We start from the raw sequence: 57,671 nt of genomic DNA, 5'->3' as shown, positions 1-57,671 counted from the left end.
TGGATTTTACCTTTTGCGTTTTTGATTCTAATTGGTTCACTGTTTACTGAGGGTGGAGGACCAAACTTCGGTTGGACGTTCTATGCGCCACTTTCTACGACTTATGGCCCTGACAGCACCGCATTATTTGTGTTCTCTGTTCATATTATGGGGATCAGTTCGATAATGGGCGCAATCAACGTGATTGTGACTATTGTGAACATGCGCGCACCTGGAATGACTTGGTTTAAGCTACCAATGTTTGTATGGACATGGTTGATCACGGCTTTCTTACTTATAGCGGTGATGCCTGTTCTCGCCGGTGCGGTGACCATGGTATTGACGGATAAATACTTCGGAACTAGCTTTTTTGATGCGGCTGGTGGGGGAGACCCTGTGATGTTCCAGCATATCTTCTGGTTCTTTGGACACCCTGAAGTGTACATCATGATACTGCCTTCCTTTGGCATTATCTCAGCCATTATTCCGGCATTCAGTGGTAAGCGATTGTTTGGCTACCATTCTATGGTTTACGCGACTTGCAGCATTGCGTTGCTGTCATTCTTAGTATGGGCGCATCACATGTTTACTACGGGGATGCCAGTCTTCGCTGAACTTTTCTTTATGTATTGCACCATGTTGATTGCGGTGCCTACCGGAGTGAAAGTATTCAATTGGGTGGCGACAATGTGGCGAGGTTCTCTGACCTTTGAAACCCCAATGCTGTTTGCGATTGCCTTTATCGTGCTATTCACTATTGGCGGTTTTTCGGGCTTGATGTTGGCGATTGTCCCAGCAGATTTTCAGTACCATGACACTTACTTTGTGGTGGCTCATTTCCATTACGTGTTAGTGACAGGCGCGGTATTTTCTATCATGGCTGCGGCTTATTATTGGCTTCCGAAATGGACAGGTCATATGTATGACCAACGTTTAAGCTTGTGGCATTTTTGGACATCAGTGGTATCGGTGAATGTTCTATTTTTCCCAATGCACTTTCTTGGGCTAGCGGGTATGCCAAGACGTATTCCTGACTACGCCATTCAGTTTGCAGATGTGAACCAAATCGTATCAATAGGTGGTTTTGCTTTTGGTTTATCTCAGCTGATCTTCTTATGGCTTGTAATTAAATGCGTAAAAGGTGGAGAGCCCGCTCCAAGTAAACCATGGGAAAGATCCGAAGGTTTAGAGTGGACAGTACCAAGCCCAGCTCCTCACCACACCTTTACTCACCCACCAAAGATTGACTGAGGTGAGTATGACAAACAACCCACGCGACACATCAGACAGTGATGCCAAGCAAGATAACCAAGGCGAGAATAACGTTAAGCAAGGTATTAAACAGCCTGAACTGGATTCTAAAAGCATACCTAATTCATCAAATAAATTGGTGGGCTATTTAGTGCTGAGCGTCATTGGGATGTTTGGCTTTGGATTTGCTTTAGTGCCTTTGTATGACGTGATGTGTGACGCCTTGGGTATCAACGGTAAGACAAATTCAGAGTCGGTGATACAGCCTCAAGGTATGCAGCCTGATTACTCGCGAAGTATTCGTGTTGAATTTATGTCTCATATAAACCCGGATATGCCTTGGGATTTTGTGCCAGAAAAAAGAACGTTAGATGTGCACCCAGGAGAAGTGATTCAAACTCAATACCTTGCTTTGAATCGTTCAAGTGAGCCTTTAGTTGGACAAGCTGTTCCTTCTGTATCTCCTGGAGAAGGGGCTACTTACTTCAATAAAATTGAGTGTTTTTGCTTTAATCAACAAGCGTTAGCTGCATCTGAAAATACAGTGATGCCTCTGATCTTTTATATAGAGCCAGATATACCAGACTCTATCCACACGCTTACGCTTTCATACACTCTTTTTAATATAACTCATTCATTAAATGCTGAACCTGAGGTGGTAGAGGTTGCGAGTAATATGCGGTCTACCGATTCCTTAGTGGCTCACTAATAGCTAAAGAAAGAGTAATCAAGTTAAAGAAGAGAACAACTAAATAGATAGAAGAACGATTTCAACAAGGAGTTGAGTGATGAGTTCTAAAAAAGGTATTTATTTTGTACCCGCACAAAGTAGCTGGCCTCTGGTTGGTGCGGTTGCCTTATTCCTTGTAGCGGTTGGCGCTGGGCTAACTGTGCAGAATATGGGCGTAGAAGGCTCTGGCGGTGTCGTAGGTAAAATTGTTTTAGCCGTAGGCTTTCTGGTTCTGCTTTACATGTTAGCTGGGTGGTTTAGCAATGTAATTACAGAGTCATTAACGGGTTTGTATTCAGAACAAATTGCGCGTTCGTTCCGACAAGGCATGAGCTGGTTTATCTTTTCTGAAATTATGTTTTTTGGTGCATTCTTTGGTGCGCTTTTTTATGCACGGATGTTGTCTGTCCCTTGGTTAGGTGGCGCTGATAACAATGCCATGACTCATGAAGTGTTGTGGCCAATGTTTGAGGCAATGTGGCCACTAACCAGTACCCCGAGTGGCGTTGAAACTCAAGCAATGCCTTGGCAGGGGATCCCACTTAAGAACACGATAATTCTCTTACTTTCCTCTATTACTCTGCACATGGCGCACATCAGCTTAGAAACAAACAAGCGTATGGCGTTAATTGTGTGGCTTGAAATTACCATCGTTTTAGCTGGCTTCTTTTTATTCTTTCAAGTTGAAGAGTATATGCACGCTTATCAAGAGATGGGGCTGACGTTGCAATCTGGTATCTACGGAAACACCTTCTTCTTACTGACTGGTTTTCATGGTCTTCACGTTTGTTTAGGAACGATTTTCCTAATAGTTCTACTGTTTAGAATTGCTAAAGACCATTTCACTCCGAAAGACCATTTTGCATTTCAAGCGGGGAGTTGGTATTGGCATTTTGTTGATGTGGTATGGCTGTGTTTATTCGTTTTTGTCTATGTATTGTAGCTGTTTCGTCTCGATATTTTTCAATGATTATGTGGCGCTAGTAGGGACGAGGGTTCGGAGTTATCCAACCCATAGAAAGGGCAAGTAATAGTAGTAGAACGACGGCAGCAGACAACATGACTCGTCGCCCAAGGAAGTGGCTTAGCGGTTTTTGAGGTTGATCACCTTTGGCAATAATGAATAAAGCTTTGGCGAGGTTGATGATGATAAAGAAAAGAAAAAACACTAAAGCAATTTTGAATATAAAGGAAACCATCATAGCTACTCCTGATTCTAATAAAGGATGTTGATGAAGATAGAAAATAAGGCATGGAAGAGTAAAAAACTTTGGTTTGCTGCTGTGTTAACTGTGGTGTCTGTTTCTATATTGATCAAGTTAGGTTTTTGGCAACTCGACAGGGGTGAACAAAAATCAGCGTATGAATTAGCCCTTCAGGAACGTGAAAAGGTAAGTGCGATAGCCTTGTCTGATTTTATTGAGATGTCTGAATTAACAGAGAGACCATCTAGTCTGTTGGGTGACGATTACCTAACGCAGTCCAAACCATTGAAGCACTTTGAACAACTACAGGCATTGAACGGAACCAGAGTAAAGATAGAGATTGAGAGTGGTACAGGAGATGTTTTCCTACTGGATAACCAAATACATGAAGGGCGAGTTGGGTACTTGGTTTTTATGATTGGTCAGCTTGGAGAGGCAGGAGGCGGGCAGTCAATTTTGTTGGATTTAGGTTTTGTTGAAGCTAGTCGTGATCGCACTATCTTGCCTAACCTGAGCGACCTGTCAGTACCTAGCAACTTATCTGGCCGTTTGTATCTTAAATCCACAAACCCATTGAGTCATGAATTATCCGCTGAAAACACACTGCCAGTTAGGGTTCAAAATGTAAACATTGCTGAACTAGAAGGCTTATTTGAGGTGAATTTATTCCCTATGGTGTTTCAACCTATTGGGCTAAAAAATTGGGATTACGAACCTGTTTGGGTACCGCTACCAATGAGCTCTTCGAAACACTTTGGCTATGCTGTGCAGTGGTTCGTAATGGCTGCAGTATTGGCATTAATAATGTTGATGATCAGTTATAGATTTTGGATGAAAAAGCATCGAATAGACTCTGTAGAAAGTAGAAAGTAGAAAGTAGAAAGTAGAAAGTAGAAAGTAGAAAAGCAGCTTGTAGGTTGTTTATATCAAATAGTTGCTTATAGGGTGGCTCATCAAACGAAACATAGGTGGAGACAATCATGGAAAGATCACAGTTAAAAGGACGTGTTTTGTTAGTGAGCTTGATTTTGATATTTGCCTTGCCTGCCATTATCGCCAAGCTTGTTTTGTCTCAACAGTGGTACACATCTGGAGTCACTAACTTTGGTGAACTCATTGAACCTAAAACGACATTAACCAGTGTTGGAGTAGACTTGTTACCAGAAGAAGGGTGGTTACTTGCTTATGTTGTTCCCGAAAATTGTACCCGTGTTTGTGAGCAGCAGGTGCACTTATTAGGTCAAAGCTATTTAGCATTAGGGAAATATAAGGAAAGAGTGAAGCCTATTTTACTTATAGATAAAGGCAATAACGACACTCTAAAGGACATGGACTTATTCCGAGAAGTTCGCACCGACTTGACCAACAATGAACCCTTGTTGTCATCCTCGGTGGTGATTGTTGATCCGCTCGGTCAATTAGTGATGCGTTACCAAGGCGTATCCACTCAGGCTTTGTTAGTGAAACAGTCAAAAGGGATCTTGCACGATTTAAGAAAATTATTGAAGTTATCAAGAGTCGGTTAGGCTTTTGAATCGCTGAATAGTAAGTGCTTCTGGTAACCGAGATATTGGGTCAAATGATAGGGAGAGGTCATGGTTAATGAGACACCTAAAAATCTAACCTTACTCGTAAAAGTGAGTTTGCTGTTAACGTTAACCGTTATTGTATTAGGCGCTTATACAAGGTTGTCTGATGCTGGATTAGGTTGCCCCGATTGGCCAGGCTGTTATGGCAGCATGGTAGTGCCTTCTGACTCATCTTCTTTATCTAAAGCAGCCCAGCTTTACCCTGGTAACACTATAGAATCGGATAAAGCCTGGTTAGAAATGATCCATCGTTATTTTGCCGGAACTTTAGGTATTGTCATTTTCTGCATCGTTACTTGGTGTTTGAAGATAAAAAATATTTCACCCAAGTTACCATTGACCATCTTGTTCGTGGTTGTATTTCAAGCCGCACTTGGCATGTGGACTGTCACATTGAAGTTGATGCCACTGGTGGTTATGGCTCACCTCTTAGGAGGCTTCACACTATTCTCATTGCTTGCCATTCTTTTTTGCAAACTGAATCGCTTACAGCAACATATTGACCCGCTTTATGTTGACCCATCTGTCCGGTTTTGGGCTCTTGCTAGCTTGGGAATCGTAATTTTTCAGATATTTTTAGGGGGCTGGACGTCATCGAATTATGCGGCGTTGATGTGTACTAGCTTACCTATTTGCGAAGGTAACTGGATAGCATATCTAGACTTTTCTAAAGCCTTTGACTTACTTCAATCAGGGCATGAAAACTATGAATTTGGTGTGCTTGAATATCCTGCCCGAATGACCATTCACGTGACTCATCGAATAGGAGCTATCGTGACTTCTTGTGTGGTTTTAGTGTTGGTATGGAAACTCGCTCAGCAGCCTTGCAATATTCAAAACAGCTTAGCGAAAAGAGTAGGGACCTTGTTATTACTTCAGATAACTTTAGGAATTGGCAACGTTGTTTTACAGCTTCCTATTTCTGTTGCTGTGCTTCATAACCTTGTTGCTGCTTTATTGCTCGTTAGCATAGTAACCACTAACTTTTTACTCTGGCACCGACAAGATTATAAAACCCTGATAGCAAGTAACGTTGTACCGATTGGCAACGCGGTTCATCACAAGTCGAGACATGCAGATTATGCAGAAGGAGTCGAGTATGACAAGTAAGACATCAGCCATGAGAACAATGAACAGAGCCTCTTCTTCAGCCACTATTTCTAGCTCCACAATGTCTGCGAGCACTATATCTTCAACTGCTATCTCTGGGGGTGAAAGTACTCATCAAACTCAAGATAGCCGTCATTGGAAAGCCTATTTAACGCTCACCAAACCGAAAGTCGTGGCTTTGATGCTGTTAACCGCATTAGTGGGGATGTGTCTTGCTGTACCTTCTGGGTTACCGCTTAAAGAAACCGTATTTGGGCTGATTGGTATTGGTTTGATGGCTGGAGCAGCAGCAGCGTTCAACCATCTTATTGATAGTAAAATTGATGCAAAAATGACACGAACTCGTCGTAGACCTTTGCCTTCAGGTGAACTGAGTCGCTATAAAGTATTTGGCTTTGCCACTGCGATAGGTGTACTGGGTTTTGTGACTTTATTTTTTGTGGTGAATGCCCTGACAGCTTGGCTAACTTTCGCCAGCTTATTGGGGTATGCTGTTGTTTATACAATGTATTTGAAACGAGCCACCCCGCAAAATATTGTGATTGCCGGAATTGCAGGAGCAATGCCACCATTACTAGGTTGGACAGCTATCACCAATGAACTTCATTCTCATGCATGGTTATTAGTGATGATCATTTTCATTTGGACTCCTCCGCATTTTTGGGCGCTTGCCATTCATCGACGTGACGAATATGCAAAAGTGAATATTCCAATGCTGCCTGTCACACATGGCATCAGTTACACGAAAACGTCTATTTTCCTGTATACCCTTCTATTGAGCGTGGTGTGTATATTGCCAGTTCTTGTTGGAATGAGTAGCTGGCTCTACTTAACGGCATCACTCGTACTTAATGGTGGGTTTATCTATCATGCTTGGTTACTTAAATATCGAAGTGAAGACAGTACAGCGATGAAAACATTTAAATTCTCTATCTATCATTTAATGTTTTTGTTCATTGCTCTACTAGCAGATCATTACTTGCTGTAAATGATTTCTTGTCACTCGTATTCTGTAAACTATTTTTTGCGAACCAAGTAAGCAGGTATAAAAAAGCGGAGACACAATCTCCGCGTTTTTATGTGCTGAATATATTAGTTCAACTTATTCCAAGCCGATTGCCAATGTGAACCCACTCCTGGCTCATAATGATTTGCAGAAGGTGACCATTGAACGCAGTACCCGGAATATGGGAACTCTTTACATTGATAGATGCTGCCATCACTACTTAGTACTTTAGTGCCAGCGGTATAAGCTTCAATACCTTCTGGGAATACGAAATCATACTCACCTGCTGGTGGTGGGGTTTGCTCTTCGATTAGGTGGAAATCAAGAGTATTTTGATCAACTAGATTACCCTGTGCATCTTTGGTCACAATAACAAGCATGTGATGACCGGCTTCTGATTTTGATAGCGTTAGCTGAATATCATCAACTTGACCATCAGATAGTTCAGAAACATGGGATGCCAGTGCCTCTCTATGGTGATTAAATACGGTTAGCTCAGCTTGAAGATCGCCAGTAGCCGCAAGTATTAAATCAATTTTTGTAGGGCTATCGTTAACAATGTATTCAGCCTCAAGGCCAGTAACAGCAAGATCGTAGTCAGGTTCTGGTGTTTCAATCTTGTACCCAACTTCAACACTCTCAAACCTAGAACCTGCTTTTAAGTAAATAGGGTTTGTTCCGTAGACAGGTGTGAAATCACCGGCATCATTCAGTTGACCTGATTTTATTTGCTCTTGCTCTTTATTGATTTTAGTCGCAAGGGCGTGAGACCAGTTATTGGCTTTACCTTGCTCTGTGCTTTCAATCATCACTTCTGTGCTGTAAGAAGTGTTTTCTCCCGATTGGTCAAATACACGCGTGTAAACGCTGTCACCGATATTTAGATCAATTGTTGGGTTAACTTGCCCGCCTTGCTCCCAATCAGGAATGATAGGTCCGTCACCATTAAATTGAACGTCAATAACATTATAAAAAGATGCGGCGGTATCACCGACATCCCACACCGCTAGAATGACTTGGTAGCCTTCGCGTTCAGGCACGTTACACAGGTGACTTATGCGTTTTGGTGGTTGAACCATTCCGCCATCTACCACACAAAATGGAGTGAGATCGAATGCGCTACGTGCTAAAGGCTGGTTTGGGTTCCAGTTTGAATTGGTAATGTAGTATTTCCAATCACGGGTAACGTGGTTTGCAGTGAACGTCCACTCGAAAAATTGAGAACCAGATTGAATAGGGCGCTTAACCCAGCGGTTTGCGGTTTGTTCATCTAAAGCTGCGGCAAGTGAGCTTTGTGCGCTGGCGATTTTTCCATCTTGAGGTCCAGTTGCTGGGAAGCCATCAGGGCCTTCGACACTTTGAGGTTCGTATTGAATGGCACCACAATGCGTATTTTTTTCATTGGTATCACTGGCAGGGAATTTACATAGCGCAACTCGGCTTTCTGCAACACCATTGTCATAGGCAGAAACATATCCGTGTCCAAAACTAGCACCACTCACACTGAAAAGTGAAAAGGCAATTAAGGTTTTATTTGGGAGTTTATTCATCATTTTTCCTTATAAATAGCTGACAAAAAAAGATGACACTCTGGCGTTGTTTACACTTAACTATCTGTATTGGTTAACTATATCTACGAGTTAACTACCTGGATTTATATGGGTTCACTAAGTGAGATCTTATGGATAACCCTTTTCCCTAGTTAAGTGGCAGCTCCGCTATCATAGACATTACCTAAGAGTCTTTTACAGTATGACTAGCATGCTCATATGTAGTGTCGACAGACCGGTAGCTTTGCGTCCTACCCTTTCAGGTAGTTTGCCAAAAGTGCGTTGAGCAAGCGAAATGTAGCCAACAAAATTTATAAATACGAAGTGAATGATTCAATTGTGGAATGTCAGTTCAGGTTTTTAATTCTCGAAGAAAATTAACTTGATAAATGAATGAAGCTGATTTCTATAAGGTATTGATATGAATGTATTAATAGTAGAAATGAATATAAAAATCATATGTATAAGAGGGCTAGGTGGTCATAAAACGTCACAATTTTTAAGGCGATAAAAACAAACCTTTGACTTCCATTAACCAAACGCTGACATCCGATTGTATTAAAGCAACGACAATTCATTCAATTGACTTATATAAGGATGAATCATGGAATTCACAGAACAAGATAGAGAAGCGCTCTACCAAACTTGGATGTCACAAAAATCTAAAATGCGTATTACACAAATGGAATTCTCTAAACAACTCGGTATGAACCAGCTTGCTTTTTCTCGAATATTGAGAGGAGAGAACCCTTTAACTATGCCGTTTATTAGCCACTTTTGCCGTCTACTTCATTTAGAGCCAAAACACGTTTTACCGTCTCTAAAAGAGACAATGGGTCATGCACCAAAAGTGGTATATCTACAGAGCCGTATGAGTGTCGATGGGGAAATCCAAAATGCTTATATTGAAGGAAATCAAGTGGTCGTTGAATACGCTCATACTGTTCAAACTGCTTAGAAAATCACCGCTGTAAATTATGATATACAAGGTGTTGTAAATATAAAACATAAAAAAAATTGCCTTTATTTTTAAATAGTGATTGAAGTTAGCGTTTTTACTAGATAAGTTACAGGGAACAAGAAGATTAATGCTGATAGAAGTTGTGTTTGAACACGCGAATTCAGCTCAAGGATAGAAAAGGAAGAAGTAAGCAATGTTCCAGACTGATGATGTAAGAATTAATAAAGTAAAAGAGTTATTACCCCCTGTTGCTGTTTTAGAAAAGTTCCCAGCAACAGAAACTGCTTCTTCGACTACATTTGAAAGCCGTAAAGCTATTCATAATATTTTAAAAGATAAAGACGATCGCCTACTTGTGATCGTTGGTCCTTGTTCTATTCATGACACGGAAGCAGCAATTGAATATGGTAAGCGTTTAAAAGTATTGCGTGATGAACTGGGCGATCGACTTGAGATTGTAATGCGTGTGTATTTTGAAAAGCCACGTACCACTGTTGGCTGGAAAGGTCTGATCAATGACCCGTACATGGATGATACTTTTAAACTGAATGATGGCTTGCGTTTTGGCCGTAAATTGTTGCTTGATCTGACTGATATGGGCATGCCGACAGCAAGTGAATTCCTTGATATGATCACTCCACAATATGTGGCTGATCTAATCAGTTGGGGGGCAATTGGTGCGCGTACAACTGAATCACAAGTTCACCGTGAGCTATCTTCAGGTCTTTCATGCCCTGTAGGCTTTAAAAATGGTACTGACGGCAATATTAAAATTGCTACAGACGCTATTCGTTCTGCGAGCGCTTCACACCACTTTTTGTCGGTAACAAAGTACGGTCATTCGGCGATTATCGAAACTGCAGGTAACCCTGATTGCCACATTATTTTACGTGGTGGTAAAGAGCCAAACTACAGCGCAGAGCACGTCGCTAAGATTAAAGATGAACTTGAAGCGTCAGGTTTGCCGCAAAAAGTGATGATTGATTTCAGCCACGCAAACAGTTCTAAACAGTTTAAGCGTCAAATGAATGTATCAGATGATGTTAGTGCTCAAATCGCAGGTGGCGATAAAGCCGTCTTCGGCGTAATGATTGAGTCACACCTAGTCGAAGGTCGTCAAGACCTTGTAGATGGTAAAGCGGCGACTTACGGCCAATCTATCACTGACGCATGTATTGGTTGGGAAGACACTGAAACTGTTCTTCGCCAACTTGCTGATGCAGTGGTTGAGCGTCGTAATAAAGCATAATTTATCGACTGGATTATTTTTAAAGCCGCGATAGGATTAATAAGAAAACCTCACAGGCTTATGTCGGTGAGGTTTTTTTAGTTTTAAATGATATAAACACAAAGATAACGGTATAGCTCTTTTCTTTGCAGTTACCATTCAATAGGTTAGCGTAAACAAAAGTATTGAAGAAGTTAAAGTCTCGAACCTAACTTCTTAGCTCAAGCTGGCTCGATAGTGAAAGGAAAGACTAATCGAATGAATTATGACGTATTCAATGGTGATGCCGATGGTATTATATCTTTAATTCAATTAAGGCTCGCTCAGCCTAAGACAGCAAAACTGGTTACAGGAGTTAAACGTAATGTTGAACTTTTGGCTAATGTTGATGCTTGTGAAGTGAATACTTCGGCTGGTGATGAAGTGCTAGTCTTAGATGTCTCATTAGATAAAAACAAAGATGCACTGAATGCGTTACTCGAATCTGGCGCTAAAGTTACGTATTTTGATCATCATAAATCTGGTGATATTCCCACTCACCATAATCTAACTTGTCTTATAGATTTAGATCCAAATACGTGTACTGCGCTGATCGTTAACAAACAGCTTGAAGATCAGTTTGTTCATTGGGCGATTGCTGGTGCATATGGCGATAATCTTTTAGCTGTGGCTGATGAACTTGCTAACCAATACCAGTTAAGTGTGGCTCAGCGAGACCAATTAAAAGAGCTAGGTACTTTGATCAATTACAACGGTTATGGAAGAGAAGTATCTGATCTACATTTTGACCCGGCTGAACTTTACAAAAAACTCCTTAACTATCGTTCTCCATTTGATGTTATTGATGATCCTCAATCGCCATTTCATGTTTTACAAAAAGCTTATGCTGAAGACTGGGCACTCGTTGAAAGCCTAACTCCGCTCGTTCAAACCGACGTCGTTCGTGTATTTGAGCTACCTGATACTGCTGCTTCAAGGCGGATCAGTGGAGTCTATGGAAATTATTTAGCCAATCAAAACCCAGAGTGTGTAAGTGTAGTATTAACCTCCAATTCGGATCTTAGCTATACCGTTTCTTTACGTGCTCCATTAAATAATAAGCAAGGGGCGGTAAAAATTTGTGGGTCATTTAAAACGGGAGGAGGGCGTGAAGCCGCCGCGGGGATCAATCAATTAGAAAAGCATAACTTGGATACCCTTATTAAAATGACGCATGATTATTATGTGAGTTAATCACCATTCAAATCAAAACGAGTTTTATTAAGCAATTCCATATAGGGTTCGTTGTACCATAAAATTCTTGACGATATATTGAACTGGTGATTTAATGGAACGGTGTTCAATATTGAATTAGGATTTTATCCATGAAAATGAAGATGGCATTAGTAAGTCTGGCATTCGTCGCAGTAAGTGCGTTTACTACTCCTCAGGTAGAAGCTGCTCAGGGCTTTACTGCTGAACAATTATGTAAAGCTGGTCTTTCTCTTGCGATTGATAAAAAGCCACGTGGGATCAAAGTTGCATCAGGCGGATCGAGCCAAAGAATTCTTCTTGATGTAAAAGATGGCAGTAAAGATTGGGATTACCGTTGCGAAGTTAACCGTGGTAATAAAACCATCAAATTGAATGCGCGTGATATTAAGCGCAATGATAAATACCTTGGTCAAGCTATTCGCTACAATGTTGCTGATGGCAAGCGTAGTGTCAAAGTCATGATGAAAAAGCGTAAAGGATCAGGTGTTATTGATGAAACTTTTACTGCAATCCAATTAAAGTAGTTTCAATAAAGATCGAAGCATTTGATATGCCTGAGCTTCGATTGTCTAGTAAATATCAAGAATTGAATAAAGCCGCAGATTATTTCTGCGGCTTTAGTGTTTAAAGCGACTAGGTGTTTAAATGAATTCGGTGTTTAAAGCGATTTGATGTGTAAAGAGCTTAGATGAATCTGTGCTGCTAGGTTAATAAAGAAAGGATTTCATCGGTTTTCTCCGCAAGAAGTACTTTGTTTCCTCTCGTTTCAACATTCAATCGAATAAGGGGTTCAGTGTTCGATTGCCTCAGGTTAAATCGCCACTCTCCTAAATCAAGGCTTATGCCATCTGTGTGGTCAATGTTGACCGCTTTGTTTTTGTATCGTGCTAAAACGTTTTCAATCACATGCTGTGGGTTTTCAACTGTGCAATTTATTTCACCAGAAGAGGGAAAGGTATTGATACTGGCGGAGGTAAGCTCTGCAAGCGATTGTTGAGTTTTAGATATAAGCTCGATGATGAGCAGCCATGGAATCATTCCAGAATCGCAATACCCAAAGTCTTTGAAGTAGTGATGAGCACTCATTTCACCTCCATATACCGCGCTTTCTTCCCGCATTTTCTCTTTGATTAACGCATGACCTGCTTTCACTTGTATAGAGTTCCCACCAAACTTTTTGGCGACTTCGATGGTATTCCAAATAAGCCTTGTGTCATGTAAAACCGTAGCATTGGTTTCTTTTTTCAAGAAGGCTTCAGTGAGCAAACCAACCATGTAATAACCTTCAATGTAACGACCATTTTCATCGAAGAAAAAGCAACGGTCAAAATCGCCATCCCATGCTAATCCTAAATCCGCAGCGTGTTGAAGAACAGCTTGTTGAGTCACTGTTTGATGAGATTTGATTAGAGGATTTGGTATCCCGTTTGGGAATTGACCATCGGGTTCAAAATTGATCTTGATAAAAGTGATAGGTATTTTCAGCTCGATGAATTTCTTCTCTAAGGCGTCTAGCACATGACCCGCGACTCCATTTTCTGGGTTAACCACAATTCTTAATGGATTGATTTTGGACGTTTCTATATAAGAAAGTAAGTGTTCAATGTACTCAGTTAAGAAGCTTGTTGAATGGAGTCGTTGGATTTTAGATTCTTTATTTTTACCCAGGAACTTCTGGTAATCAGGCTCAAGAGCCATGTTTTTAACTAGACTCTTTATCGCTTCTAGACCACTATTTTTACTTATCGGGTAAGCATTCTCGGCAACCAGCTTCATTCCGTTATAATTAATAGGGTTATGACTAGCGGTAATTTGTATTCCGCCAAGGGCTTTTGTATGGCGGGTCGCGAAATACACCTCTTCAGTTCCTGTCACTCCAAGGTCAATAACTTCAATTCCCACTTCCATCAATCCTGTGGTTAACGCATTTTGATAGGGAAGAGACGTTTCTCGATTATCACGACCGATGACAACGACGTTCGATAGTTTTGAGTCACTTTCGTTGCCAGTCACTGAAGTGATTCGATTTGAGTTTGAGACCGTACCTTTTTGAAGGTGTAAAGATGGATTTCTGGTTATGAGCCATTGGGCAAATGCTTTACCTATCAGATACGCTAGCTCTTCAGATACCTGCTTGCCTATGACGCCGCGAATATCATTATTCTTGAAACCGCTTAGATCGAATTTTTGCTTCATGATTGGGGTTTTGGCTTAAGGACAGGGTTAATTTTATACTGAGTATTCTGACGACCATAGTGATCTTGGTAACGGACAATGTCGTCTTCACTTAAATAGTGCCCTGTTTGCACTTCGATCATCTCTAGCGGAATGGTTTCAGGGTTTTCTAGGCTATGGATATGACCAAGTGGTATATAAGTCGATTGATCTTCACCTATTAGATAAGTCTCATCATTATTTGTGACTTTGGCTGTACCTGCAACAACAACCCAATGCTCAGCTCTATGATGATGCATCTGTAGTGAAAGTTTATGACCTGCTTTCACTGTGATTCGTTTTACTTTGTCTCGCTTACCTAAATCAACTACATCATATTTTCCCCATGGACGGAAAACTTCTCGATGGTGTTTATGCTCTGTTCTTTCTGATTGGTTGAGCTGCTCGACTATAGACTTCACACTCTGAACTTTCTCTTTATCAGCGACTAAAATGGCATCTTTGGTTTCTACGATAATCAAGTTATCAACGCCAACCGTTGCGACTAGTTTGTTCTCTGCATGAATGTAATTATGTTGGGAATCCACAGTCAGCACGTCACCTTCAATAACATTGTTATTCTTGTCCTTATCACTAACATCCCAAATAGCTGACCAAGACCCAATATCATTCCAACCTGCATCCATGGGAATCACGGCGGCATGCTGAGTTTTTTCCATGACAGCATAATCTATAGAGTTACTCGGGCTGCGAGCAAACGCCTCTGAGTCAATACGTATAAAATCTAGGTCACTGGTTCGTTTAGAAAAAGACTGTTTACAAGCGCGCAGAATATCAGGCTGATATTTTTCTAACTCCTCTAAATATTGAGAGGCTTTAAACATGAACATACCGCTGTTCCATAAATATTCACCGCTGCTTAGGTAGTGTTCAGCTGTTTCTTTGTTTGGTTTCTCAACAAATTGTTCTATGGAGAATGCTTGTTGAGTACTTGATGGGTTTGAGAGGGATAGTTGAGAAAAGACCGTGTCTTGCAGAGCTTCTCCTTGTTTAATGTAGCCGTAGCCTGTTTCAGGTTTATCTGGAGTAATACCAAACGTGACAAGTTTACCAATATTTGCGTAGTCAACACCGTGTCCGATCGCCTGCTGGAATGCTGCGACATCAGATATATGATGATCTGCCGCAAGCACTAACAAGATTGGGTCGCGATCATCCAAACTTTTTTTCCCATGACCTGCTGATTTAACCTGCTCTGAACTTGTCCCTGCTTGTATTTCGAGCTGCGATTCTTGGATCGCATATAAAGCTGCGAGTGCGATAGCTGGAGCGGTATTTCTACCCAAAGGCTCTAATACAATATGAGAATGTATTGATCCGACAGATCGTATTTGTTCAGCCGCAATGAAACGGTGCTCTTCATTACAAATGATTAAAGGAGCGTGGCATTTTAGATCAAGGAAATGATCATCAAGACCGTCTAAACGAGCAAGAGTTTGCTGAAGCATGGATTGCTCACCCGCGATAGATAAGAATTGCTTGGGATATAGCTCGCGTGATAAAGGCCACAGGCGGCTACCCGAGCCGCCCGCTAAAATGACAGGTAAAATCATAAGGTGATACTAAATGAATGAGAGAACTACTTTCATTATGTTAACACGTTATGGCTTATCTCTGTGGATCTGCCTTTAAGTTTGAAAGTGAGCCCGATAGTTCTCCAGCCATGCCGATTTCTTGAGGCTCAAGCTTTAGAGTTTGAGTTGGGAATGCAATATCAGCTTGGTGTTTATGAATAATAGCCAACACTTGCAAAAGTACATCTTGCTTCACTTCATGATAGCGAATCCAGTTCACCGTTTTGGTAAAGGTATAGATAAAAAAGTTAAGGGAAGAAGGACCAAATTTATCAAAGTTGACGATAAGGGTTTGCTTCGCATCTATGTCTGGATGCGTTTCAAGCATAGCTTTTACATCATTCACGATAAGCTGCATTTTATCTGCATCTTGGTAACGTAAACCTATCGTTTCATTGATTCTTCTGTTCAACATGCGTGATGGATTCTCAACCACAATATTACTGAAAACAGAGTTGGGTACATATAGTGGACGTTTATCGAAAGTACGAATGATCGTCATTCTCCAGCCAATCCTCTCAACCGTACCTTCAATTTGTCTATCAGGGGAGCGGATCCAATCGCCAACTTTGAACGGGCGGTCAAAGTAGATCATCATGCCACCAAAGAAGTTGGATAGAAGATCTTTAGCGGCTAAACCGACAATTAAACCACCTACACCACCGAAGGTCAGTAGACCAGATAAGCTTAAGCCGAAGGCCTGCATGATGGTTAAAGCACCGATAACCATAAAAAACAGTCGGGCGACTTTGGCTATGGCTTGTACTGTCGTTTCATCTCGCTTCTTAGAAGCTAAAACGTACTCTTCTACATTGCTGATTAAGCGTAAGGTGATCCACACAAAAATACTGATAACTACAATCAGTTTAACTGTGCTCAACCAATTGATCTTACTACCAAAATGATCTTGTAATATGAATCCAAGCGAGACTGTGGCTGGCCAGCACCATATCAACGTGCTGACTGGCGTTTTTAGAGCGTCTAGGAGAAGGTCATCCCAGTGAAAAGGGGTTTTCTCAGCCAGTGTGGCTAAGCGACCTTGTAAGATTCGCCATCCAATCCAAGCGATAAAGCTGGCAATGGTAATAAACAAAACGCTAGTACCCCAGTCGTTTGGTTGGGCGGTGATGTAAGTTTGAAATTGAGTAATTAAGTCATTCATATAATGATGCCACTGGAGACGTTATTTGAAAGCTAGCAGATATCGCGCGGCTTCTCTAGCTTATAAATCAATTGATTAGAGGTTTATTGATGATTAGGGGAGAGCGAATGCAAGGTAGGCATCATTGAGTGAAATGAGAACAACGTTTTTTCAGTTATACACAAGGGAATAGGGTTTACGAAGAATTAAGCTTGCAGATCATATTAAGTGGTTGCTTAACTATTCGCATAATATTTTATTCATAAAAATGCCAACTGAAATGATAAGTCTTGTCAGTTGGCATTTAATGCTATGTTTTTATAAGGTTACTGATGCATTAACTCTCAACATATTTAATTGGGGAGTCGATCGCAGGAAGCATTAACCTTCGAACATTTCCACATACTCTTGGTAACCCTCTTCTGCTAGCTTATCTGCTGGGATAAAACGCATAGCAGCAGAGTTCATGCAGTATCGTAAACCTGTGGGGGCTGGTCCATCTTTAAAAACATGACCAAGATGAGAGTCTCCAAATCGGCTGCGTACTTCAGTTCGTGGGTACAGCAATTTATAATCTGTTGTGGTAACAACATAGGCATCATTGATAGGCTTTGTGAAACTCGGCCAACCAGTGCCTGATTTATATTTATCAGCTGATGAGAATAACGGTTCACCAGTCACGATATCAACATAGATACCTTCTTGCTTGTTATCCCAATACTCATTGCTAAACGAACGTTCTGTCGCATCATTCTGTGTTACTTCATATTGAAGTTTCGTTAGCTTTGCCTTTATTTCAGCTTGTGTTGGCTTAGAGTAGGCTTTTAAATTTGCAGCAATCTTTTTGTCATCAATGATTTGGCGTATTGTTTGTGGATTATCTTCACGGTCATCGCCGAATATCTTATCTAAGTATTGATCGCGACCCGATGCGTAGCGGTAGTAGTTATAACGAACTTTACTCTTTTTGTAATAGTCCTGATGATACCCTTCCGCTGGCCAGAACTTGTCGAGTGCAATTAGCTCAGTTTTTAGCGGCTTCTTAAAGATATCGGCTTCTTCAATCTCAGCCATAAATTGCTCCGCAATCATCTTTTGTTCCTGATTGTGGAAGAAGATAGCTGGGCGGTATTGTGGACCTCTATCTACAAATGAACCTTTATCATCAGTAGGGTCTATATGACGGAAAAATTGGTCAAGGACTTGCTCATAGTTAACAGCTTTTGGATCATAGACAACCTCAATCACTTCAATATGCCCTGACTTACCCGATGATACCTGTCGATAAGTTGGGTTTTCTAATGAACCGCCGGCATAACCTGAAGTAACTTCAATAACACCATCTAACTTTTCTAAATCTGATTCTGTACACCAAAAGCATCCCCCAGCTAAAGTTGCGATTTCAGTCTTCCCTGATGTTGCCATTTTATCCATAGTATCGGCAGTGCCAGCTTGGCTTACAAATAGAGAAATCAGCGGCAGTGCTACCGCGAGTGATACCAATATTTTAGATAACTTCTTCATAGATACCTCATCTTGTGTTCTATCATTCAATTGAATGTACGAATAGAGACAGGGTTAGGGCGTAAAAAATTACAAAAAAAAGAGAAAATTTTTTATGAGTTAGGAAATATTGCCTCTAATGCTCAGTGATAGTAACGTACGCAAAATAAGTTTGGTTTGAATTATAACGATAGCGCATTCCGCGCATATAGGATCAGCATGCAAGCAGAAGTTAAATGGGTAGAAGGTTTTAAGTTTCTTGGTCAATCTCAGTCTGGGCATTCTATTGTTATGGATGGCAACGGTGGCGCAACGGCACCAAGCCCAATGGAAATGGTACTAATGGCTGCTGGTGGCTGTAGCTCTGTTGATGTAGTCGATGGATTAAAAGAAGCGGGTCAGAATGTGACGGCATGTAATGCTAAGCTGGACACTGAGCGAAGAGATACAGCTCCACGTATTTTCACTAAAGTTAACATTCACTTTGAAGTTTCTGGCGACAAACTTGATAAAGACACGGTTGCAAAAGTATGTGCCGATTCTCTAGAAAAGTATTGTTCAGTGTGCCTAATGCTAGGTGCCGCTATTGAAATGACGCATAGCTGGGAAATTGTTTAAAGTGATGATTGAAGCTTAAACAAAAAAACCAACCTAATTAGGTTGGTTTTTTATTAATAGTAATTAGAAATAATCTTATTTCATTACTTCTTCTTTGTACTCAAAGCTTGGAATGTTGGTTTCAACACGACGGTTTTGGCTTCGACCTTCCGCAGTGGCATTTGATGCGATAGGGTTAGATTCACCTTCACCTGAAGCTGAGATACGATCTGTCGCTACACCATTTTCTTCAAAGTAAGTCGCAACTGCGTTTGCACGTTTTTCAGAAATCATTTGGTTGTATTTTTCACTACCAGTTGAATCTGTGTGACCTACGATTTCGATATTTGACTCTGGGTGAGCAAGTAGAATCGTTAGTAGAGGCTCAAGCGTCTGTTCACCTGCAGCTGATAGCTCAGCACTATTCGTTGCGAATAGTTCTTGCGTGTAAGAGCCTTTTTGAGCTTTCGTTACTATCACTGGTTTTGGCGCTTCAACAACTGGTGCTGGTTCTACTACTGGTTCAGCCGGTGCTTGTGTTACAGCCGCTGCAGCAGCAACTGGAGCAACTGGAGCAACTCCACCAAAGTGGTAAGATAAACCAAAGGATAAGAAGTTAGCGTTCAGATCTTGAATGATTTTATCATCGAAATCGTTGAAGTATTGGTACTCAACTCGCATTGAAAAATCGTCAGATAAGCGTTTTTCAGCACCAAATGCGATTGTTGGTATCACATCCGTTTCACCAGCATGGGCGATGTACGCTAGACCGGGTTTGAATAGCAGAGAATAATTGTTCTCTAGTGGGATTGTAATTTTTGGAGATAAAGAAGTAGCAATGATTATTTCATCGTACTGGTAGTTTACACCTTGGCTATTGAAATTAGTTTCATAGCTACCTAAGTAATCTGAATTTAGCTCAATACCAAACCGTTCAGTGAAATTATAGCCTGTGTATATGCCGGCGCCGATGGCGTCATCTTCACAGTTAGCGCTAGTCGCACATGCACTATCAAGCCAAGCCAACCCGATTTTACCACCAATGTATGATTCAGCCATTGAAGCGTGCGAAGCAATACCAGAGGCCGCAATTAGAGCAACTGCTACTTTTGATAATTTACTCATAATCCTATCCTTTGATCCATGTATTAATGTAAGAACTGTCCACAAGCTTACTGATGATAGTGTCAATAAATTGCCAGGTTCATCACCCTGTGAGTTTAATTAAATGTTATATATGTTTTATTTTGTAATTTCTGCTGTTTCCATTTGGCATTATAGTCAATAGGTTGGGCATAAAGCATGTATTTTTTGTACTTTTTTTGAATTTATTTGCCAGAAAGCAGTCGAAGGGGCGCATTTTCTTTACTTTAAGTGTTCAGTTTAAGGGGATGTTGAGCAGGATTAGCAAGGATGAAGCGTCAATTAATTATCACTTGTAAGTGCTATCTAAGCCTTGCTAATGCGAAGAAGGCTTAGATATATAAGAAGAGTTATTGCTAAGAGAGCAAGGTTTGAAGCGTTCTGATTAACTAAGGTCTTTCACCTGCAAGCAGCCGTTTTTCAATATCAGCTACGATATTTGGGAAATCATCAATGGTATCTATTAAATAATGAGGTGTTGATTTACTCAGTTTTGTTCTCGCTTTTTCACGAGCTGCGCTTAATGTTGCTTCATCCGCATCTAAAAACTCTTGATAAGTTAGTCCAGCCTCATTACCGGAAAGCAGTAACCCTACGGTCCACATTCCCGCATTATGACCTTCGTAGATTCCAGGCGCTGAGTCATCGACTTTAATACAAGCTGCTACGTCCGTTACTGATAAATCAATGACATTTTTAAGCGCCATATAGGGTGCTGGGCGACCACCTTGAGGTAAGTCATCAGTTGCCACAACGCAGTCTGGTTTATAGCCATAGTCAGCGGCTACAGGAATTAATACGTCCATCACTTCACGAGGGTAACCAGAGCAAGACCCAATTTTGATGCCTTGTGCTTTTAAACCATCTACTACTTCAATAGCGTTTAAAATAGGCTCGGCGTGATCGGCGACTTTGGCTTTTTGTAGAGGCATGAAGGCGGCGTAGATAGCATCAATATCGTCGTTGGTCATTGAACGTCCGAATTTTTCGTTCCAACGTTTATCGACAGAAGCTATTTTCCCTACGGCTTGAATATGATCCCACTTGCCTAAGCCCATCGGTTCACGAGCTTCCGATAGATCAATATCGAAATCAAACCCTTGTTTGAATGCTTCGACAAAAATACTGGTAGGAGCAAACGAGCCAAAATCGACAATAGTGCCTGCCCAATCAAAAATCACAGCTTGTACTGGTGATGTCTTGTTCATTTTCTAATCCTATCTGGTTTGTTCCGTTGTCATCATGCTCGTTCTAAAATGGAACTGACGACTTGGTTAATAAATCTTGTGTAATAAATAAGGCGAGAGCGTAAAAGCAGGCTCCCCACTAGATGTAGTTGAAATCAATACACACTTGCTGAATGGCGTTTTCGAATATATTGAGTGCAGCCTGTAAATCAGCGCGACTGATAATGAGTGGTGGACTCAATTGAATGACATTTCCTTGGGAGACTTTAAAGCTCAGACCATTGTTTAAGCATTGATATAAAGTGGCTTCCGCTTCATCAAAGGCTCGGGTTTTTGCTGTTTTATCAGTGACCAGTTCGACTCCCCATAGAAGACCTATGCCTCTGACGTCACCAATCACTGGATATTTCTCTTTCATGCGCAGTAACTGTTCGCGCATGAACGTGCTGTCAGATAGTGTTTTATCTAAAAGCTTTTCTTGCTCAATGACCTCGATGGTTGCAAGAGCAGCAGCGCAACCAAGTGGGCTTTTTTCATGCGTGTAATGACCTAAAGAGACTTGTGTGGCTGTGTTAAATTTATCTTTTGTAATCATGGCGGCTATTGGAATTAGTCCTCCGCCTAAACCTTTGCCAATACATAAAATGTCAGGCTCAATATCAAAGGCTTGGTGAGTAAACCATTCGCCGCTTCGCCCCATACCATTAGGGATGTCATCGATGATCAACAGGACGTTGTGTTTGTCACAAATCTCTCTGATTCGTTTCCAGTACGCTTTGCTAGGTACTTGCACATCCGTATTGCGCACTGCCTCTGCGATAAACGCACCAATGCCGCCTTCTTTTTCTATGACATATTCCAAGTAATCAGCGTAGTGAACGTCACTGGCTTGGTCTTGGTTATTGTCATTGTTAGAAGCATAAGGATTAGGGCTAGGAAAAGCACCACGGTAGGAAACGGCTGGAGGGATTCGCTCTACACCTGCCATTAAAGGTCCCATTCCTTCTCGAAAACACGCTTCGCCGCCAACGGAAATTGCATCTAAAGATGCGCCATGGAATGAGTCCCATAGGGATACTACTTTGAAATTATTGGTCACATGGCGTGCCAGCTTTAATGCCATACCAATCACTGAAGTACCCCCAGGAGCAAATAACACTCGGTTTAGCTCCCCCCCACAAATCTGAGTGAGTTTTTCCGCGCATTGAACGGCCGTTTCATTCGTAAATCGGCGAGGGGAAAAAGGCAATGAAGCCATTTGTTCAGTGATTTTTTTGATGACATGTGGATGCCCATGACCAAGCTGATGGACGTTATTGCCATGAAAATCCATATACTTTTTGCCAGACGAGTCTTGCAGGTAGATACCATCAGCCGCCTCTAAAGAGTCAAGACAGGGCGTAGACATGGCTTGGTGGAGGAACACTTCAGAATCACGTCTCAACAAAGCTTGGGTCGCTTGATGATTTAAAGATTCGTTCCAAGTTTGTCTTGCAGGTGTTGTGTTTACATCACCCTCACTGCGAAAGTGTGTGGCTGATGTTGCTGGTTCGTTTGATGCACGAGTAAGTACAGGTTTAGCAGTTACTTCTTTGGTATCAGTTGGGGTACCAATTTCTAGAGAATCAGTCATTAGCGAACTTCCCAGTACATAGCTTTTTCAACCGCGACAATTAGACGCTCAATATCAGCAGGGTACACTTCGCCAATATTGCCAATTCGAAAGCATTCGGCGTTAGATACTTTGCCAGGGTAGATAACAAAGCCCTGCGCTTTTAATCGGTCATAAAACTCTTTGAATTGGTAGTCACTATGGGCTGGAGAATAGAATGAAGTAATAATAGGTGAGTGCAATTCATCGTTTAGAAGTGGTTCAAAACCCAATGAGCTCATGCCTGCAACCAGTGTGGTTTGATTGGTGTGATAGCGTTGATGCCTAGCCGCAATTCCACCTTCTTGTTCCAATTCAATTAACGCTTGGTAGAACGCTCGAACGGTATGGGTTGGTGAGGTAAAACGCCACTTTCCATGGTTCACTTCCATACAGTGCCATTGGTCGTAAAGATCCAAGCTTAATGAGCGAGCTTGTCCTTTACACTGCTCTAATTCTGATTGTTTTGCGATGACAAATCCAAAGCCAGGAACGCCCTGAATACACTTATTGGCGGAGCTGATCATATAGTCAATTCCTAACTCGGCAATATCCATCGGGATGCCACCAAAGCTCGACATCGCATCTAAAATTACGATTTTATGATGTTGTTTGGCGAGTGTAGAGATCTGCTCTATTGGGGTCAGCATGCCCGTTGTTGTTTCGCAGTGCACAATAGCAACATGGGTGATACTTGAGTCCGTAGCCAATACCTTTTCCATTTCGTTTAAGTCAGGCTGGGAAGTTTCACCAGGGGAAACGACATGGCAAGGAATGTTTAAATAGTCCGCTATCTGAGCAATGCGTGCACCATAAGCGCCATTATCCACAACAAGTAATTTACCGTTTTTGCCAATCACACTGCCGATAGTGGCTTCAACCGATGCAGTACCACTGCCTTGCATTAAAACGCTTGTGTAACCATGCTGCTTGGTCGCCAGTGACACTAATTTCTGGCGAATAACTTCAACCACATCTTTATTGTATTCATCATCCCAAGTGCACCAATCTTTAAGCATGGCTTGACGCACTGCATCAGAAGTCGACAAAGGACCAGGTGTAAGCAGCAAGTAATCATTCTTCATTTTAATTTCCATTTGGACTATACCAGAAAGTGGCTATTACTTTAGCAACCGAAATTAGGTTGGGTAAAGGCTCTGTAAAGCAATTTAATAAAAGCTTCATATTGATACTTAACGGTCAGCTATTCGCTTAGTTTATATCTTAAAATTGCCATTTTTTGTTCATGTAACCGTCACAAATCTGTTTTAGGTTAATACTCAATAACTGGTACATACCAATAAGATTCGCAATCTAGTCAGAATCCGTGTGCTGATTATTTACTAATTCATTGATAGACAAACAACATTGCCTAATTGGAGAAGATAATGAAAAACCGTTTAATGAAAGGATCACTTGCTGCACTTGTATCATTACTTGCGAATAATGCACTTGCTGCACAGGAAGTGACGGTTTACACGGCTTTTGAAACCGATATTCTTGCGAAGTACAAAACTGCATTCGAAAACGAAAACCCAGATGTGGAAATCAAATGGGTGCGTGATTCAACGGGTATTATGACGGCAAAATTGCTTGCTGAAAAAAACAACCCAAGAGCAGAAGTGGTATGGGGACTTGCTGGTTCTTCAATGGCACTGCTGAAAAACGAAGGTATCCTGACGCCTTATACACCACAAGGTGTGGAGTCATTAAAAACAAGTTTGAACGACCCTCAGTCAAGCCAAGCTTGGTTTGGTAACGACGCTTTCTTTAATGCCGTTTGCTTCAATGAAATCGTTGCGAAACAGCTTAACCTACCAGAGCCTAAAACTTGGGAAGATTTAACCAACCCTGTTTATAAAGGTCATATTGCTATGCCAAACCCTGCGTCTTCAGGGACGGGGTACATGCAAGTATCAGCTTGGCTGCAAAATATGGGTGAAGACCAAGGTTGGAACTACATGAATAAGCTTGATAAGAATATTGCACACTACACGCACTCTGGCTCTAAGCCTTGTGTACAAGCTGGTATGGGCGAAGTGGCAATTGGTATTTCTATGGCTAGCCGTGGCGCAAAATTAAAGACTCAAGGCGCACCACTGGCAGTGATTACACCTAAAGGTATTGGTTGGGAATCAGAAGCTGTAGGCTTGGTGAAGCCATCAGATGCGGCGAAGAGAGTCGTAGATTGGTCTATCTCTAAATCGGCAAATGAATTGTACATTGAGATGTACCCAGTGGTAGGGCACCAAGATGTCACAGCAACGTTGAAGAATTTCCCAAATGTAGAAAAGAACATGGCAAAAATGGACTTTGCACGTATGGGTAATGAACGTGCACAAGTACTGAAAACATGGTCTGAAAAGTTTGATTCAAAATCTGAGCCTAAATCTTAACTTACTGAGCTGCTTAGTTCATTGGCTGTTTAGTTAATTAGCGGTCTAGTTAATGAGCCTTCTAGTTTATTAGCTTACGAGATTATTAGCTCTGCAGCCCATGAGAAGTTAGGAATCTGTAAAGGAAGGCTTCGGTCTTCCTTTTTTAGTTTACGCCTTTAAGTTTTAGGTAAGGTACAAAAAATGACAAAGCACTACTCATATTGGTTCAAGCAAGCATTGGAACAGGAATTTGGCAGCATCAATGCAGGGCTAGAATCCGCTAAACCGCTTCAAAAAGACGTTAACTGTGATATCGCCATTGTCGGCGGTGGTTACACCGGCTTATGGACGGCGATTTTAATCAAACAACAACAGCCCGAAAAACAGGTTGTAGTGATTGAAAAAGGCTTGTGTGGCAGCGGTGCTTCTGGTGCGAACGGCGGGTGTATGCTGACTTGGTCAACTAAATATCCAACGCTGAAAAAACTCTATGGAAAAGAGCAAGCCAAATGGCTAGTTAAGGAATCTGAAAAGGCCATTTACGAAATTGAAGCTTTCTGTAACGAACACAAAATTGATGCTCACCTTTATCGAAGTGGTGCTTACTACACGGCGACCAATGAAGCTCAAAAAGGTGGAATGGAACCCGTTGTGAATGAGTTGGTTAAGCAGGGCATTAATAGCTGGAAAAAGTGTGATGACTCCTTGTCTGAAAAAGCGGGTTCAAATAGTCACATTGAAGGCTATTACTCTGAAGCGGCAGGCAGTGTGCAACCGGCTTTATTAGCGAGAGGCTTGCGCCGTGTCGCGCTCGATTTAGGTGTTGAAATTCACGAAAATACAGAGATGACTTCCCTCGATTACGGATCACCAGCACGTATCCAAACCAAGGGCGGGTCTATATTAGCAGGTAAAGTGATTTTAGCGCTTAATGCCTGGATGCTCGATCATTTTAAAGAGTTTAAACGCAGCATTGTGGTCGTATCGTCAGATATGGTTGTGACCAAACCTATTCCAAAAAAGCTCAAACAGTTTGGACCTGAGAAAGGGGCGGCAGTGGTGGATTCTCGTATCTTTGTACATTACTACCGTGATACCCAAGATGGACGACTCATGTTGGGTAAAGGCGGCAATAAATTCTCGTTTGCCAATAAAGTCGAAACCATGTTTAACCAAACGACTGATTATTTGCCGATTCTTCATCAATCTTTCCAAAAGCTGTTTCCTAAACTGGAGCAGAGTGAATTCGATTACAACTGGTCTGGCGGTTCAGATCGTTCGGTCACAGGGTTGCCATTTTTCGGTAACCTAAAAGGTCAATCCAACATCTATTATGGGCTTGGATATTCAGGTAACGGCGTCGCGCAAACCCGCATGGGTGGCAAAATTTTATCTTCAATGGTGTTAGGAATGGATAACGAGTGGACGCGCAGTGGCTTAACTAGCGGTCCTCGAGGCTATTTCCCACCTGAGCCGTTTCGGTGGGTAGGGGCAATGATGGTTAGAGATGCCGTTCGTCGAAAAGAAAATACAGAAGATGCGAATCAGCGCCCAATGTGGCTAGATAAGCAATTGACTAAACTTGCTGGAGCAGCTGGCAAAGCCGATAAAGTAGAGTCTTAGATTTGATCAGGATTAACCTAAACGGACCAAATAAGTGAGAAAAGGTATGATAACTCCACTGTATGTATTTGACCTAGATGAAACGCTACTCGATGGCGATAGCACAATGATTTGGAACGAGTTTCTTATTGAAAAAGGTATCGTAAAAGAACCTAATTTTCTTCAAGAAGACAAGCGTTTAATGGATCTCTACTCTCAAGGTTCACTCTCTATGGAAGAGTACCTTGAATTTGCGATGGCACCGCTCAGTAGCAAAAGCAAAGATGAAGTTGCTCGGCTGGTGGAAGAGTGTGTACAAAGCAAAGTGCTAGGACGAATTTTCCCTCAAGCACTGGAACTGATTCAGACACTCAAGAAGCATGGTCATCCAATCATCATTGTGTCAGCGACAGTTGCATTCATTGTTGATTGTGTTGCTCAGAAACTCGACATACCGAATGCTATTGGGATTGAACTAGTTGAAGAATCGGGAAAGTACACAGCGAAAATTGCAGGTACTCCCAGTTATCAGCAAGGTAAAGTTGTGCGCCTGCAAGAGTGGATGGACTCTCAGAATCAATCCTTTAATCAACTTCATTTCTATACCGACTCGATCAATGACTTGCCAATGTGTGAATTTGCGGACCGTGCGTACTTGGTTAACCCTTGTGAACGTATTGCGCCATATGCAGAGCCAAACCAATGGCAAGTTTTGAATTGGGGTCGATTAGCCTGCTGATAAAATTGTGGGGTGGCTGCGGGGCTCATTTACAACATTTTAACCGGCTGAAACTTGGGAGAGTCCCCCTAAGGTCTTGAATAAAAATAGTAATAAGAATAAATAAATGAAGCTTTCATCCCTATTGCAACAAGTGGGTGGAAGCTTTGTTGTTAATAGCCCAGCCGAGTTTTCTGCAGGGTATTTTGTTTGCAATATAACTGTCACTTACCTTCTATAAATTTGTCACTCAACTGCAATATTCAAAGTTTAAGTTTGGTATATACCATTTAAAGAGTGCTGTAGCATGAGCAACCAACCTTACTTAAATATTGAAAACGTTGTAAAACAGTTTGGTCAATTTACTGCGTTAAAGCAGATCTCCTTATCGATAGAAAAAGGAGAGTTTGTGTGTTTCCTTGGTCCCTCAGGCTGTGGCAAAACGACATTGCTTCGAGCGATCGCAGGCTTAGATCTTCCAACGTCAGGGGCTATTCATCAAAATGGCTCTGATACGACTTTTCTTCCTCCTGAAAAACGAGATTTTGGGATCGTATTCCAGTCTTATGCGTTGTTCCCAAACTTAACGGTTCAAGAAAACATTGCGATTGGGCTAAAGAATCAAGGTATGTCCAACCAAGATGCGCTATCAAAAGTGGAAGCGTGGTTAGAGACAATTGGGCTACCAACGTCAGCACATAAATATCCGAACCAATTATCGGGAGGACAGCAGCAGCGTGTCGCTCTGGCTCGTGCTTTAGCCTTATCTCCTGGTTTGTTATTGCTAGATGAACCTTTATCAGCCCTTGATGCAAAAGTGCGTACTCACTTACGAGATGAAATCTGCCAATTACAACGTAAGTTGGGGATAACGACGATCATGGTGACTCATGATCAAGATGAAGCGCTAACTATGGCAGATCGTATTGTTGTCATGAACCATGGTGTGATAGAGCAAGTTGGCGCTCCGCAAGACATTTATCAAAAACCAGCAAGTCGTTTTGTCGCAGAATTTGTAGGCACAATGAACTTCATTAAAGCATCAGTGGCGACGGATTCTAAAATACGAATTGCTGAGTCGATGCTGTCTTTACCTGTTCTCGATAATTTATCTCCAAAGCAAGGGGATTGGTTTGACCTAGCTGTTCGTCCGGAACAGATTCAATTTGTTGATCACTTCAATGACTCATTACCCGTTCGAATTCTATCTTGTGAGTTTTTAGGCGCGTTTTATCGAGTGGAGTGTGAATTGCAGCATGACGCACTAGCCAAAGATATTGTTGTGGACATCTCGGTTAAAGAATTCAATAAGTTGAAACTGCGCCGAGGTGATATTCGTTATATCGAGTTTGATAAAGAGGGCTTAAGAGCTTACTCGTCGAACTCAATTGGCTCTCAAACTAGCGGTAGTCAAAAAAATAGCAGCAACGGTACCGAATTTATGCATCAATCAGCCTCAAAAGGCTTGAAGAAAACAGAGGCGGCTTGAGATGAGCATGGAAATAGCCCCAATGCGCTCCCCCAAATTTAGAGCCAACGCTTTCATGGCGAGAATGAGCAAAGATAACGTCATTCTTTTTGCATTACTGGCTTTATTAACCTTATTGATGTCACTGTTCATTTTAATGCCGCTTTGGGCGATGCTCAAAAAAAGTGTGCAGAATAATGATGGAGATTTTGTTGGTTTAGAAAACTTTGCAACCTACTTTTCTTCACAGAGCTTATGGCAGTCGGTTGGTAATACATTCACTTTAGGTGTGTTGGTCACCGTGATTGTTGGTGTGTTGGCGTTTGGCTACGCGTATGCGATTACTCGATCCTGTATGCCCTTTAAGGGTCTCTTTCAAGTGTTGGGGTCAGCACCTATTCTTGCTCCTTCATTACTTCCAGCGATCAGTTTGATCTTTCTCTTTGGTAATCAAGGTATCGCCAAAGAGGTGTTAGGTGGGCATTCGATCTATGGATTAATTGGTGTCTCAATTGGATTGATTTTCTGGACCTTTCCACATGCATTAATGATCCTCACTACATCGTTAAGAACATCAGATGCTCGCTTATATGAATCGGCAAGGGCATTGAATACTTCACCTTTTAAAACCTTTTTTATGGTGACATTACCTGCGGCAAAATATGGCTTGATAAGTACTTTAATTGTGGTGTTTACCTTAGTGGTATGTGATTTTGGTGTGCCAAAGGTGATTGGTGGCAACTACAATGTATTATCTACTGACATTTTCAAGCAAGTGGTTGGTCAGCAGAATTTTTCTATGGGTGCAGTGACAAGTATTTTACTACTGGCTCCTGCATTGTTGGCGTTCGGTGTTGACCGATGGGTTCAAAAGAAACAAAAAAGTTTGTTTGATACTCGTTCTGTCGCCTACCAACCAGAGCCGAATTCCATTCGAGATGGGATCTGTTTTGTCTATTGTCTAATGATCTCTGTAGCGGTTATCACTGTTTTAGGCATGGCGATTTATGGCTCTATGGTGACATTCTGGCCTTGGAATAAAACCCTAACGCTGAATAATTATAACTTTGCTGAAATGAGTACCTATGGGTGGACGCCATTTTTTAATTCACTCACATTAGGAGCTTGGACAGCCATTATTGGTACAGTGGTTATCTTTATTGGTGCTTATTGCATTGAAAAAGGACGAGCTTTTGCGCCTATTCGTCAAGTGATGCAGATGGTCAGTGTCGTGCCGATGGCAGTTCCTGGAATGGTGTTGGGTCTTGGGTATATCTTCTATTTTAATGATGTGACTAACCCACTTAATGTGCTGTATGGCACCATGACATTCCTAGTGATTAATACCATCGTGCACTATTACACAGTCGGCCACATGACGGCGTTAACGGCATTGAAGCAAATACCCGCCGAGGTTGAAGCCACCGCGGCTTCAGTTAACCTGCCTCAATACAAGTTGTTTTTTAAGGTCACAGTGCCCGTCTGTTTACCAGCAATATTAGATATTGCGACTTATCTTTTTATTAATGCATTAACCACCACCTCTGCTGTAGTATTCTTATATTCAACAGATACGATTCCTGCTTCGGTTTCAGTATTAAATATGGATGATGCTGGGCAAACAGGTGCAGCAGCGGCAATGGCAGTGATGATCATGTTATCAGCCGCAACCGCAAAACTTATGCATATGGCGACCAACAAGCTCTGTGAAAAAAGAACTCAAGCTTGGCGTAAACGTTAGTGGTTTAGGCTCTGTAAATATCGCTGAAGAAAGCTACTGCTTAAGAAAACTTTTACTAAAGAAAACTATTACTAAAGAAGAACAGAGCTAAAGAAAAATTCAGCTTAGGCAGTGCTAGTAAGCGAATGCTCCGTAAAAGAACGATATAAAGGAAAGTAAGTGCAATACGTTAAAATTAAAGATGTCATCGTTGAACAGATTGAGTCGGGGATGTTGTCATCAAGACAAAAGCTTCCGGCTGAACGTAAGCTTGCAGAATCGTTTGATACTACACGTGTCACATTGCGTGAAGCGCTGTCACTGCTTGAAGCAGAAGGTAAGATCTATCGAGAAGACCGCCGCGGTTGGTTTATCTCTCCATCGCCTTTGCGTTATGACCCAACACAAACACTTAATTTTACCAATATGGCATTGTCGCAAGATCGTAAGCCCAAAACGGAACTCGTTTCAGCTAAAAGTATGCTCGCGACAAAACAAGCTGTGAATTTGTTAAAACTGCCTCCTTTTTCCGATGTCTACAAAGTTGATCGTGTTCGGTATTTAGAAGATCGCCCTGTGGTGTATGTAACAAACTTTATTCGACCTGAGTTATTCCCGAATTTACTCGATCACGACTTATCCAAGTCATTAACGGATATTTATCGTGAACATTTTGGTGTGGTGTATCAGAAAATTCGTTATCGCGTCAGTACAACGTCTTTACTGGGAGAAACGGCTCAAGCATTACGCGCAACGTCTGGATCTCCGGCAATGGTGGTAGAGCGTGTTAATTACAATCAAAAGGGTGACTTGATAGATTGCGATATTGAATACTGGCGACATGATGCGATCAGCATAGAGTCCGTTGCTGAATTAGAGCGTTAAAGCTAGAAGATAAAAATTAAGAAAACTCGATCATATATTCTGATTTATCGTACTAGGCTTCCTTCCGGGAGGCCTTTTTTATAAGTAATGCTCAAGGAATAAAAATGGAAGTGGCAGCTGTCATCATTGTGGTTTTTTCTGCATTGCTACATGCAGGGTGGAATATTTTAGGAAAATCAAATCAAGGTTCAGGCTCTGCATTTTTCTTAGCATCAGGCTCTGCAGCCGCGTTACTGTTAACGCCTTATTTGTTTTGGTATTCAATGACATTGGGTTTCGAGAAAATCCCCAATGCTTTTTGGATGCTGGTATTTCTTAGTGGGATTTTTCAAATTGTTTATTTAATTGGCTTAGGGATGGCTTATAAACAGGCAGATATTGGTGCCATTTATCCAATGGCACGAGCATTACCGGTACTAATGGTCGGTTTTGGTACCGTTTTGATTGGCTATGAGCTTTCTGTTAATCAGTGGTTGGGGTTTGTCTTGATCACAATAGGTTGTTTGTTTGTTCCGCTTAAAAGCTTTAGAGACTTACGATTCAAAGCTTATTTGAACCTGGGCGTGTTATGGGCACTTATTGCCGCCATTGGTACTACGGGTTATTCCATTATTGATAAAGAAGCCCTTTTGTTACTGGACCCTTTAAGCACATCAGCGATTACTAACAAGCACACGGCGGTTTTCTATTTAGGCGTTCAGTTCTGGGCGATTGTTGTACCGCTGGGCTTGTGGCTATTGGTCACGAACCAAAAAACAGAGTTCGATAGTGCCTGGGTAATGCGTAAGCGTGCAACTGCGGCTGGCATTATGATGGCTGCGACTTATGGCTTAGTCTTGTTTGCAATGACCATAACAGAGAATGTCAGTTTGGTTGTGGCGCTAAGGCAAGTGAGTATCATTTTCGGCGTAGTGATGGGGATCTACTTTTTAAAGGAAAAGTGGCACATGACTCGTGGTGTCGGTGTTGTTCTGATTATCACAGGCTTAGTTACCTCACTGATTTAAAATAGTTTTTATATTACACACCCGCCTTTAATGTGACTTTACAGTCATATTTTTCTTATTGATAGCAAACGTTTTACTAATGTTAAAGATGTGATCCTTCTCATAGACAAGGTTACAAAGTTACCGGTAACATCCATCTCAAAGTTACCGGTAACATATAATTACAAACCGGACTCTGTGAAACTCATAAGGATACCCAAATGAAAGCTCTGACTAAAACGCTGATTGCTGCTTCCCTCACTGGCCTATTTGCTACTTCAGCAATGGCTGCAGACTTTAAACTTAAGATTCAATCTTCAGATCCTTCTGGTGATTTGAACTTCAAAGTTCAGCAGAAGTGGGCTGAGCGTGTAGAAACGATGTCTAACGGACGTATTGATATCGATCTTCTTCCTGTTGGCGCTGTAGTTAAGCACACAGAAACGCTAGGCGCGATCAAGATGGGCATCCTAGATGGTCACATCACAGCAACGGGTTACTTCTCTGGTAAAGATCCAGCATTTGGTCTTATCGGTAACATGGTTGGCGCATGGTCTGATACAACACAACTGCTTCAATATATGAACTATGGCGGCGGTAACGAGCTAATGACTGAGCTTTACAAGCCTTACGGTGTTCAGTTCGTTGGTGCTTCAACAACCGGCGTTGAGTCATTTATTTCTAAAAAGCCAATCGATGGTGTAGCGGATCTTAAAGGTCTTAAACTGCGTGCGCCAGAAGGTCTAGTACAGCAAGTATTTGCTGCAGCAGGCGCGACTCCAGTAAACCTACCGGGTTCTGAAGTATTTACCGGTCTAAGCAAAGGTGTCATTGATGCCGCTGACTACACCGTATTTTCTACCAACCAAAAAGCGGGCATGAACGACATTGCCACGCATCCAGTTCAACCGGGTTTCCATTCACTACCGCTTATCGATATATCTATTTCTCAGAAGAAATGGGACAAGATGCCTGCTGATCTACAAACAATGCTGCAAACATCAGTGCGTGACTTCTCTTACGACATGACAACTCAGCTGAAAATGGCTGACCAAGCTGCGCTTAAAGAAGCTCAAGCGAACCCTGAAATTACTATCCACGACTGGTCACAAGAAGAACGTAAGAAGTTCCGTGAAATCGCGAAAGGTCAATGGAAAGTATTTGCAGAGCGTTCTGATAACGCAGGAAAAGTTTACACCTCTGTGACTGTGTTCCTAGAAGAAAACGGCTTACTGTAATTCAAACTTAGCTTATTGATGGGGGAGGGCATTGCTCTCCCGTTTTCTCCCAGGAAATTTGGCTCATGACCGATAAAACCCCTCACGCACCAGCTGAAAACGACGAACAACCAAGGAACGTGCTTGATCGCCTTATTATAAAGTTCAGTAATCTCGTTAGCTGGTTGTTTATTTTTACTGTATTGATTTCATTTTATGAAGTTGTGATGCGTTATGCATTTGATGCCCCAACCACATGGGTACATGAAACAGCGTCTTTCATCGGCGGTTCATTATTTATTATTGGTGGCATCTACGCGTTTGCCGCGAATAAGCACGTACGTGTGGTTCTTATCTACGATTCAGTGTCTAACCAAGCACGTAAATATCTTAATCTTGTTCACCACATTGTTGGATTAGCCTTTGCTGGCATGCTTGCTTACGCGGCTTACTTCACGGCAGAAGAAGCATGGTTTGCACCTTGGGGTGAGTTCCGCCTTGAAACATCAGGTTCAGTATTAAACGCGCCTTATCCTGCGCTTTTGAAAGGTCTGATCTTTGTTGTTTTGTGTGTTCTTGTTGTCCAGTTTGTATTGCACCTAATCCAAGAGTTGATGGGTCTGAGGAAGAATGACGATGTTTGATTTATCTTCTATTGGTATCGCATGGGGCAGTTTGCTCATGCTGGTTATGATGATTGGTTTGCTACTGACTGGTATGCAGCTAGCGTTCGTAACAGGCTTTGTCGCGATTTTTTTCACTCTATGTTGGTTTGGTCCTGATGCCTTACCTTTGATTGCGAGCCGTACCTATAGCTTTGCTTCTGGTTATGTTTTTCTCGCGGTACCAATGTTTGTGTTGATGGCGGCTTTATTAGACCGTTCAGGCATTGCGCGTGATTTGTTTGATGCTATGAAATCTGTCGGACGTAAGGTTCGTGGTGGCGTTGCGGTACAAACACTATTGGTAGCGGTACTACTGGCATCTATGTCAGGCGTTATCGGTGGTGAAACGGTACTACTGGGTATTCTTGCTCTGCCACAAATGCTTCGTTTGGGCTACGACCGTAAACTTGCTATCGGTACAACCTGTGCGGGTGGCGCACTTGGTACCATGCTCCCGCCAAGTATCGTACTGATCATCTACGGCATGACAGCAAGTGTGTCGATTGGCGACCTGTTCAAAGCGTCATTCTTACCAGCGTTTATTCTTGCGGGCTGTTACATCGGCTACGTGCTGATTCGCTGTAAGCTGAATCCGTCTTTAGCTCCTCTTCCAAGTGATGATGAGACAGAAGAAGATATTGCCAATCAGCCAAGCTACTTTAAGGCTCTGTTTTTCCCACTGCTTTCTGTAGCAACGGTCCTTGGCAGTATCTATACCGGTATTGCTTCAGTAACAGAGGCTTCGGCATTGGGTGTAGTTGGTATCATGATCAGCGCACTGATCCGTGGTGAATTGAACTTTAACATGCTGAAAGAGAGTGCCATCGCAACCATGCGTACTTGCGGCATGATCATGTGGATTGGTATCGGTGCAAGCGCACTGGTTGGTATCTACAACTTAATGGGCGGTATTGATTTTGTTGAAGAAACCATCCTTGCACTAAGTGGTGGTAACGCCACGGTAACGCTGTTAATTATGATGGCTATCTTACTGGTTCTAGGCATGTTCCTCGATTGGGTAGGTGTGGCACTCCTAACAATGCCAATCTTTGTTCCAATCATCACTGGCCTTGGTTTTGACCCTGTGTGGTTTGGTGTTGTGTTCTGTCTAAATATGCAGGTGTCTTTCTTGTCACCACCGTTTGGTCCTGCGGCATTCTACTTGAAATCAGTAGCGCCAAAAGATATCAGCCTAGGCGAGATTTTCTCTTCACTACTGCCGTTCATTGCACTTCAAGTATTAGTTCTGGCACTGGTTATTATCTTCCCTCAGCTAGCGCTTTGGTGGCAATAACAGAGAAGATTCCTGAGCGAATGGAACGTTTAGGAACCTATCAGCAACAACACCAATGTAATTATTAGATTCGATTGTCAGCCCTAATTTGGTTAGGGCTTAGGGAAGGCTTGCCTTATGAAAAGCAAAAAAATACTCGTGATGGGCGTATCTGGATGCGGAAAAAGCCTGATTGGAAGCCGTATTGCAGAAGCATTAACGCTTCAGTTTTTTGATGGGGATGACTTCCATCCGCAAAGCAATGTAGAAAAAATGCGTCAAGGCATTCCATTGACAGACGACGATCGTCAAGGGTGGCTAGAAACGCTTAATAAACAATATATTGAACAAGCAAGTGCTGTGATTGCGTGCTCTGCATTGAAACCGCAGTATCGAGATATTCTGCGTAAGAATAACGAAGACTTAGTGATTGTGTATCTTCAAGGCAGTTTCGATACCATTTGGAATCGCCATCAAGCTCGTGAGAACCATTATTTCAATGGTCAAGAAATGCTAAAGAGCCAATTTGAAACCTTGGTTGAACCAAGCAAAGGCGAAGCGTTGTTTATCGATATCTCACAAGATGTCGAACAGGTAGTAAAAAGTGCACTGACTCAAATTAGACAGATAGGCTAAATCATGACTCAGATACAAAATGACATCGCAATGATTGGTTTGGGAGTGATGGGCAAAAGCCTTGCCCTCAATCTACTGGATAACGGTTTTAATGTTGTTGGTTTCGACTTGAACAAAGACAACATTGAGCGCGCTAGCACTGAAGCGAAGCAACTCAATGCGATATTTGAAGGAAAAGGGCTGTTTACTAGCGGCATTAATCTTGAAGAGGTTTTACAAGGACTAGCAAAACCAAGAGTGATCGCGTTGTCTGTTCCTGCTGGAAAGCCCGTAGATATCGTAGTGAGTAATTTGCTAGAAGCCGGTTTAGAGAGCGACGACATTGTTATCGATACAGGCAATAGCCTTTGGACTGATACCGAATCCCGCGAATTGAATTATAAAGGCAAACTTCGTTTCTTCAGTACTGCCGTTTCTGGTGGCGAAGAAGGCGCGCGGATTGGTCCTGCGCTGATGGCCAGCGGTGACCAATCCGCTTGGCAATATGTGAAACCGATGTGGGAAGCGATTGCTGCAAAAGTGGATGCTAATGGACTACCTGTTGGCCAGTTTGAAACGGGTGAAGCGTGCGCGGCGTATGTTGGTCCTGCAGGTTCAGGTCATTATGTGAAGATGGTGCATAATGGTATTGAGTACGCTGACATGCAGCTTATCTGTGAAGTGTACCAGTTCATGCGTGATGTGCTTGAAATGCCAGCTCAAGAGATTGGGCAAGTTTTTGAACAGTGGAACAACGGCGTACTTAATAGTTACCTGATGGAGATCAGCGCCGATATTCTTCAACAAGAAGATGCTGCAACGGGTAAGCCATTTGTTGAAGTGGTGCTTGATAAAGCTGGTCAAAAAGGCACAGGTTTGTGGACAGCAGTAAACAGCCTTCAAGAAGGTTGCCCAACGCCAACGATTGCACATGCCGTTTATGCGCGTGCGATGAGCGGCCAAAAATCACAACGCATACAAGGCAGTCAACTTCTCAAAGGTAACATTGCTGATGCAAGCCAGTTAGATAAATCTGAAATCGTCTCTGAACTTCATGATGCACTGTATTGCGCCAAGCTATCTGTTTATGCTCAAGGTTTTGATTTATTAAAGACAGCTTCAGATAAAGAAGGTTGGAATTTAGACTTCACTCAAATTGCTAAGATCTGGCGCGCGGGTTGTATTATTCGTGCCGCATTTTTGCAAAGTATCACAGCGGCTTATCAGAAAAATGGTGAGCTAGCGAACCTACTGTTTGATGGGGCTTTCATCAAACAAGTGGAAGAGCGGGAGCTTGCTTGGCGTATTGCAGTCGCTAACTCCGCCTTGTTTGGGGTACCGATGCCGGGGATCAGCTCAGCATTGAATTACTTCGATTCACTACGCTGTGAAGTATCGCCTGCTAATTTACTGCAAGCTCAACGTGACTATTTTGGATCTCATACCTACTCAAGAGTGGATCGTGAAGAAGCGGAGAAGTTTCATGTGACTTGGGGTCAATCTCCGAGAGTTGAGGTAACCGTTCAAGCATAGCGAATCTGCAAACGCCCTCTAGATGAGGGCGTTTTTAATTATGTGGCTATATCAATTTTTTACTAAATTAGACTTCAAATTTCAAGTCAGTTGGATACACTGTTACCAGTAACATTAGCCATAACAATAATAATTAAATACCATGCCGAATAAGAAAAAACGTCCTACATTACAAGATATTGCCAATTTAGTTGGTGTGACGAAAATGACCGTAAGTCGCTGTCTTCGTGACCCTTCATTAGTGTCTGAAGCCCTTCGTGACAAAATTAATTCTGCGGTAGATGAACTCGGCTACATACCTAATCGCGCGCCTGACATACTTTCGAATGCAAAAAGTAATGCGATTGGAGTGCTGGTTCCCTCTCTGACCAACCAAGTTTTTGCCGAAGTGATCCGAGGTATAGAGCAAATAACTGCTCCAGCAGGTTATCAGACCATGATTGCTCACTACGGCTATAGCCCTGAACTTGAAGAACAGAGTATTGCTTCACTGCTTTCTTACAATGTTGATGCAATTATCTTGTCTGAAAATGTACATACAGAAAGAGCGCGTAAGATGCTGCAAACGGCTTCCATTCCAGTTATTGAAATTATGGATTCTGTCTCACCTCGCATTGAACAAGCGATTGGCTTTGATAACTTTGATGCTGCAAGAGCCATGACCAAGACTATGTTGGATAAGGGGCGTACGAATATTGCTTATCTTGCTGCGCGTATGGATGAACGTACTCGCTTAAAAATGGCAGGATATGAACATGCAATGGAAGAAGCCAAGCAGCAGGCGATCACCCTGCAAACGGAAGATGCATCGTCGTTTACTTTGGGGGCTAAGTTGATTGGTGAATTGTTGGAAACGCACCCTCAAGTGGATGGGATTTTCTGCACCAATGATGACTTGGCGATTGGTGCTTTTTACGAATGTGTAAGACGTGGTATTCATGTTCCTGAGCAAATGGCGATCGCAGGGTTTCATGGGCACGATATTACGGTTGCCATGACACCACGCTTGGCAACCGTTGTTACGCCAAGAGAGCAAATCGGTAAAGTTGCCGCAGAGCAAGTTGTTGCTCGTCTGAAAGGTAAAAATGAATGGGTTGCGAAATTAGATTTAGGTTACCGAATTGAGGTGGGAGAAAGTATCTAGTGCCATAGAGTGTGCATGACGGTACTTATTAAGCCTGCCATTTAACGCCTAGCTTTGTTGAGTAAACAAGTTAGGCGTTTTGTATTCTTTGTGTAGCGTCTAGCGTCTAGCTGAGCCTGATATAGGAGTTAGTTTACTAGCGTTTCTGCATCTGCACGTTTAATGGCTTTGTGCCCATCTTCAGTTACGCCACGTTTCCAATAACTACTAATATAGATGTTCTCTTTTACCACTTCTTTTTCGTTTCTGAAGTACTGTCTTAATTCTCGCATGCTTTCAAACTCACACGCTGACCACACTGACACTTGACCGTTTAGCCATTCTTTTTGGCGAACTGTGTCTGCAAGTGAAGAGTTAGATTCGCCTTCAATGATCCAATCAATATTCAAGCCGGCAGGTGTATCTAGCTGTTGCTTATCATCTTCTGAGTTAATAAGAACAACTGCGTGCCCAATGGCATTTGTAGGTAACTGATTTAGCTTTGCCGTTAAAGCTGGCAGTGATGTCATGTCTGCGACTAGGAAGAACCAATCAGCATCTAGATTTAATCCTTGAATAAGCCCAGGACCCGCTACAGAGATAGTATCACCTGGCTGTGCATTCATAGCCCAACGTGCGGCGAACCCGCATTGTAGGTCAACCGTATTATGTCGTACAAAATCGACTTCAATTGATGACTCATCAAGGTTGAACTGACGAATAGTATAAGTACGCATTGTAGGGCGTGCGCCTTGATCTAGCTTGGTTAAGTCGGTGCTACCAGAAGGAGTGAAAAGAAGTTTAATATACCCGCCAGCACACTCAGGCGGAAAGTTACTCAACCCTTCACCATGGAGTGTAATACGCTGCATGTTAGGGGTAATGGTGATTGAACTTGTAACGCTTAAAGTGATTGGACTAGGTTTACTCATATACTTATCTCAATGTAGTTTACTGCCAGTATCATAATCTTCATTTTCAAATCTGACAATCTTAATAGTTATCATTTACGTAGTTTTACAAATGATACTTTTAGGCTAAATAGGTGTGGTTGATTGTTAAATTAAGACAAGATTTAAGGTTCATATCGTGAAGAACTATGTCGCTATATCTATGAAACTAAATTATGCGAGGTCGTTTAAGGAATTATGTTTATGAGGGCATACTTATGGCGTTCAATAAAAAATGCCCCAGTGAATATTCACTAGGGCATAGATTAATGCATCTCGCCTGAAGGGCTATTTAGCTTTTAGCTTCTTCCAAGTCAATAGACTCTTCCGCGTTTTTCGCAGCTTCCAGCATTTTGCTGATAGCTTTAGAGCCAGCCATCGCGACACCAACCATTACAACCGCTAGAATAGTTAGCATTTGGAAGTAATCACCGTAAACCGTTTGCACGATTTCTTGAGTGATTTCTTGACCTTTTTCTAGCGCAATTGAAGTTGAGAATACCGCGCCAACAATACCTGAAAGAGCGATAGCAACAGAGAACAAGCTTACTGAGAAGTTTTCAATGTGCTTAGGCGCTACAGACAGGATGAATGCAACAACCATTGAACCAACAATTACTTCACCAAATGCTAGGAAGAAGTGAATAGCTAGGAATACTTCTGGACGAATTAGAACATCTTCACCAACAGTCGTTACAGCCATGGTTAAGATACCAAAGGCAATAGCGGTGAGGATGAATGAGAAACCTACTTTCGTTGCAGTAGAGAAGTTAATGTTTTTCTTTTCAAGGTTAGAAAAGATACCAGCAATAATAGGACCAGCAACCATACACCATAGTGGGTTCATTGCCATTGATGCTTCAGGTGCAACAGGGATAAAACCGAATAAGTCGCCACGCATTGTGTTAATCGCAACCATTGTCATCGAAGTCATCATTTGCCCGTAGTACACGAAGAAGCATGTGGTTAGGAAAGTAATGATTAAGATAGTGCCCATTTTTAGCATGTCGGATTTCTTCGATTTCATCATCAAAGAAACAAAGTAGATAATTGCCGCTGCACCAATTGCGTATACGATATTTTGACCAATATCCATGTTAGAGAACATGAAGAATACCAAGCCGATCATGGCAGCAGAAAGACCTAGGAATGCTGCCCAGTTTTTAGAGCTAACAGGCTGTTGGTCAATATCAGCACTTGCTTCTACAAGACCTTTACGAACAAAGATCATCATAAGAAGCGCAGCACCTGCTAGAACAGCAGAAAGAAGGAAACCACCGTGGAAACCTACAACCAGCACTAACATAGGGAACAGGTATTGACCTAATAGTGCACCAATATTGTTTACTGAGTAGTTGATAGGGTAGCAGTTTTCGAAATCTTCCTGAGTTTTGAACGTACGCTTGTAAAGGCTAGGGTAAGAAGGGGACATCAAGCCACGTGCATAACTCGCTAAAGCAATACCACATAATGCCATTGGTACATTAGTTGCGGCTGCACCTAATACCAATAATACATAACCACTGGAGAACCCAAGGAACGCGATAGTCAAAGAGCGGTATGCGCCTAAAAACTTATCGGCGATGAAGCCACCCGCAATTGCGAATAGAGGTCCAATAGCAGAGAAAGCACCAACAACCATCATGGTGTCAGCTTCATTGTAGTTAAGATCTTCAAGGAAGAAGCGGGTTAAAATAACCATCACGCCATAGAATGATAATCCGAACATCATCTGACAGAACATCATTGATTTGTTTAATCTATTCCACATTATTTTATTCTCACATTTATGTTTATATATAGTGTAATAACCTAATTATAATATCATTTATAGTTCGACATAAAATGAAACATTTCTCGCACTGTGGATTTTTATCACCGTATCTTTTCTTATGAATGCATTCATTTTTCTCATGAATTAAAAGTGGAAAATAAGATTTTGCTGGTGGATGGTTTTGTAAAATAAAGAAAGTAATGGCTAGGTGGAACTAAGTGTCGGTGAATTAAGAAGAAATAAGAAATGATAGATAAATCGTCACTTAGAAAAATTTACCCTGGGGCAGAGAAACGAGGCTGGACCGATTAAAAAGCCAGCATTCCTGCTGGCTTTTGAGTGAAAATGGAAACTAAGTTTACTGCGGTAAAGGAACGTAAAAAATATTCAAAATTACTCGCAAGGTGGTGACATATGGATGACAGCAAGCCCGCCTAAAGATGTTTCTCGGTACTTACGGTTCATATCTTTACCCGTTTGATACATGGTAGCGATAACTTTATCTAATGAGATAAGACACTTACTGGTGCGTTTTAGAGCCATTCGCGAAGCATTGATGGCTTTCATCGCACCCATTGCATTTCGTTCAATACATGGCACTTGAACTAAGCCGCCAATAGGATCACAGGTCATCCCTAGCGAGTGCTCCATGGCAATTTCAGCAGCCATACAGATTTGCTCATTACTGCCGCCACGTAGAGCGGTAAGCCCAGCAGCAGCCATTGAAGATGAAACTCCCACTTCCCCTTGGCAACCTACTTCAGCGCCAGAAATAGACGCATTAGTTTTGTAAAGAATGCCAATTGCCCCAGAAACCGCGATGAAGTCTTTAAGTTGTTTAGTGTCCAGTTCTTTAATAAAACGATGGTAGTACATCAATACAGCTGGGATTACGCCTGCAGCACCATTTGTTGGCGATGTTACCACTTGCCCACCTGCGGCATTTTCTTCGCTGACTGCAAAAGCAAAAAGGTTGATCCAATCCATAATTTCCATTGGATCGCTTTCAATTGCGGCATTTGCCTCTAGCTTTTTCAATAAAGCAGGAGCACGTCTTGTTACTTCTAGCCCACCTTCTAAAATGCCTTCAGTATCAAAGCCACGCTGCATACACAGAGACATTACTTTCCAGATTTGTTCTGTTTTTTGATCAATCGCTTCCATGTCTTGGAAAGACACTTCATTTCTTAACACCAAACTGCCTAGGCTCAGCCCTTGCTTCTCGGCAGACGTTAAAAACTCTTCAGCAGAAGTGAATGGAAATTCCACAGAAACTTCAGATTCTTTTTTGCCATTTTGTAGCTCATCAGCGGTGGCAATAAAACCGCCGCCAATAGAGTAATAGGTTTCCATACCAAGTAACTTTCCCTGAGCGTCAAACGCAGAAATGGTCATGCCATTTTCATGTAAAGGAAGGTTAGATGTGTGGAAAAGCATATCGGTATCTACATTGAATGGAATATCATTCGTACCGCTAAGCGCTAGGCGTTGATCTTCGACTGCCTTCTTCATTGCTAAATTGGCGCTCGAGATTTTGATGGTATCGGGCTTATTGCCTAATAGCCCTAGGATCGTAGCGCGGTCTGTGTGGTGACCTTTACCAGTGAGTGACAGTGAACCATAAAGGTCAACTTGCACACGTGTAACCTTATCAAGGTAAGGTTGAATGATCTGAGTAAAGTTAAAACCTGCAATCATTGGACCGTTAGTATGTGAGCTAGATGGCCCAACGCCAATTTTGTAGATATCAAAAATAGACAGCATAGTGGTGACTTCCTGTGGAGGGTGGCTCGATGAACGAACTCTGACTGATTATAATTATTGCTTCGTAGGTACTCTCCGTAGTATTTACATCAAATACGTACGATGTGTTTACGGGCATTGCTTATTTACTATGGTTTTGTACTGTTTCTAATGGATTTAAATTGTTACTTTCTGTAGTTTTCAGCGGCCGGATAAAAACGCAGCTGTGTGTAACGAATGTTTACTGTAAGTCCATCTTTGTGGGCTGATCTGTAAACGCCTTAGAAAGCAGCGTGTCGAAATTTGTGAGCGTAATTGCGACACACCTAAGGGAAATTAAAAATACTTTTGTTAATTATCATTGTATACATAATTCACTCCATCTAATAACAAAAACGAGACTTGCGCATAAAATGAGCACAGATCACCTACTAATTGTTCTAGGAAAGCGCCTAAACAAAAATACTTTGACTGTAGAAGGGCAGAGCCGAGTGCATGCGCTTCATCATTTTTTGCTCAGTCGCATTGCTCATTCTGATGAGCGATTCCAGTCAGATGAGCCTTTACAGTTAAATGAGAAGTCGCAGCTAGATGAGAACTTGCAGTTAGGTGAGAAGTGGCAGCCGGGTGAGTCTTTGATAGTGGCATTTTGTGGTGGCATAACGAGTGGTCAAACGCTTTCAGAAGCAGAGGCAATGTATGATTACTACGATAAGTTAGTATCTAAGATTTCTGGGTCGTATCCACTGCCAACAGTATTGTTAGAAAAAGAGTCGACGAACACAGTCGAGAATATAAGAAACGTTGTTGTGGAATTGAAAAAAAGCGGTTTACTTGAAAGCGGTCTACAACAAGAGTCGACCTCTCTTAAAGTGACCTTTGTATCCAACGACTATCATTTACAGCGCATTTTTGAAATACAGCAATTAATGGACGAGCAAGGCTTATTGAAGGTATTCAAAGATGGATGCTTAGCAATGGGTATAGAGCTTGAAATCAGCCAGCAACTTGATGACCACGTTGCTGAGCCTTATCCACACAGTTCGCAGCAAGGTCAATTATTTCTATTGATGGACGCCCTGACAACGTATCGAGTTTATCTTGAAGGGGTGGTCGCTGAAGCTTTTCATCGAGATTTAAACACGGTGAGACATGAACCTGCTCAAATTGCATTAGAGGCGCTACAAGCGGCTGAATTAGTCGCCACCGAAAGCAAAGCCTTCCCGCTCGTAAATGCTTTATTGCCAGTGATGCGAACGTGTGTGGAGAATACAGTTATCACATTAGAAACAACTAAGGTGAGAGAGTATCTAGCGTTATTAGATACAAACCTCACCTTGCTTAATCGTTACCTTGACCCTGAAGTGGATCATGCAGCGCGCTGGTGGCGCTAAAGTTTTCTAAGTTGAAAGTCTTTTATATCCGCATAGTCTTTTATGTCCGAATAGACTTTTAGGTTTGAATCGTCTTTTATGTTCGAGGTAGCCTTCTACGCTTGAATAAGCAAACTACTTCTTGGTTAGGCTAATCACGGTTTTTATTGAACCTAGAGCAATTAACGCGTAACTAAGAAGTTCAGTTCCTTCTTCCGCAATATTCTTCACATCACCCACGTAGTTTTCACCCATCACACCTTGCCAAAAGCTACCCATACCAAATAGTCGAGAAAATACGAGCAACAACATCAAGCCAATTACTAATGTATTCATATGAGGGGATGCGAGAATTAAACCAAGCTGTTCAATGGTTTGCTTACCATTTTTACAGGCGTAATAAATTGCGGAGCCAGCAACGAGTACAGCAGGGTAAACCCAAGCTCCATGGAAGATAAAATCGAACCAGTGATCCAGCTCTCGAATGAACATTACTGCAAAAAAGGCAGCAATAAGCAGTGCTGCATGTTTGACTTCAGCTCGTTGTTTAGCCAGATGAGTAAAAGATAAGACGCAGCCTAAAAGCAGAAGCTGCTGAAGCATTTCAGTGATGGAAAGTTCACTAGGAAGATCATTGAAAAACATGAAATCAACACGTAATGCAAGGTTCGTAACAATAGAGATGGTTAACACGACAAGAGCGGTTTGAATCCGTTTGTAAATAACCTGAGAAGTTGACTGAGACAAGTTAAATTCAGGAAGAGCAATGCTAAGAGGCGATGAGGATTCAGATTTGCTTTTCATAATAATCGACCATTTTGTAAATAAACGTAACAGGCGTAAATGTTACTCTTGACGCACCTCATTTTGTCATGGAAATGTCAAAATCGAACAGTGTTCAATTGTTATAATCTGAATCTATTGTTTTTAATATAATTAATTGATGACGATTTTCTTTTGAAAGAAGAACCTTTACTCGGTTTTGAAGTAAAATGGTGTGTATTATGAGCAATACCCCATAGGTTAGCTGAACTAAGAGCGATCACTGCCCAAAAACTTGATTCTTGGGATACTATGCGGTTATCTTTAAATGACTTCAGTGACATTAGATGACAAAGGAATGATAAATGTCAGATCAAAAATTTAGATTAGTAACTCGCAGTGACTTTGATGGTCTTGTGTGTGCGGTTTTACTTAAGCAACAGAACCTAATTGATGATATTAAATTTGTGCATCCGAAAGACATGCAAGATGGCATTATCGAGATCACATCGAATGATATTGTTACTAACCTTCCATATGTTGAAGCGTCTCATCTGACTTTCGATCACCATCTATCTGAAACTATCCGTAACACCGGTGAGCGTAAAAACCATATTATTGATCCAGATGCCCCTTCTGCCGCTCGCGTTGTGTGGGATTATTATGGTGGTCTCGACACTTTTCCTGCTGATTGGTTGGAAATGATGGAAGCGGTTGATAAGGGTGACTCTGCTCAATTCAATCAAGACGAAGTATTGGACTCTCAAGGTTGGAACTTACTGAACTTCCTAATGGATGCCAGAACTGGTCTTGGTCGTTTCCGTGAATTCCGTATTTCAAACTATGCTTTGATGATGGACTTAATTGATTACTGTAAAAATCACTCTATTGAGCAGATCCTTGCGCTGCCAGATGTAGCGGAACGTATCGATTTATACCGAGAACACGAAGGCAAGTTTAAAGAGCAAGTAAAGCGCTGTGCAACAGTACACAACAACTTAGTGCTATTAGATCTTACAGGTGAAGACACTATTTACGCTGGTAACCGCTTTATGATTTATGCGTTGTTCCCAGAATGTAATATATCTATCCACAAAATGTGGGGCTTCCAAAAACAGAACATTGTATTTGCTACTGGTAAGTCTATTTTTGATAGAAACTCAAAAACGAATGTGGGTGAGCTAATGCTTAAGTATGGCGGTGGTGGTCATATTGCAGCGGGTACTTGCCAAATCGCAATAGACAAAGCTGATACGGTTCAACAAGAGTTGATTGATACTATTACTGCTGATGGTTAGTCTCTAGTTTTAGTAGATTAGCCTTTGTAAGCTAGCTAGTTAGTGTCTATCAGAGATGCATTTATTAACTATAGTATCTAGCGGATAATCAAGCCTCACTTCAAGTGGGGCTTTTTGTTGCACCAAATATTATTTCTGATGTGATACCATTCCGCCAAATTTTTAGCAGCGAATACAGAACCTCATGAGACATTTAAAAACAACCATTCACCCAGATATTGATCACTTAGACAATCAAACGGTTTATCAACGCAATGCTGCCCGTGCCATTGTTGTTGAGGGTGAAAATATTCTGATGCTATATACACAGCGTTACCACGATTACACCATCCCTGGCGGCGGTTTGGATGAAGGTGAGGATGTGATTGCCGGAATGGTTCGAGAGCTTGAGGAAGAAACAGGCGCTAAAAATATCCACGCTATCAAGCCGTTTGGTATCTTTGAAGAATTTCGTCCTTGGTATAAAGACGATGCCGATATAATGCACATGGTATCTTACTGTTATTCGTGCAAAATCGATCGTGAGTTAGGAGAAACCGCTTACGAAGATTATGAAGTAAAAAATGGTATGAAGCCGGTTTGGATTAACATTCATGAGGCGATTGCTCACAACGAGAAGACCATGGCTGAAAGCCCTAAAAAGGGCATGAGCATTGAACGCGAAACGTTTCTACTGCATCTGATTGCTAAAGAAATGCTGTAATCGTATTTAGTTATTAATAATAAAAACAATCATCTAGCCTGAATGCAGCCTTCATATTCAGGCTTTTTATTTATGAACACACATGTTCTTCTGTGTTCCTCCTGCCTGTTTCCATCCGCTTTATTCCAAGCTTAGAAAAACGAAGTCGCTACTGTTATGTCTTTAGCTAGTTGCCAACCTCTCTAGTTAGTTACTGTTTTTTGGTAAGAATTTTCATTTATTTTATCAATGCCTCAGTTCCAAGTGCATTAAGTTGCTAACACTTGCAATGCAAATATTAAGTCAGTAGCGTTATTGAACGTTAAAAACGCGCAATGCAGTGGGAGGGAGCCATGATCAAACTAGTGGGAAGTACGATTATTCAACCGAAGCACAGGGCCAGTTGTCATTGTGGCTCTGTCGTTCTTGAATTGTCTTTACCTAATGGAATTGAGAAACCAAGGCGTTGTGACTGTTCAATATGTCGAAGAAAAGGCGCCATTGTGGGGTCGGTTAAATTGGATGGTATTCAAATCGTAAATGGTCACGATTTTTTAAAGTTATATCAATTCAATACCAATACCGCGAAACATTACTTTTGTTCAAATTGTGGAATTTATACTCATCATCAAAGACGCTCTAATCCGTCTGAATACGGTTTCAATATTGGCTGTCTGGAAGGAGTAAACCCCTACGAAATTGGTGATATTGATGTGATGGACGGAGTCAATCATCCAGCAGATAGGGGGTGAAGTTTGGCTAATGACCTTAATCTAGTTCCACTGCATGATACGGAATTTGGTGATGTTTTTATGCTGACAAAAGCGACCTTATTTCCTTACATAAATGACACTTTCGGCTGGCATGACGACTTCCAATATCAACGCCTTAAAAATGATTACCCGTTATCTTGGTATTACTGGGTGAAGTACCAGAATAAGCGAGTCGGTTTACTATGTTTTAAGCCTCAAAGTAAGTCTTACCATATCCACTTATTGATAGTGTTTCCTGAGTTTCATCGGCAAGGGCTAGGCTCAAAAATTATGGCTCAAGTTTATGATATTGCAGAGAGGAATCAATGTGATTCAATAACCTTATCAAGCTTTAAGAGTAATAAAAAAGCGATAGAATTTTATAGAAAACTAGGTTACAAAATAACGAATGACTCTGATAAGGACTTCGTCACTATGAAGTTAGATGTCGTTTCGAAGCTCGGTGGTATTGCAACGAAGCTCAACCTGATTTGACCCTAGGCAAACTCTGTATCGATTATCGACATCGTCACGCTAAATGTAAATGTTTGGCACTTTAGAAACTTAAAAAGGAAAAGAGATGAAGCTAGTCATTCCAAGCACTGAATATCAAGACTCTTATATCAACATGGTGCGAGAAGTCTCTGAGCAAGGGGAAGCGTTTGTTCCTTTTGTTTTGAAGGAGCAATATGATGATTTCTCAGCCATGGTTAAGAGGCTGGAATCGTATTCTAATGGTGATTCAGTACCTGAAAACTTCGTTCCTCATAGCACCTTCTGGTTGGTGGATGAAGATGGTTGCGTGGTAGGTTGTTCGAATTTAAGGCATCAGCTCAATGATGGGTTGAGAGTGCTAGGTGGGCATATTGGCTACGGAATAAAACCTTCAGAGCGCAGGAAAGGGTATGCACAAACCATACTTAAATTGACGTTAATTGAAGCGAGTAAGCATGGCATTGATAAAGCGATGCTGACGGTAAATAAAAGCAACATAGGTTCGGTAAAAGCTATTCAATCTAATAACGGTATTTTAGAAATTGAAAAAGAAGTACCAGGTCAAAGTGGGCTTGTTCAGTATTACTGGATTAATACTTAATCATAAACCATGAGGTCTGAATTAAGCTATGACCAATTTATGCCCTACATACACGTCTTCGTTTCTTGAATATTAGCCTTGGCACTTAGTTTATAGCTGCGGGGTGTTAGCTCATATTTGCATGGGTTGGTTAAGATGAGATAACTGAATCATTGAAGGGATCACCATGAAGAAAGGCGTTTTGCTTAGTATCACAACCAGTTTCATTTTGTTCATGATTTTAGGTAGTAAGCTGAACTGGTTTGGTTCCAGTAATGCCGAATCATTTCCTAAATTGCCAGATGAGCCTAGTTTTGTAGTGTCAACAAAGTTTGATGGCGAGTGGGCAGGAAGACGTATTAATACTACCGGTAATAACATGTGTGAGCGAACAACCATTACAGGTAGTATCGTTGATGGTAAAGCAAATTTACGTCTGACTTACAATGGAACGTCATTACAAGGTTGGGTTTCAGAAGATAATGAGTTAGTGCTATATGCCAACCATAGGCAATGGGATTATCGATTTTCAGCATTAGGGCATACGAACCGTCTTCAAGGTGAATGGTATTTAACGAATGGTCCTTGTCGTGGGTCTTGGTTTATAGAGCGGCAATAATTGTATTTTTCAGTTTCAATAACGGTTACTGGTTAATGACTTCCTCGCTTAGTTTTCATTTAGGCAATGACTTTATAGATGCTTTATGCTTGGCATTTATTCTTTCAGCGGTTCACTAATAATGAAAGCGAATGTTAACTTGGATGTTAGTAAAAGCAGTAAACCAAATTAAAAAGTTCATGTGTAAGGGATTGGTTAATGAACAAATCTAAAGTAGCTATAGTTACAGGTGGCGGTCGTGGTATTGGTGCTGCCACTGCGCAGCTTTTCGCGAGTAAAGGTTACTCTGTATGCATTAATTATAAGTCTAATGCGGAAACAGCCGATGCATTAGCTGAGCAGATTACCGCTAGTGGCGGAAAATGTATGACCGTTCAGGCCGATGTTTCTTCCGAGGCAGATGTGGTGAGAATGTTTGCAACTGTCGATAAGGAATTTGGGCCAGTCTCTATACTGGTCAACAATGCAGGAATCTTGAAAAAGCAATCACGCTTAGATGAGATGACCGCTGATAGAATCAATTCGATACTCATCAATAATGTGACTAGCTACTTCCTTTGTTGTCGTGAAGCAGTTAAGCGCATGTCTACCCGGCATGGTGGGGTAGGTGGCGTGATTGTTAATGTGTCGTCTGGTGCTTCTCGCTCTGGTTCGCCCAATGAGTACATTGACTATGCTGCTTCTAAAGGTGCTGTAGATACGCTCACTAAAGGTTTATCACTTGAGGTTGCAGCTGAAGGTATTCGTGTGAACTGTGTACGCCCTGGGTTGATTCATACCGATATGCATGCCGATGGAGGAGAACCTGAAAGAGTCGAAAGGCTAAAAAGTATTATTCCATTGCAAAGAGGTGGTGAACCTGAAGAAGTCGCTGAGGCGATTTATTGGTTAGCTTCGGAGAAGTCCTCATTCTCTACTGGTAATTACTTAGATTTAGCTGGTGGTTTGTAATATTAAGATGGGGTAAGTTGCTAGTTAATGTGTATTGAACTTAATTTAAAGTAGGGAAACGTATGTTTAGCCATGTAATGCTCGGAACCAATAATGTTGCTCAAGCCAAAGTGTTTTATGACTCAATCATGAAAGTTCTTGGTTATAACGAAGGTGTCATTGATGAAAAAGGACGCTGCATGTATTTCACTCCAACAGGCGTACTGGGTTTAACTAAGCCTATTGATGGGGAGCAAGCGACTCATGGAAATGGCATGACGATTGGCTTTCTAGCAAAGAGCCCTGAAGTGGTTAACGAGTGGCACCGCACTGGGGTAGAAAGTGGGGGTACCGCAATTGAAGGTGCGCCTGGTGTACGTGATGCTGGAGAACGAAAGTTGTATATGGCTTATTTACGTGACTTTGATGGTAACAAAATATGCACTACACACTTTATGTCAGCCGATTGAGTGTAGTGAACAGAACACCAAAATAAAAAGGTCTACGCTTTGTAGACCTTTTTTATGCCTGCGCTATTTTTATGCTTGCGCTAAGCAAGTATGCATTAGCTGTAATATCTACACAGTAATTACAAATGTTTGTTATAAGGCGTTTGAGTTTATATGACCTCAAATCTCGGTCTGGTAATGATCATTACACCCACCAAGTGAGAATAAGCGAGCTTAATTGAATGAGCGTATATACCTAGAATGTGTGCATACAGTTAGAGTAAGTACATGTGTTTAGAACAGTAAGCGAATGTACTCTTTTACTTTCTGTATATGGGCGAACCTATCTACTTCACAATGCTGGCTTTCATCTAAGAAATGTTCAGCGTATCGCTGATCGATCCCATTCTCTAAAAATAGTACGTACAGCTTCGGATCAATATGACCAGAGGTCGCCATGTCAGTCATGATATTAAGTGACTCATCAAGAGATTTTCCTTTTTTATAAGGGCGATCACTTGAAGTTAATGCTTCAAATACATCAGCAATTGCCATAGCTCTTGCTGGTATTGATAGCTGCTCTTCATTTAAACCTCTTGGATAACCTTTTCCATCGACTCGCTCATGGTGACTGCCAGCAATATCTGGAATGTTTTTCAAATGCTCAGGGTAAGGGAGTTTGTTCAGCATGGTGAGCGTTTGAATGATATGGTCATTTATCATGAAGCGTTCTTCATTGTTTAATGTGCCACGCCTTACTTTCAGGTTATGCAATTCACCTCGGTCGTATTTAACATCTGTAGGTTGTAAAACGAATGATTCCGTCCACACATCCATTGGGCTAAATCCCTTGTCCCAAGGCACTCTATGAACCGGTTTATCTGCTAGAAGTGGTTCCATTTTCGGTAAGTAGGTTTTGTTTTCATGGCGCTGTTTCTCAACCCAAGATACTCCTAGTTGATCATCTAAGGTTCTTTTCCATCTGCGTTTAGAAATCGCATCCAAGCGTTCTATTTTCTCATCCTCCATAAATTCCCCACCCAAATTGCATTGGGCGACAAAAGCAAACTCTTCGTCTAGTTCGTTATGGGTGTTATCTAGAATCTCTTTCTGTTGATCTTTATTTTCGCCATTCGCGATAGCTTTCCAATAGTCGGTTTCTGCTTGTTGTTTAAGTAGTTCAAATCGCATTCTTATCTCGTGAATACGGTCATAAATAGTTTCGAGTTTTGTCGCTTTGTCCACTACGTATTCAGGTGTGGTGACTTTTCCGCAGTCATGTAACCAAGAGGCTAAGGTCAACTCTTCCCATTGTTTTTTATCTAAAGAGAAGTGAGGGAAGTAACGGCTATCTTGCTCGGTGATTTCAGCAATCCACTTAGTAAGCTCAGGGACACGCTGGCAGTGACCCCCAGTGTAAGGAGATTTAGTATCAATAGCGGAGGCAATCAATTCGATGAAGGCATTAAGCATGTCTTTTTGTTGCTGAAGTTGGTCAATATTATCCTTGGCTATTTCAGCAAAGCTGAGTAGCTCTCTTAAGAATGCATGCTTATCTGTTTGCATTTGGTTAATCGAGCGTTCATACCCAATCACCACAATACCAACAAGCGCTCCTTCTCTATTCATCAACGGGAATAGGTATAAATCAGAATTAAATATGGAGTTTTGATGACGTTTTAAGGCGTTATCATCTCTATTTAAATGAATGGTTTCACCCGCTTTAAGTTTGGAGAGCAGCCAAGGCGTGTCTTTGATGAATTCATTGATGTCTGCTTTGAAAGGAATGATGGCGTGGTTCGCCTCCATCTCAAATACATCCGCTTCATCAGATTGAACAAATAGCACAATAGTTTCAGCTTTGGTAACAAGATAACTTTGATGAGCGATGGTTTTTGCGAGTACATTGAAATCTTGGTTACTTGCCGTGTCACGCAGCAGCTGTAGCAGGTCATGAAGAGTATGCTCCATCAATTCAATGGATTGAGTAAGGTTTGAAACCTCTTTAATCATGCTCTTTGGGTAGTGGGTTTTTTTGAAGTCAAATCGTGAGATGTTATCAGTTAATTGCATGAGGGTTTGTAGTGGCATAGAAAGGCGGTGAGCAACGAACCATACCAATATAAAACACACGGCAAGTAAACCTAAGGCAACAGTGACCTGTTTGTCTCTCATTGAAATTAAGTCTGCCAACAAATCGTTCTGAGGCGTTGCCTCTGCCAGCATTAATGTGACGTTATCTGTAAGGAGAACTGGCGTCATCGTCAGTGCCCATTCATTCAAGTTGTACTCAATATTTTGTACAATTGTTTTTGTCAGATCGGGTTCATTGAACAAACTCGCTAGAACTGATTTTTCTAATGCCTCCCTTTGCTTTTCTTGAGTCCACTCATTGTTAATGTCTAGTTGATGCTGACCTAATAGGTTGAAGTTTTGGTCAAATAGGGCGAGGCGGGTTTGTTTGGAATACGCCAAATTACCAATTTGTGAGGATAGAGAATCAAGAGTGAAATCGGCACCAATAACGTGCCCGCCATCCGCTGAACGCCTTGATAAAGTAATACCGGATGTTTTTAGGAAATGGAACATATAGGGTTCTGATAATCGTATCTTTCCATCTGGTTGAGCACTAATAAACCAAGGGCGGGTTCTTGGATCAAATGTATTGTCGTTTGTTATTTTATGCCCTACTTGTTTATGTGTACCATCAAGAAATACGATTTCACTTCTACCCGCCAAGTCAGCACTGTTGATCATCATTGTTGCTTTTGCTGGGGCTTTATTAGCTTTTCTATGCTTATTGGAAGTTAATGGTCTAAAAATGGTAAATGAACCATCATTAGCGGTGTAAAACAGGGCAACCAGGTTTGGATTTTGTTTGAAGATGAGATGAATAGAAGCAAGCCATGGTTTTTGTTCAAGAGATTCACCTTGATGACGAATAAAAGAGCTCACAGCCATGAAATCAAGAGTGGTTAACACTGGAGCGACAGTTTGCTTGAATACTGATTCCAGTTTGTTGCTATGCTCTTTACTGAGCTCTTGTACGGTTCCTGAAAGTAACTCTTGAGAGTGTCGATAGCTAATAGAAATGAGTACAGCACCTACCATAGTGGTAAGTACAAGGAATAAGCTCGTGATGTGTATACTCAGAGGATAACGACGTTTTTTCATTCCATGATCCATGTTCGCAAACTTTTATAAGTATTGACTAACTTTTATAGGTTGCAAAAAATTGTTGGAAATTTAGTTACTTGAATATCTTAAGAATTGAGCTAGTTACAGATAGGTGATCTTTCTTTTGTTTGCTGCAATTTGTCACTTTGGGCTGTTAAACTGTCACTAATTAAGAAACGAGGTCATTGATGATGCAGTTGCAAGTAGATACGCATACACATACTTACGCTAGTGGGCATGCTTACAGTACATTGATTGAAAATGCGAAAGCAGCAAGTGAAAAAGGGCTTAAGATGTTCTGTACTACGGATCACTCAGAGTCTATGCCTGGCGCTCCCCATTATTGGTTTTTCAGTAACCAGCGTGTTCTTCCTCGCTTTATTCATGACGTGGCTATCGTTCGAGGTGTGGAATCTAATATCCTCAATACCGCTGGTGAAATAGATATCCATCCGAGTGTCGATAAAAACCTTGATTGGGTGATTGCTAGCTTTCATGAGCCTGTATTTCGACCTGCCGATCGCGCTTCTCATACTCAAGCCTTGCTCAATACGATCAAAAGTGGACGAGTGGATGCGCTAGGTCACCTTGGTAACCCTAATTTTGATTTTGATTTTGACGCGGTTATTCAATGTGCTGCTGAACATAATGTTGCTATTGAAATTAATAATACGACCTTAAAGGGTAATAGCCGAGTGGGTAGTGTTGATCGTTGTTATGAGATAGCTCGAATTGCTCGTGAGCATAATGCTTTTATCACCACTGGCAGTGATGCGCATTTCTGTGATGCAATAGGTGGCTTAGACCTAGTTTCAGACCTGCTAAACAAAGTTGGAATAAACAGTTCAAAAGTGATCACACACTCAACGCAGCAATTTATAGATTTCCTTGAGCTTCGTGGCCGTAAAGCTATCCCTGAATTTGATATTTTGAACGATTAAATGCCTTCTCAGTGAACATTTCGCAACATTCAATTTTTGTGCTGAACGAAATTTTGTATACACTAGCAGCCAAAATAATAATGCCTTAGGCAACCCTGTTTTATTGGAGAAGTAATGAAAACTCGCTCAGTCCTTATATCTGTTTTTTTAGCTGCATCTATTTTGTCAGCTTCTGCATTCGCAAGTGTTGATTTGAAAAAGAATATGCAAGAAATGAAGCTTGCTTTTAAACAAGCTGCAGAAGCGCAAAGCATTGAAGAAATGAAAAAACCAATTGTGCGCTTAGACAGCCTAGTTGCGGATTTGAAAACGGGTGTTTACCCAATAGAAAAAGAAGCCAACTACATGGAAGGCTTTAAGAAAATTACTGCTTCATTAGATAGCATTGAACAGAAGCTAGATAACGGCGAATTTGATGAAGCGAAGCAAGAACTTCGTTCTATTGATGCGTTACGTGAAGAGTACCACGAGAAGCGTAACCCAAGCATTTGGAGCAAAATTTTTGGCTAATGCTAATTTTGGCTAATGCTAATAGTTAATGGAGCTATTAGCATGTCACATTAGCTCGAATAAAATAGCTTTATTGAGTCGTTGTTAGCTTGTAATTATCCTGCTCAAGACATACAGGTTAAATGACCTTAATAGATGCCCACGACCTTGAGTTCGTGGGCGTTTTTATTGGAAGTGATTTATTCATTTTATTAACTGTGCGTTAGCTTCAACTTTTCATCTATTACTTCGTCTTTACTTTTCCCAGCCGAGTAATTTCGACATAATGCACCAATCATTTATAGAATCTATTGAATAAGCCTGTTTATATTTCATGGCGATAATGCGTAATACCCCATTTAACCGTTCAATGTTATTAGCCACAGCGTTAAGTTGGGTGCTGGTAACTTTGATGCCTGTTATCAATGCTCATGGTAACAGCGCTGGAGTGTGGGCTTCATTATGTACGCTTAATGGTTTTAAACTGGTTCAAATAGAGGAAGGAACGCCAGAAACTCACAGCGGGAAACCTTGCCCGTTTAGCCACTTTTCTTCCTTTCATTCCGATGAACTTTTAACGACACTACTTCCTACTCGATTGAGTTTTATTGTCGAACATAACTATGCTTTTTTGGCTCTAAGCTCCCGTTATGTGAGGCAAGCCCCAAGAGCCCCTCCTTTCTAAAGACTCTTTATTAGCTTATTTGTATAGCTTAGTCATATAGCTCCTTTGTATAAAAGAGCACTCTGATACAAATATCAGTATTCAAGCAAGTACACGTGTATTTATAACTTTTCGAAAGGCTTAAGCCTTCGGTGTACTTGGAAAAAAGTAAAGTCAACGCGCTCAATTGCCTTCTGTTTATACCGAGGGTGGTTTGTGTGTGTAAAAGGAAAAAACAATGTCGAGAAATGATTCTCAACCAAAGCAAGTTAACCGTTCTAAATCCCTCTATTTTCTAACATGGCGCTGGCATTTTTATGCTGGTTTGTTTGTTATCCCATTTATGTTGATGCTTAGTTTAACGGGTCTTGTCATGTTATTTGATGATGAGATTGAAATGGCTCGCTACCATGAAGTGTTAAGTGTCTTGCCAGAAGATAACATTACGCTTGTTTCAGAACAGTTAAATGCTGTGCAGGAGAGTTACCCAGACACAGCGGTGACCCAATTTATACCTGCGAAAGAACCGACCCTCGCGAATCGATTTTCGATTAGGTTTGAAGATGGTCGTTCACTTTTTATCACAGTGAACCCCTATACTGCCGAAGTGATGGGTGAAATAGACAGAAGCGATAGTTGGTATCAACTTGCTAATGATATCCACGGCACTCTGTTGATTGGCGATTGGGGTGATTACTTGATCGAAATTGCCGCGAGTTTATCAATTTTATTATTGGTAAGTGGTATTTACCTTTGGCTGCCTAGAGATAATGCTTCTAAAGCTGGTTTTCTGAAAATACGTGTAGGGTCTGGACCTCGTGTATTGATGCGTGATTTGCACGCGAATATCGGAGGTACGCTATCTTTAGTGCTTCTATTGTTTATTTTATCTGGCTTAGCATGGGCGGGCATTTGG

At 41.5% G+C, this 57,671-nt stretch carries 52 protein-coding genes, 2 pseudogenes and 1 riboswitch (1 of these 55 running past the window's edge); of the genes and pseudogenes, 38 read left to right on the top strand and 16 right to left on the bottom strand.

The window, feature by feature from the left end:
* The 3 genes from ctaD to L4C37_RS14440 all read left to right on the top strand — a co-directional run.
* Window positions 1-1,230 carry the 3' portion of a cytochrome c oxidase subunit I gene (gene ctaD, locus L4C37_RS14450; RefSeq protein ID WP_429769046.1) on the top strand. 378 nt of this gene lie to the left of the window's left edge, so 1,230 of the gene's 1,608 nt are visible here — the last part of the coding sequence; its start codon lies off the left edge, out of view; the stop codon is at window positions 1,228-1,230.
* Between the two features lie 7 nt (window positions 1,231-1,237).
* A complete protein-coding gene (locus tag L4C37_RS14445; protein WP_273295195.1) occupies window positions 1,238-1,939 on the top strand; it encodes a cytochrome c oxidase assembly protein in 702 nt (233 codons plus the stop codon).
* 79 nt (window positions 1,940-2,018) lie between these two features.
* Window positions 2,019-2,903, top strand: coding sequence for a cytochrome c oxidase subunit 3 (locus L4C37_RS14440; RefSeq protein ID WP_429768992.1), 885 nt, complete (start codon window positions 2,019-2,021; stop codon window positions 2,901-2,903).
* Between the two features lie 37 nt (window positions 2,904-2,940).
* On the opposite strand, the gene L4C37_RS14435 is transcribed toward L4C37_RS14440, so the two are convergent.
* Window positions 2,941-3,162, bottom strand: coding sequence for a DUF2909 domain-containing protein (locus L4C37_RS14435; RefSeq protein ID WP_429768991.1), 222 nt, complete (start codon window positions 3,160-3,162; stop codon window positions 2,941-2,943).
* 30 nt (window positions 3,163-3,192) lie between these two features.
* Between L4C37_RS14435 and L4C37_RS14430 the strand changes: the two genes are divergently transcribed.
* The 4 genes from L4C37_RS14430 (at window position 3,193) to cyoE (ending at window position 6,852) form a co-directional block, all read left to right on the top strand.
* A complete protein-coding gene (locus L4C37_RS14430) occupies window positions 3,193-4,038 on the top strand; it encodes an SURF1 family protein (protein WP_429768990.1) in 846 nt (281 codons plus the stop codon).
* Between the two features lie 107 nt (window positions 4,039-4,145).
* The gene (locus L4C37_RS14425; protein ID WP_137372090.1) at window positions 4,146-4,691 is read left to right on the top strand and encodes a hypothetical protein; all 546 of its coding nucleotides are present in this window, start codon (window positions 4,146-4,148) and stop codon (window positions 4,689-4,691) included.
* Between the two features lie 69 nt (window positions 4,692-4,760).
* Window positions 4,761-5,864, top strand: coding sequence for a COX15/CtaA family protein (locus L4C37_RS14420; protein WP_429768989.1), 1,104 nt, complete (start codon window positions 4,761-4,763; stop codon window positions 5,862-5,864).
* Complete coding sequence (cyoE, locus tag L4C37_RS14415) at window positions 5,854-6,852, top strand: heme o synthase (protein ID WP_429768988.1); 999 nt, start codon at window positions 5,854-5,856, stop codon at window positions 6,850-6,852. The genes L4C37_RS14420 and cyoE overlap by 11 nt, the downstream gene beginning before the upstream one ends.
* A 104-nt stretch (window positions 6,853-6,956) precedes the next feature.
* Here the strand turns inward: cyoE and gbpA are convergent, their stop codons facing one another.
* A complete protein-coding gene (gbpA, locus tag L4C37_RS14410) occupies window positions 6,957-8,420 on the bottom strand; it encodes an N-acetylglucosamine-binding protein GbpA (RefSeq protein WP_429768987.1) in 1,464 nt (487 codons plus the stop codon).
* Window positions 8,421-8,575: 155 nt separating this feature from the next.
* A riboswitch (cyclic di-GMP riboswitch) is annotated at window positions 8,576-8,703 on the bottom strand.
* 321 nt (window positions 8,704-9,024) lie between these two features.
* Here gbpA and L4C37_RS14405 point away from each other — a divergent pair.
* The 4 genes from L4C37_RS14405 (at window position 9,025) to L4C37_RS14390 (ending at window position 12,387) form a co-directional block, all read left to right on the top strand.
* Window positions 9,025-9,378, top strand: coding sequence for a helix-turn-helix domain-containing protein (locus L4C37_RS14405; RefSeq protein ID WP_137372093.1), 354 nt, complete (start codon window positions 9,025-9,027; stop codon window positions 9,376-9,378).
* 196 nt (window positions 9,379-9,574) lie between these two features.
* The gene (gene aroG / locus L4C37_RS14400) at window positions 9,575-10,630 is read left to right on the top strand and encodes a 3-deoxy-7-phosphoheptulonate synthase AroG (protein WP_137372094.1); all 1,056 of its coding nucleotides are present in this window, start codon (window positions 9,575-9,577) and stop codon (window positions 10,628-10,630) included.
* 237 nt (window positions 10,631-10,867) lie between these two features.
* Window positions 10,868-11,842, top strand: coding sequence for a DHH family phosphoesterase (locus tag L4C37_RS14395; protein WP_429768986.1), 975 nt, complete (start codon window positions 10,868-10,870; stop codon window positions 11,840-11,842).
* Window positions 11,843-11,985: 143 nt separating this feature from the next.
* Window positions 11,986-12,387 carry a hypothetical protein gene (locus L4C37_RS14390; protein WP_429769045.1) on the top strand — a complete coding sequence of 134 codons (402 nt, stop codon included), beginning with the start codon at window positions 11,986-11,988 and terminating at the stop codon, window positions 12,385-12,387.
* A gap of 178 nt (window positions 12,388-12,565) precedes the next feature.
* Here the strand turns inward: L4C37_RS14390 and L4C37_RS14385 are convergent, their stop codons facing one another.
* The 5 genes and pseudogenes from L4C37_RS14385 to msrB form a co-directional block, all read right to left on the bottom strand.
* The gene (locus L4C37_RS14385) at window positions 12,566-13,561 is read right to left on the bottom strand and encodes a phosphohexomutase domain-containing protein (protein WP_429769044.1); all 996 of its coding nucleotides are present in this window, start codon (window positions 13,559-13,561) and stop codon (window positions 12,566-12,568) included.
* Between the two features lie 14 nt (window positions 13,562-13,575).
* A pseudogene (locus L4C37_RS14380) lies at window positions 13,576-14,059 on the bottom strand (hypothetical protein); the annotation flags it as partial.
* Entirely contained in the window at window positions 14,056-15,651 is a 1,596-nt protein-coding gene (locus L4C37_RS14375; protein WP_429768985.1) for a mannose-1-phosphate guanylyltransferase/mannose-6-phosphate isomerase, read from the bottom strand. The pseudogene L4C37_RS14380 and the gene L4C37_RS14375, both read right to left, overlap by 4 nt.
* Before the next feature lie 55 nt (window positions 15,652-15,706).
* Window positions 15,707-16,834 carry a mechanosensitive ion channel family protein gene (locus tag L4C37_RS14370; protein WP_429768984.1) on the bottom strand — a complete coding sequence of 376 codons (1,128 nt, stop codon included), beginning with the start codon at window positions 16,832-16,834 and terminating at the stop codon, window positions 15,707-15,709.
* Between the two features lie 360 nt (window positions 16,835-17,194).
* A complete protein-coding gene (gene msrB, locus L4C37_RS14365) occupies window positions 17,195-18,337 on the bottom strand; it encodes a peptide-methionine (R)-S-oxide reductase MsrB (RefSeq protein ID WP_273295402.1) in 1,143 nt (380 codons plus the stop codon).
* Window positions 18,338-18,535: 198 nt separating this feature from the next.
* On the opposite strand from msrB, the gene L4C37_RS14360 reads away from it, so the two are divergent.
* Window positions 18,536-18,934, top strand: a complete 399-nt coding sequence (locus L4C37_RS14360; RefSeq protein WP_429768983.1) for an OsmC family protein — start codon at window positions 18,536-18,538, stop codon at window positions 18,932-18,934.
* 75 nt (window positions 18,935-19,009) lie between these two features.
* On the opposite strand, the gene L4C37_RS14355 is transcribed toward L4C37_RS14360, so the two are convergent.
* The 4 genes from L4C37_RS14355 to phnW all read right to left on the bottom strand — a co-directional run bounded on the left by L4C37_RS14355 (window position 19,010) and on the right by phnW (window position 23,979).
* Window positions 19,010-20,038 (bottom strand): OmpA family protein, encoded by a 1,029-nt coding sequence (locus L4C37_RS14355; protein WP_429768982.1) that lies wholly within the window; start codon window positions 20,036-20,038, stop codon window positions 19,010-19,012.
* Window positions 20,039-20,445: 407 nt separating this feature from the next.
* Entirely contained in the window at window positions 20,446-21,264 is an 819-nt protein-coding gene (phnX, locus tag L4C37_RS14350; protein WP_429768981.1) for a phosphonoacetaldehyde hydrolase, read from the bottom strand.
* A gap of 118 nt (window positions 21,265-21,382) precedes the next feature.
* Window positions 21,383-22,876, bottom strand: coding sequence for an aspartate aminotransferase family protein (locus tag L4C37_RS14345; protein ID WP_429768980.1), 1,494 nt, complete (start codon window positions 22,874-22,876; stop codon window positions 21,383-21,385).
* On the bottom strand, window positions 22,876-23,979 hold the full coding sequence (phnW, locus tag L4C37_RS14340) for a 2-aminoethylphosphonate--pyruvate transaminase (RefSeq protein ID WP_429768979.1): 1,104 nt from the start codon (window positions 23,977-23,979) through the stop codon (window positions 22,876-22,878). The genes L4C37_RS14345 and phnW overlap by 1 nt, the downstream gene beginning before the upstream one ends.
* A 303-nt stretch (window positions 23,980-24,282) precedes the next feature.
* On the opposite strand from phnW, the gene L4C37_RS14335 reads away from it, so the two are divergent.
* The 13 genes and pseudogenes from L4C37_RS14335 to gntR all read left to right on the top strand — a co-directional run bounded on the left by L4C37_RS14335 (window position 24,283) and on the right by gntR (window position 39,098).
* Window positions 24,283-25,290, top strand: a complete 1,008-nt coding sequence (locus L4C37_RS14335; protein ID WP_429768978.1) for a putative 2-aminoethylphosphonate ABC transporter substrate-binding protein — start codon at window positions 24,283-24,285, stop codon at window positions 25,288-25,290.
* A 183-nt stretch (window positions 25,291-25,473) separates the two neighbouring features.
* Complete coding sequence (locus L4C37_RS14330) at window positions 25,474-26,895, top strand: FAD-dependent oxidoreductase (RefSeq protein ID WP_429768977.1); 1,422 nt, start codon at window positions 25,474-25,476, stop codon at window positions 26,893-26,895.
* A 46-nt stretch (window positions 26,896-26,941) separates the two neighbouring features.
* A complete protein-coding gene (locus tag L4C37_RS14325) occupies window positions 26,942-27,613 on the top strand; it encodes an HAD family hydrolase (RefSeq protein ID WP_429768976.1) in 672 nt (223 codons plus the stop codon).
* A 286-nt stretch (window positions 27,614-27,899) separates the two neighbouring features.
* Window positions 27,900-28,982 (top strand): annotated as a pseudogene (locus tag L4C37_RS14320) (putative 2-aminoethylphosphonate ABC transporter ATP-binding protein); the annotation flags it as partial.
* A gap of 106 nt (window positions 28,983-29,088) precedes the next feature.
* Window positions 29,089-30,801, top strand: coding sequence for a putative 2-aminoethylphosphonate ABC transporter permease subunit (locus L4C37_RS14315; RefSeq protein WP_429768975.1), 1,713 nt, complete (start codon window positions 29,089-29,091; stop codon window positions 30,799-30,801).
* Between the two features lie 159 nt (window positions 30,802-30,960).
* The gene (gene phnR, locus L4C37_RS14310) at window positions 30,961-31,665 is read left to right on the top strand and encodes a phosphonate utilization transcriptional regulator PhnR (protein ID WP_137372110.1); all 705 of its coding nucleotides are present in this window, start codon (window positions 30,961-30,963) and stop codon (window positions 31,663-31,665) included.
* A 104-nt stretch (window positions 31,666-31,769) separates the two neighbouring features.
* Window positions 31,770-32,672, top strand: coding sequence for an EamA family transporter (locus L4C37_RS14305; protein WP_137372111.1), 903 nt, complete (start codon window positions 31,770-31,772; stop codon window positions 32,670-32,672).
* 200 nt (window positions 32,673-32,872) lie between these two features.
* Window positions 32,873-33,889 carry a TRAP transporter substrate-binding protein gene (locus L4C37_RS14300; protein WP_009845626.1) on the top strand — a complete coding sequence of 339 codons (1,017 nt, stop codon included), beginning with the start codon at window positions 32,873-32,875 and terminating at the stop codon, window positions 33,887-33,889.
* 65 nt (window positions 33,890-33,954) lie between these two features.
* On the top strand, window positions 33,955-34,512 hold the full coding sequence (locus L4C37_RS14295; RefSeq protein WP_429768974.1) for a TRAP transporter small permease subunit: 558 nt from the start codon (window positions 33,955-33,957) through the stop codon (window positions 34,510-34,512).
* On the top strand, window positions 34,505-35,827 hold the full coding sequence (locus L4C37_RS14290; RefSeq protein ID WP_065606581.1) for a TRAP transporter large permease: 1,323 nt from the start codon (window positions 34,505-34,507) through the stop codon (window positions 35,825-35,827). The genes L4C37_RS14295 and L4C37_RS14290 overlap by 8 nt, the downstream gene beginning before the upstream one ends.
* A 117-nt stretch (window positions 35,828-35,944) precedes the next feature.
* Window positions 35,945-36,442: a gluconokinase gene (locus L4C37_RS14285; RefSeq protein WP_372267456.1), complete on the top strand. Its 498-nt coding sequence runs from the start codon at window positions 35,945-35,947 to the stop codon at window positions 36,440-36,442.
* 3 nt (window positions 36,443-36,445) lie between these two features.
* Window positions 36,446-37,954, top strand: coding sequence for an NADP-dependent phosphogluconate dehydrogenase (gene gndA / locus L4C37_RS14280; RefSeq protein WP_429768973.1), 1,509 nt, complete (start codon window positions 36,446-36,448; stop codon window positions 37,952-37,954).
* 142 nt (window positions 37,955-38,096) lie between these two features.
* The gene (gene gntR / locus L4C37_RS14275; RefSeq protein ID WP_137372116.1) at window positions 38,097-39,098 is read left to right on the top strand and encodes a gluconate operon transcriptional repressor GntR; all 1,002 of its coding nucleotides are present in this window, start codon (window positions 38,097-38,099) and stop codon (window positions 39,096-39,098) included.
* A 128-nt stretch (window positions 39,099-39,226) separates the two neighbouring features.
* Here gntR and L4C37_RS14270 read toward each other — a convergent pair whose 3' ends face one another.
* From L4C37_RS14270 to L4C37_RS14260, 3 genes are all read right to left on the bottom strand, one after another.
* Window positions 39,227-40,009: a siderophore-interacting protein gene (locus L4C37_RS14270; protein WP_429768972.1), complete on the bottom strand. Its 783-nt coding sequence runs from the start codon at window positions 40,007-40,009 to the stop codon at window positions 39,227-39,229.
* 310 nt (window positions 40,010-40,319) lie between these two features.
* Complete coding sequence (locus tag L4C37_RS14265) at window positions 40,320-41,798, bottom strand: peptide MFS transporter (protein ID WP_137372118.1); 1,479 nt, start codon at window positions 41,796-41,798, stop codon at window positions 40,320-40,322.
* Window positions 41,799-42,194: 396 nt separating this feature from the next.
* On the bottom strand, window positions 42,195-43,565 hold the full coding sequence (locus tag L4C37_RS14260) for an L-serine ammonia-lyase (protein WP_137372119.1): 1,371 nt from the start codon (window positions 43,563-43,565) through the stop codon (window positions 42,195-42,197).
* Window positions 43,566-43,957: 392 nt separating this feature from the next.
* On the opposite strand from L4C37_RS14260, the gene L4C37_RS14255 reads away from it, so the two are divergent.
* Window positions 43,958-44,938, top strand: a complete 981-nt coding sequence (locus L4C37_RS14255; protein WP_429768971.1) for a YdcF family protein — start codon at window positions 43,958-43,960, stop codon at window positions 44,936-44,938.
* Window positions 44,939-45,052: 114 nt separating this feature from the next.
* Here L4C37_RS14255 and L4C37_RS14250 read toward each other — a convergent pair whose 3' ends face one another.
* Window positions 45,053-45,721, bottom strand: coding sequence for a hypothetical protein (locus L4C37_RS14250; protein ID WP_273293744.1), 669 nt, complete (start codon window positions 45,719-45,721; stop codon window positions 45,053-45,055).
* 323 nt (window positions 45,722-46,044) lie between these two features.
* On the opposite strand from L4C37_RS14250, the gene L4C37_RS14245 reads away from it, so the two are divergent.
* The 8 genes from L4C37_RS14245 (at window position 46,045) to L4C37_RS14210 (ending at window position 51,505) form a co-directional block, all read left to right on the top strand.
* Window positions 46,045-46,977: an exopolyphosphatase gene (locus L4C37_RS14245; protein WP_137372122.1), complete on the top strand. Its 933-nt coding sequence runs from the start codon at window positions 46,045-46,047 to the stop codon at window positions 46,975-46,977.
* A 184-nt stretch (window positions 46,978-47,161) separates the two neighbouring features.
* The gene (locus tag L4C37_RS14240; protein WP_429768970.1) at window positions 47,162-47,680 is read left to right on the top strand and encodes an NUDIX hydrolase; all 519 of its coding nucleotides are present in this window, start codon (window positions 47,162-47,164) and stop codon (window positions 47,678-47,680) included.
* A 335-nt stretch (window positions 47,681-48,015) separates the two neighbouring features.
* A complete protein-coding gene (locus L4C37_RS14235; protein WP_273293758.1) occupies window positions 48,016-48,411 on the top strand; it encodes a GFA family protein in 396 nt (131 codons plus the stop codon).
* A gap of 3 nt (window positions 48,412-48,414) precedes the next feature.
* Entirely contained in the window at window positions 48,415-48,906 is a 492-nt protein-coding gene (locus tag L4C37_RS14230) for a GNAT family N-acetyltransferase (protein ID WP_429768969.1), read from the top strand.
* Window positions 48,907-48,991: 85 nt separating this feature from the next.
* Complete coding sequence (locus tag L4C37_RS14225) at window positions 48,992-49,507, top strand: GNAT family N-acetyltransferase (RefSeq protein WP_137372125.1); 516 nt, start codon at window positions 48,992-48,994, stop codon at window positions 49,505-49,507.
* 166 nt (window positions 49,508-49,673) lie between these two features.
* Complete coding sequence (locus L4C37_RS14220; RefSeq protein ID WP_429768968.1) at window positions 49,674-50,105, top strand: hypothetical protein; 432 nt, start codon at window positions 49,674-49,676, stop codon at window positions 50,103-50,105.
* A gap of 198 nt (window positions 50,106-50,303) precedes the next feature.
* Window positions 50,304-51,056: an SDR family oxidoreductase gene (locus tag L4C37_RS14215; protein ID WP_137372127.1), complete on the top strand. Its 753-nt coding sequence runs from the start codon at window positions 50,304-50,306 to the stop codon at window positions 51,054-51,056.
* A gap of 62 nt (window positions 51,057-51,118) precedes the next feature.
* Window positions 51,119-51,505, top strand: a complete 387-nt coding sequence (locus L4C37_RS14210) for a VOC family protein (protein WP_429768967.1) — start codon at window positions 51,119-51,121, stop codon at window positions 51,503-51,505.
* Window positions 51,506-51,778: 273 nt separating this feature from the next.
* Here the strand turns inward: L4C37_RS14210 and L4C37_RS14205 are convergent, their stop codons facing one another.
* Window positions 51,779-54,658 carry an HD domain-containing phosphohydrolase gene (locus tag L4C37_RS14205; RefSeq protein ID WP_429768966.1) on the bottom strand — a complete coding sequence of 960 codons (2,880 nt, stop codon included), beginning with the start codon at window positions 54,656-54,658 and terminating at the stop codon, window positions 51,779-51,781.
* A 194-nt stretch (window positions 54,659-54,852) separates the two neighbouring features.
* Between L4C37_RS14205 and L4C37_RS14200 the strand changes: the two genes are divergently transcribed.
* The 4 genes from L4C37_RS14200 to L4C37_RS14185 all read left to right on the top strand — a co-directional run.
* Window positions 54,853-55,602: a phosphatase gene (locus tag L4C37_RS14200; RefSeq protein WP_429769043.1), complete on the top strand. Its 750-nt coding sequence runs from the start codon at window positions 54,853-54,855 to the stop codon at window positions 55,600-55,602.
* Between the two features lie 114 nt (window positions 55,603-55,716).
* Window positions 55,717-56,112, top strand: coding sequence for a cytochrome b562 (locus L4C37_RS14195; protein WP_429768965.1), 396 nt, complete (start codon window positions 55,717-55,719; stop codon window positions 56,110-56,112).
* Between the two features lie 322 nt (window positions 56,113-56,434).
* Window positions 56,435-56,776 (top strand): hypothetical protein, encoded by a 342-nt coding sequence (locus L4C37_RS14190; RefSeq protein ID WP_137372131.1) that lies wholly within the window; start codon window positions 56,435-56,437, stop codon window positions 56,774-56,776.
* Between the two features lie 217 nt (window positions 56,777-56,993).
* A partial coding sequence (locus L4C37_RS14185; RefSeq protein ID WP_429768964.1) for a PepSY-associated TM helix domain-containing protein occupies window positions 56,994-57,671 on the top strand: 678 nt, incomplete at its 3' end.

The organism is Vibrio kagoshimensis (assembly GCF_050337535.1).
GTDB lineage: Bacteria > Pseudomonadota > Gammaproteobacteria > Enterobacterales > Vibrionaceae > Vibrio > Vibrio gallaecicus.
This window is presented reverse-complemented; position numbering and strand designations above follow the sequence as displayed.

Coding starts and splice junctions, on each gene's coding strand:
- L4C37_RS14445 (WP_273295195.1), top strand. CDS start 1,238: ATGACAAACAACCCACGCGACACATCAGACAGTGATGCCAAGCAAGAT.
- L4C37_RS14440 (WP_429768992.1), top strand. CDS start 2,019: ATGAGTTCTAAAAAAGGTATTTATTTTGTACCCGCACAAAGTAGCTGG.
- L4C37_RS14435 (WP_429768991.1), bottom strand. CDS start 3,162: ATGATGGTTTCCTTTATATTCAAAATTGCTTTAGTGTTTTTTCTTTTC.
- L4C37_RS14430 (WP_429768990.1), top strand. CDS start 3,193: ATGAAGATAGAAAATAAGGCATGGAAGAGTAAAAAACTTTGGTTTGCT.
- L4C37_RS14425 (WP_137372090.1), top strand. CDS start 4,146: ATGGAAAGATCACAGTTAAAAGGACGTGTTTTGTTAGTGAGCTTGATT.
- L4C37_RS14420 (WP_429768989.1), top strand. CDS start 4,761: ATGGTTAATGAGACACCTAAAAATCTAACCTTACTCGTAAAAGTGAGT.
- cyoE (WP_429768988.1), top strand. CDS start 5,854: ATGACAAGTAAGACATCAGCCATGAGAACAATGAACAGAGCCTCTTCT.
- gbpA (WP_429768987.1), bottom strand. CDS start 8,420: ATGAATAAACTCCCAAATAAAACCTTAATTGCCTTTTCACTTTTCAGT.
- L4C37_RS14405 (WP_137372093.1), top strand. CDS start 9,025: ATGGAATTCACAGAACAAGATAGAGAAGCGCTCTACCAAACTTGGATG.
- aroG (WP_137372094.1), top strand. CDS start 9,575: ATGTTCCAGACTGATGATGTAAGAATTAATAAAGTAAAAGAGTTATTA.
- L4C37_RS14395 (WP_429768986.1), top strand. CDS start 10,868: ATGAATTATGACGTATTCAATGGTGATGCCGATGGTATTATATCTTTA.
- L4C37_RS14390 (WP_429769045.1), top strand. CDS start 11,986: ATGGCATTAGTAAGTCTGGCATTCGTCGCAGTAAGTGCGTTTACTACT.
- L4C37_RS14385 (WP_429769044.1), bottom strand. CDS start 13,561: ATGGCTCTTGAGCCTGATTACCAGAAGTTCCTGGGTAAAAATAAAGAA.
- L4C37_RS14375 (WP_429768985.1), bottom strand. CDS start 15,651: ATGATTTTACCTGTCATTTTAGCGGGCGGCTCGGGTAGCCGCCTGTGG.
- L4C37_RS14370 (WP_429768984.1), bottom strand. CDS start 16,834: ATGAATGACTTAATTACTCAATTTCAAACTTACATCACCGCCCAACCA.
- msrB (WP_273295402.1), bottom strand. CDS start 18,337: ATGAAGAAGTTATCTAAAATATTGGTATCACTCGCGGTAGCACTGCCG.
- L4C37_RS14360 (WP_429768983.1), top strand. CDS start 18,536: ATGCAAGCAGAAGTTAAATGGGTAGAAGGTTTTAAGTTTCTTGGTCAA.
- L4C37_RS14355 (WP_429768982.1), bottom strand. CDS start 20,038: ATGAGTAAATTATCAAAAGTAGCAGTTGCTCTAATTGCGGCCTCTGGT.
- phnX (WP_429768981.1), bottom strand. CDS start 21,264: ATGAACAAGACATCACCAGTACAAGCTGTGATTTTTGATTGGGCAGGC.
- L4C37_RS14345 (WP_429768980.1), bottom strand. CDS start 22,876: ATGACTGATTCTCTAGAAATTGGTACCCCAACTGATACCAAAGAAGTA.
- phnW (WP_429768979.1), bottom strand. CDS start 23,979: ATGAAGAATGATTACTTGCTGCTTACACCTGGTCCTTTGTCGACTTCT.
- L4C37_RS14335 (WP_429768978.1), top strand. CDS start 24,283: ATGAAAAACCGTTTAATGAAAGGATCACTTGCTGCACTTGTATCATTA.
- L4C37_RS14330 (WP_429768977.1), top strand. CDS start 25,474: ATGACAAAGCACTACTCATATTGGTTCAAGCAAGCATTGGAACAGGAA.
- L4C37_RS14325 (WP_429768976.1), top strand. CDS start 26,942: ATGATAACTCCACTGTATGTATTTGACCTAGATGAAACGCTACTCGAT.
- L4C37_RS14315 (WP_429768975.1), top strand. CDS start 29,089: ATGGAAATAGCCCCAATGCGCTCCCCCAAATTTAGAGCCAACGCTTTC.
- L4C37_RS14305 (WP_137372111.1), top strand. CDS start 31,770: ATGGAAGTGGCAGCTGTCATCATTGTGGTTTTTTCTGCATTGCTACAT.
- L4C37_RS14300 (WP_009845626.1), top strand. CDS start 32,873: ATGAAAGCTCTGACTAAAACGCTGATTGCTGCTTCCCTCACTGGCCTA.
- L4C37_RS14295 (WP_429768974.1), top strand. CDS start 33,955: ATGACCGATAAAACCCCTCACGCACCAGCTGAAAACGACGAACAACCA.
- L4C37_RS14290 (WP_065606581.1), top strand. CDS start 34,505: ATGTTTGATTTATCTTCTATTGGTATCGCATGGGGCAGTTTGCTCATG.
- L4C37_RS14285 (WP_372267456.1), top strand. CDS start 35,945: ATGAAAAGCAAAAAAATACTCGTGATGGGCGTATCTGGATGCGGAAAA.
- gndA (WP_429768973.1), top strand. CDS start 36,446: ATGACTCAGATACAAAATGACATCGCAATGATTGGTTTGGGAGTGATG.
- gntR (WP_137372116.1), top strand. CDS start 38,097: ATGCCGAATAAGAAAAAACGTCCTACATTACAAGATATTGCCAATTTA.
- L4C37_RS14270 (WP_429768972.1), bottom strand. CDS start 40,009: ATGAGTAAACCTAGTCCAATCACTTTAAGCGTTACAAGTTCAATCACC.
- L4C37_RS14265 (WP_137372118.1), bottom strand. CDS start 41,798: ATGTGGAATAGATTAAACAAATCAATGATGTTCTGTCAGATGATGTTC.
- L4C37_RS14260 (WP_137372119.1), bottom strand. CDS start 43,565: ATGCTGTCTATTTTTGATATCTACAAAATTGGCGTTGGGCCATCTAGC.
- L4C37_RS14255 (WP_429768971.1), top strand. CDS start 43,958: ATGAGCACAGATCACCTACTAATTGTTCTAGGAAAGCGCCTAAACAAA.
- L4C37_RS14250 (WP_273293744.1), bottom strand. CDS start 45,721: ATGAAAAGCAAATCTGAATCCTCATCGCCTCTTAGCATTGCTCTTCCT.
- L4C37_RS14245 (WP_137372122.1), top strand. CDS start 46,045: ATGTCAGATCAAAAATTTAGATTAGTAACTCGCAGTGACTTTGATGGT.
- L4C37_RS14240 (WP_429768970.1), top strand. CDS start 47,162: ATGAGACATTTAAAAACAACCATTCACCCAGATATTGATCACTTAGAC.
- L4C37_RS14225 (WP_137372125.1), top strand. CDS start 48,992: ATGAAGCTAGTCATTCCAAGCACTGAATATCAAGACTCTTATATCAAC.
- L4C37_RS14220 (WP_429768968.1), top strand. CDS start 49,674: ATGAAGAAAGGCGTTTTGCTTAGTATCACAACCAGTTTCATTTTGTTC.
- L4C37_RS14215 (WP_137372127.1), top strand. CDS start 50,304: ATGAACAAATCTAAAGTAGCTATAGTTACAGGTGGCGGTCGTGGTATT.
- L4C37_RS14210 (WP_429768967.1), top strand. CDS start 51,119: ATGTTTAGCCATGTAATGCTCGGAACCAATAATGTTGCTCAAGCCAAA.
- L4C37_RS14205 (WP_429768966.1), bottom strand. CDS start 54,658: ATGAAAAAACGTCGTTATCCTCTGAGTATACACATCACGAGCTTATTC.
- L4C37_RS14200 (WP_429769043.1), top strand. CDS start 54,853: ATGCAGTTGCAAGTAGATACGCATACACATACTTACGCTAGTGGGCAT.
- L4C37_RS14195 (WP_429768965.1), top strand. CDS start 55,717: ATGAAAACTCGCTCAGTCCTTATATCTGTTTTTTTAGCTGCATCTATT.
- L4C37_RS14190 (WP_137372131.1), top strand. CDS start 56,435: ATGCGTAATACCCCATTTAACCGTTCAATGTTATTAGCCACAGCGTTA.